The organism is Streptomyces sp. NPDC048171, assembly GCF_043202655.1.
Lineage (GTDB): Bacteria > Actinomycetota > Actinomycetes > Streptomycetales > Streptomycetaceae > Streptomyces.
The window spans coordinates 1-57,671 of the sequence record NZ_JBIDAU010000003.1 but is presented as its reverse complement, the minus strand read 5'-3'; the positions used below and the strand labels follow the sequence as shown (position 1 = coordinate 57,671).

Here is a 57,671-nt window from a genome sequence, read left to right as displayed (position 1 = left end):
CCGGCCGCGAAGGCCTCGTCGCCGATCTCCGCGCGGATGTTCGCCAGTTCCTCGGCGGCGACCTTGCGGGCCAGCTCGGCGGTGACCTGCTCGCCGTTGTCGAGGACGACCTCCGCGTTGATCCACTGCCAGATCTGCGAGCGGGAGATCTCGGCGGTGGCCGCGTCCTCCATCAGGTTGAAGATGGCGACCGCGCCGAGACCGCGCAGCCAGGCCTCGATGTAGCGGATGCCGACCTGCACCGCGTTGACCAGGCCCGCGTACGTCGGCTTGGCGTCGAGGGAGTCGATCGCGATCAGGTCGGCCGCCTTGACGTCGACGTCCTCGCGCAGCCGGTCCTTCTGGTTGGGCCGGTCGCCGAGGACCTTGTCGAAGGACTCCATGGCGATCGGGACCAGGTCGGGGTGGGCGACCCAGGAGCCGTCGAAGCCGTCGCCGGCCTCGCGGTCCTTGTCGGCGCGGACCTTCTCGAAGGCCACCTTGTTGACCTCGGCGTCCCGGCGGGACGGGATGAACGCCGCCATGCCGCCGATCGCGTGCGCGCCGCGCTTGTGGCAGGTGCGCACGAGGAGTTCGGTGTACGCGCGCATGAACGGGGCGGTCATCGTGACCGCGTTGCGGTCCGGGAGGACGAACTTGGCGCCGCCGTCACGGAAGTTCTTCACGATGGAGAACAGGTAGTCCCAGCGGCCCGCGTTCAGCCCCGAGGCGTGGTCGCGCAGTTCGTAGAGGATCTCCTCCATCTCGTACGCGGCCGTGATCGTCTCGATCAGGACGGTGGCGCGGACGGTGCCCTGCGGGATGCCGACGTAGTCCTGCGCGAAGACGAACACCTCGTTCCAGAGGCGGGCCTCCAGGTGCGACTCCGTCTTGGGCAGGTAGAAGTACGGGCCCTTGCCGAGGTCCAGCAGGCGCTGCGCGTTGTGGAAGAAGTACAGGCCGAAGTCGACCAGCGCGCCCGGCACCGGACGGCCGTCGACCTGGAGGTGGCGCTCGTCGAGGTGCCAGCCGCGCGGGCGCATGACGACCGTCGCCAGCTCCGCGTCCGGGCGCAGGGCGTACGACTTGCCGGTGCGCTCGTCGGTGAAGTCGATGGCGCGGTGGTAGGCGGCCTTGAGGTTGAGCTGGCCGCCGACGACGTTCTCCCAGGTCGGCGCGGAGGCGTCCTCGAAGTCCGCGAGCCAGACCTTCGCGCCCGAGTTGAGCGCGTTGATGGTCATCTTGCGGTCGGTCGGGCCGGTGATCTCGACCCGGCGGTCCTGCAGCGCGGCGGGGGCCGGGGCCACCTTCCAGGAGTCGTCCGCGCGAACGGCGGCGGTCTCCGGGAGGAAGTCGAGCGTGGAGGTGCGGGCGATCCCGGCGCGGCGCTCCGCACGGCGGGCGAGGAGCTCGTCACGCCGGGGCGTGAACCGCCGGTGCAGCTCGGCCACGAAGGCGAGCGCCGCATCGGTGAGGACCTCTTCCTGCCGGGGCAGGGGCTCGGCGTCGACGATGGCCAGCGAGGACGGCGCTGGTGCGGACATGAGCTGTCACTTCCTTCAGCGGTGGCACCGGGTGCCAGAGGGCGCGTATGGGGCATTACGCACTCGCTGTGCGGTCGAGTGCTTCTGGGCAGTGGATACTAGTTTCCTCATCGTGGAACTTCAAGGTTTGTTGACGTCGAGATTCTCCGGTTCGAGGGAAGGTGGCGCTCGGTGCCACGCCCTTCACTCAAGGTGGACCAGGTCGTCCTCGGTGTCGATGTCGTACGGCCGCGCCACGTCCGCACACTCCACGAGCGCGATCTCGGTCTCGTGTTCCCTCAGGTAGGCGCGTGCCCCCCGGTCCCCGGTGGCAGTCGCCGCGACCCCCGGCCAGTGCGCGGCGCCGAGCAGGACGGGGTGTCCGCGCACCCCCGCGTACGCCGCCGACACGAGCGACGTCTCGTCCCGGTATCCGGCGCGGACCCGGGCCATCGCCTCCGCGCCGATGCCGGGCTGGTCCACCAGGGAGACCAGAGCCGCCCGCGCCCCCGTCCCGGTGAGCGAGTCCAGCCCGGTCCGCAGCGAGGACCCCATGCCCTGCTCCCAGTCGGGGTTGTCCACGATGGCGCACCCCTCGAGCGCCGCCCGGTCGCGTACGTCCGCCGCGCGCGCCCCGAGGACGACGTGCACGCGGGTGCAGCCGGCCGCGCGCAGTACGGCGACCGCGTGTTCGACGAGTGGGTGTCCGCGGTGCTCGAGCAGTGCCTTGGGGCGCCCGCCGAGCCGCCGGCCGCCCCCGGCGGCCAGCAGCAGCCCCGCTACCTGGTCTTCGTCATCCGTCATGGCTCCTGCTTACCCGACGGCCCGCCAAACGTCCGGGCGTGTGCGGGGTTGACGAAGACTGAAATTCGGTCCGCGTGGTGGCGTGTGCCGTGCGGCGTGGCGTTTACTGGCCCGCGCACCACGGGGTTCGAGGGGGAGGGCTGTGTTGCGGAGCTTGGGGCAGAGGCGAGTGACCGTCGGCGACGAGGATGTGAGGGTGGCGGAGCTGAGGGCGGCGGTGTCCCGGTTGCGTCGCCGACTCGCTCTGCTGCCCGCCGACTTCCCCGACCGGGTGATCGCCGAGGACGAGCTGGCCGACCTCGCGGCGATGGCGGGGCACGGGGTTCCCGAGGCGCCGCGGCTGCGCCGCTCCCTGCTGCTGATAGCGGCCGCGATCGGCTCCGTCAGCGCCCTGTCGCCGGGGCTGACGGAGCTCCGGCACGCCGTGGAACTCTTCGGGGATCCACCGCCGCGCGGCTAGGCCGCGCAGCCAGGGGGGCCGTGGGCGGGGCTTCGCGGACACGGCCCGGGGCCGGTCGGGCCCGGCTCAGGCCGCCGGGTTGCCGTTCGACGTCAGCAGTGCCTCCGACAGTTCCGCCGCCACCTGCTGGAGCAGGGGCACGATCCGGTCGGTCGCGGCCTCGGTGACGCGGCCCGCCGGGCCGGAGATCGAGATGGCGGCGGCGGTGGGGGAGTCCGGCACGGAGACGGCCAGGCAGCGCACGCCGATCTCCTGCTCGTTGTCGTCGATCGCGTAGCCCTGGCGGCGCACGTCCGCCAGCGCCGCGATGAACCCGTCCGGCGTGGTGATCGTCTTGTCGGTCGCGGCCGGCATCCCGGTGCGGCCCAGCAGGGCGCGCACCTCCTCCGCCGGGAAGTCCGCGAGCAGCGCCTTGCCGACGCCGGTGGAGTGCGGCAGGACGCGCCGGCCGACCTCGGTGAACATGCGCATCGAGTGCTTGGACGGCACCTGGGCGACGTACACGATCTCGTCGCCGTCGAGCAGGGCCATGTTGGCCGTCTCGCCGGTCTCCTCGACCAGGCGGGCCAGGTGCGGGCGGGCCCAGGTGCCGAGCAGCCGGGAGGCCGACTCGCCGAGGCGGATCAGGCGCGGGCCGAGCGCGTACCGGCGGTTGGGCTGCTGGCGGACGTATCCGCAGGCCACGAGGGTGCGCATCAGGCGGTGAATGGTCGGCAGCGGCAGGCCGCTGCTGGCCGAAAGCTCGCTCAGGCCGACCTCGCCGCCCGCGTCCGCCATCCGTTCGAGCAGGTCGAAGGCGCGCTCCAGGGACTGGACGCCGCCTGTGGCGGACCTGGCGGAGTCGGTGGTGCTGGCGTTGGACGTCGGCACGGCACGTTCCTTTCGGGGCTGGCGGGAGGAAAGAAGCGTACCCGGCGGCCGGTTGACTACCGGCTTGTACATAGCTACGTTCTGCTTGCTGGAATTCTAATTCCGCTTTGTGGAAACGTCCAGGGGTTGGGTACTGGGCATGCCTCCACAAAGGGTGCCTCTTGACGGGGTCCGGCGGGGAGTGAAGACTCCTTCAACAGAACGTTGAAACACCTGGCAGGGAAGAGAGGGGTTCGGGTGTCGCAGGCTGAACTCGTACTGCGCTCGACGCGCGTCGTCACTCCCGAGGGGACACGGGCGGCGTCGGTCGCGGTGGCCGGAGGGACGATCACGGCCGTCCTCCCGTACGACGCCCCCGTCCCGGAGGGCGCCCGGCTCGAGGACGTCGGCGACCACGTCGTCCTCCCCGGGCTGGTCGACACCCACGTGCACGTGAACGACCCGGGCCGCACCGAGTGGGAGGGCTTCTGGACCGCCACCCGCGCGGCCGCCGCCGGCGGCATCACCACCCTCGTGGACATGCCGCTGAACTCCATCCCGCCGACCACGACGGTCGACCACCTGCGCGTCAAGCGCGAGGTCGCCGCCGCCAAGGCGCACATCGACGTCGGCTTCTGGGGTGGCGCCCTGCCCGACAACGTCAAGGACCTGCGCCCGCTGCACGAGGCCGGCGTGTTCGGCTTCAAGGCGTTCCTGTCGCCGTCCGGGGTCGACGAGTTCCCGCACCTCGACCAGGAGCAGCTCGCCCGTTCGCTGGCGGAGATCGCCGCCTTCGACGGCCTGCTCATCGTGCACGCGGAGGACCCGCACCACCTTGCCGCGGCCCCGCAGCAGGGCGGTCCGAAGTACAGCCACTTCCTCGCCAGCCGCCCGCGCGACGCCGAGGACACCGCGATCGCGACCCTGCTCGCGCAGGCCAAGCGGTTCAACGCCCGCGTGCACATCCTCCACCTCTCCTCCAGTGACGCCCTGCCGCTGATCGCGCAGGCCCGCGCCGACGGCGTGCAGGTGACGGTCGAGACCTGCCCGCACTACCTCACGCTCACCGCCGAGGAAGTGCCGGACGGTGCCAGCGAGTTCAAGTGCTGCCCGCCGATCCGCGAGGCCGCCAACCAGGACCTGCTGTGGCAGGCCCTCGTGGACGGCACCATCGACTGCGTCGTCACCGACCACTCGCCGTCCACCGCCGACCTCAAGACCGACGACTTCGCCACCGCCTGGGGCGGCATCGCCGGTCTCCAGCTGAGCCTGCCGGCGATGTGGACCAAGGCCCGCGAGCGCGGTCTCGGCCTGGAGGACATCGTGCGCTGGATGTCGGCGCAGACGGCGCGCCAGGTGGGTCTCGACGGGCGCAAGGGCGCCGTCGCGGCCGGTCACGACGCCGACTTCGCCGTCCTCGCCCCCGACGAGACGTTCACCGTCGACCCGGCCGCCCTCCAGCACCGCAACCGCGTCACCGCGTACGCGGGCAAGACCCTGTACGGCGTCGTGAAGTCCACCTGGCTGCGCGGAGAGCGCGTCCTGGCGGACGGCGCGTTCACCGATCCGAAGGGACAGCTCCTCACCCGGACCTGAGACGTCCGGACCCCCTGAATCCAGACCACCCCGAACGACCCCGAGAGGAACACCTGATCACCGTGACGGCCCAGCAGAACTCCCAGTTGGCCAGCTTCACCGGCGACGCGAACCCCTACGGAGGCGGTGACCCGTACGCGGACTATCGCACGGCCGACCTCCCGTTCACCCATCTCGCGAACCTCGCCGACCGGCGACTGGGCGCCGGTGTCGTCGCCGCCAACGACGAGTTCTTCGCCCAGCGCGAGAACCTGCTGGTGCCGGAGCCCGCCGAGTTCGACCCCGAGCACTTCGGGCACAAGGGCAAGGTCATGGACGGCTGGGAGACCCGCCGGCGGCGCGGTGCCTCCGCCGAGCACCCCTGGCCCACCGAGGACGACCACGACTGGGCGCTGGTCCGGCTCGGCGCCCCCGGCGTGATCCGCGGCATCGTCGTCGACACCGCCCACTTCCGGGGCAACTACCCGCAGGCGGTCTCCGTCGAGGGCGCGACCGTCGAGGGCTCCCCGTCGGCGGAGGAACTGCTCGCGGGTGACGTCAAGTGGACGACCCTCGTCCCGCGCACCGCCGTCGGCGGCCACGCCGCCAACGGCTTCGCCGTCTCGGCCGAGCAGCGCTTCACCCACCTGCGCCTCAAGCAGCACCCCGACGGCGGCATCGCCCGTCTGCGGGTGTACGGCGAGGTGCTGCCCGACCCGGCCTGGCTCACCGCCCTCGGCACCTTCGACGTGGTCGCCCTGGAGAACGGCGGACAGGCCGAGGACGCCTCCAACCTCTTCTACTCGCCGGCCACCAACACCATCCAGCCGGGCCGCTCCCGCAAGATGGACGACGGCTGGGAGACCCGCCGCCGCCGCGACCAGGGCAACGACTGGATCCGCTACCGGCTGGTGGACCGTTCCCAGATCCGCGCGATCGAGATCGACACGGCCTACCTGAAGGGCAACTCGGCCGGCTGGGCCTCGGTGTCGGTGCGGGACGGCGAGAGCGGTCAGTGGCGCGAGATCCTGCCCCGCACCCGCCTCCAGCCCGACACCAACCACCGCTTCGTCCTGCCGGAGCCGGCCGTCGGCACGCACGCGCGCGTGGACATCTTCCCCGACGGCGGCATCTCCCGCCTGCGCCTGTTCGGCTCCCTCACCGAGGACGGCGCGGCCCACCTGGCCGCCCGCCACCAGGAACTGGGCGGCTGACCCCGCCTCCACACCCACGCGCGGGGCGCCCGGCCGGACAGCACCGGGCGCCCCGCGCGTGCGCATCCGCGACACCGTGCCCGGCGGACCCACGCATGACGCGACGTCAGATCGGACCCAGTACCTCCCCGGGCTCGGCTGCCAGCTCCAGGGTCTCGAGCACGGTGAGCAACTGCCGCTCCTCGTAGCGGAAGTGGCTCTCCGTGATCGCGGCGATGCCCTCGAGGTGCTGGTCGAGCTCTTCGGGCGGAGCGGCTCGGGCGACCGCGGTCTGGAGGCCGCCCAGCAGGTGGGCGATCATCGAGTGGTCCTGCTCCAACGCGCGCAGCACCGGCTGCAGTTCGGGGTGCGCGGCCGCGATGGCGGGGAAGAGCGTGCGGTCCTCGCCCCGGTGGTGGCCGTCGAGGGCCGTACAGAAGCCGTGGCAGTACAGCAGCAGTTCCCGGGTGGCCGCCTCACCGGGCGTGCCGTCGGCAAGAGCGGCGCGGGTCACGGCCAGCGCTTCCCGCAGCCGGTGGTGCACCTGACGGAGTTCTTGGCTCCAGGCAACCAGCCTGGTCGTCTCGCGCTCAGTCACGCGAGGACGAAGGGTACGACGAGCGCATCGTCGGCCTCCTTCGATACGGCGCCTCCATGCCTGACACGGTCTGCCACCGGCACGCGACGCTCGGCACACCGTAGCGCACGCCCGGTCCGTCCGGCACCGGATATCGATCTCCGGAAAAATATCGGGTCTTGGAAGTATCGGGGGCGGGTCGTGGGACGGTCGGTACGGGCCCGGTGGCGTCCGGCACGCATGCCGAACTTCTGCACGCGCGTACTGCGCGCTCTGGGGCAGGTGGTGTTCCAGGCGAACCCCTGGACGGGCGGCGTCGTCGTCGTGGCCCTCTGCGCGGTCGACTGGCGGTATGCCGCCTACGCGGTGGGTGGCGCCGCCCTGGGCGCCGTCGTCGCCCGCGGTCTCGGCGTACCGCGCGACCGGCGGGAGGCCGGTACCGAGAGCTTCAACTCCGCCCTGCTCGCCCTCTGTCTGTCCGTCTTCCTCGACCCGGGCCGGCCGGCGACGGCACTGCTCGCCGCCGCGGGCTGCGTCGTGGTCACCGTCGGCACGGCGGCGGTGGAGCGTGTGCTGAGTGTCTGGAACCTGCCGCCGCTGACCCTGCCGTACTGCCTCGTGGCGGGATTCCTGACCGTCGCCGCCCCTGCGTTCCGGCGGGTGTGGCCGCACGAGACGAGCCTCGCCGCGCTGCCCGGCGCGGCCTCGGGGTGCGGCGCCCCGGACGTGGGCGACGTGCTGCGGGCGTTCCTCCACAACGTCTCCCAGATCTTCTTCCTGGAGCTGTGGCACGTGGGGGCGTTGCTGCTCGCGGGCGTCTTCCTGGCGAGCAGGGCGGCCGGACTGGTCGCCTGCGCGGGCAGCCTGACGGGCATCGGGACGGCGTGGGCGCTCGGGGTGCCGGCCGAGCGGATCGCGGACGGCACCATGGGGTACAACGCGGTGCTGGTCGCGCTCGCGCTGTGCGGGGTGTTCCTGCCGGCAGCGCCGGCGACACTGCTGTACGCCCTCTTCGGCGCCGCCACCACGACGGCGCTGACCCCGGCCGTCGCCGCGCTGCTCGCACCTTCCGGCGGGCACGTCTTCACGTGGCCGTTCGTCCTGACGACGCTCGGGTTCCTGGCCGCCGCCCACTCCTTCCCGCGGCTGACCGGCAGGGAGCCGGGCGCGCTCGCGGTGCGGCCGAGTCGTCCCTCGGCAGCCGGAGGGCCGAGGTGATCCCTAGGGCCCCGCGGCCCGGCCGTTCCTTCGGGGCACCGCCACCGCGGGCGTGAAGACCTCCGTGCGGTGCGTTCCCGCACGGCTCGACCACACCGGAGGTCTTCGTCACGAGCGGGTCCCGACGGCTCGGACGCCGCTCGTCGGCGACCGGTCCTACGCCGCGTGGCCGCCGTCCACGGCGAACTCCGCGCCCGTGACGTAGGTGGCCTGCGCAAGATGCGCGACCGTCGACGCCACCTCGTCGGCCGTGCCGAAGCGGCCCAGAGCCGTGAGTGCCGCCTGCCCCTCGGCGAAGGGACCGCCGGCCGGGTTCATGTCGGTGTCGACCGGCCCCGGGTGGACGATGTTCGCCGTGATCCCGCGCGGTCCCAACTCCCGGGCCAGCGCCTTGGTCAGGCCGATCAGCGCCGACTTGCTCATCGCGTACAGGGTGCCGCCGGGGCCGGGCACGCGCTGGGTCATGCAGCTGCCGACCGTGATGATCCGTCCCCCTTCGGTCATGCGGGCGGCGGCCGCCCGGGAGGTCAGGAAGACGCCCCGGACGTTGACCGCGAGCAGCCGGTCCACGTCGGCGGGCGTGATGGTCTCCACCGGGCCCAGCAGTCCCAGACCCGCGTTGTTGACCAGCACGTCGGGGGCGCCCCCGAGCGCGAGCGCCGCCCGCTCCACCGCCCCCGCCGCCTCGTCCGGGTCGGCGGAGTCCGCCCGCAGGGCCACCGCCCGGCGTCCCAGGGCCTCCACGGCGCGTACGACGTCCGCCGCCGCGTCCTTGCCGTTCACATAGGTCAGCGCCACATCGGCGCCCTCCCGGGCCAGCCGCAGGGCGACGGCCGCACCGATGCCGCGGCTGCCTCCGGTGACGAGGGCGGTCCGGCCGAGCAGGGGAGCGGCGGGGTGGGTGAGCGTGTTCGGGTTCGTGTTCATGGGTCCATCCCAGCGGGCGGCACGCTCCCGTGCTGGCGGAGAACGGACGTCGAATCCCGGCGGCCGGAGCACCGCTCGCGCGGTTTGTGAACTCGCCGAAAACACATATGACGTCCAGGGAAACTCCACGGTCTTGTCATTGACATGCCACTGTCTACGCGCGTCATCATGAATCCATGCGATTCCCCCCACACGTCGCCCGGCTCGGCGCGGCAACCGCAGTCCTGTCCGCCCTCCTCGTGGGCGGCACCGTCTCCGCGACCACCGCCGGCGCCGCCCCGGCGGCGGTCGGCGACATCTGCTACAGCGCCCTGCCCGCCCAGGCGCACGACACCCTGGACCTGATCGAGCAGGGCGGCCCCTACCCGTTCGAGCAGGACGGGACCGTCTTCCAGAACCGGGAGGGCATCCTGCCCGGACAGTCCACCGGCTACTACCACGAGTACACGGTGATCACCCCGGGCTCCGACACGCGAGGCGCCCGGCGCATCGTCACCGGTGAGTCGAACCAGGAGGACTACTACACCGCCGACCACTACGCGTCGTTCGACCTCGTCGACCACGGCTGCTGAACCGCCGGTCCCGGGCGGGTCGAGTGCTCAGCCGGGCTTCCGGCTCTCGGCGGCCGCGAACAGCGCGCCGCCGAGCACGAGCAGTGCCACGCTCACGTAGAGCTCGGCGCCGTCGAGGAAGCCGATCCGCTGCACCAGGCCCCAATGCCAGTCGGTGAACTCGTGCACCAGTCCCAACACGCCCTGGACAACGGCGAGCAGTCCCAGGAACTCCAGCAACTCCTTCATGTCACCGACTCTCGCCCCGCGGACCCCCCACCCACATCGGCCGCGGGGCGAGATCTCCCCGACCGAAGGCCCCCTTCTCCGTCGTCCCGCGCGTCGAAAGTCTGAGGTCCCGCGACTTCGGTCGGTGATCCCGCGCGAGGGATCGTGGTCGTGGCGAGCCCTGCGTAGATTTGTCGACTGTGAGCAAAGACAGGCCCGATCGGATCACCCCGGCGTTCCCAGGACGCCGCTGGCTGCTGCCGTCGGCGCTGATCGAACAACTCGACCCCAGCCCGGATCCCGAGTCCCTGGGGCGGTGGTCCCGGCGGCCCCGGCGCACCGCCCGTGACTGGATGGTCGACTTCACCTGCTTCCTGATCGCCGTCGTGGTCGGTCTCCTCGCCGCGGACGGGCTGAAGAACGAGCCGAACCTCTCGCACGGCATGGAGATCGCCGACCAGCTGATCGGCGCCCTCGCCTGCGCGGCCGTCTGGCTCCGACGCCGGTGGCCGGTCGGGCTGGCCGTCGCCATGCTGCCCCTCGGCTTCGTCTCGGTCACGTCGGGTGGGGCCACCATGGTCGCCCTGTTCACCGTGGCCGTGCACCGGCCCTTCCGGTACGTGGCCTGGGTGGCGGGCGCCCAGATCGCGCTCCAGCCCCTCTACTACTGGCTGCGCCCCGACCCCGATCTGCCCTACCTCGTCGTCCTCGTCCTCGGCACCCTGCTCACCGCCGCGGTGGTCGGCTGGGGGCTGCTCGCCCGCTCCAAGCGGCAGCTCATGCTCAGCCTCCGCGACCGCGCCCAGCGCGCCGAGACCGAGGCGCGGCTGCGGGCGGAGCAGGCCCAGCGGCTCGCGCGGGAGGCCATCGCCCGCGAGATGCACGACGTCCTCGCGCACCGGCTGACGCTGCTCAGCGTGCACGCGGGCGCCCTGGAGTTCCGCCCCGACGCGCCCCGGGAGGAGGTGGTGCGCGCGGCCGGCGTCATCCGGGAGAGCGCGCACGAGGCGCTCCAGGACCTGCGGGAGATCATCGGCGTGCTCCGCTCGGCGGAGTCCGACGACGCCGGGGGCCGCCCCCAGCCGACGCTCGCGGCACTCGACGCACTGGTCACCGAGTCCCGGGAGGCCGGCATGAAGGTCACTCTCGCGGGTCGCGTCGCCGACCCCGCCGAGGTTCCCGCCTCCGTCGGCCGCACCGCATACCGCATCGCCCAGGAGGCATTGACCAACGCCCGCAAGCACGCCCCCGGCACCGAGGTCACGGTCTCGGTCGGCGGAGCCCCGGGCGACGGACTCGCGATGTCGGTGCGCAACGCCCCGACCGACGGCGAGGTGCCCCATGTGCCCGGATCCGGACAGGGGCTGATCGGACTGACCGAGCGGGCCGCGCTCGCGGGCGGCACCCTGGTGCACGGCGCCACGCCCGACGGGGGTTTCGAGGTGCGGGCGTGGCTGCCATGGGGATGAGCCCGGGACCGGCGGCCGGACGGGCTCTGTCCACAGGGCGAACTCGGCTGTCGGCAACCGTGATTACGTATGGCCCATGACTGCGATCAGACTGCTCATCGTCGATGACGACCCGCTGGTGCGGGCGGGGCTGTCCTTGATGCTGGGCGGCGCCGACGACGTCGAGATCGTCGGTGAGGCCGCCGACGGCGACGAGGTCGAGGCGCTCGTCGACCGCACCCGTCCGGACGTCGTCCTCATGGACATCCGGATGCCGGTGGTCGACGGCCTGGCGGCGACGGAGCGGCTGCGCGGCCGCGCGGAGGCCCCGCAGATCATCGTGCTCACCACCTTCCACGCCGACGAGCAGGTGCTGCGGGCGCTGCGCGCGGGCGCCGCCGGGTTCGTCCTCAAGGACACCCCGCCCGCGGAGATCCTGGACGCCGTGCGCAGGGTCGCGGCCGGTGATCCCGTCCTGTCGCCCGCCGTGACCCGCCGGCTGATGGACCAGGTGGCCGCGGGCGCCGCCGACACGCGCCGCACCCGCGCGCGTGCCCGCCTCGACACCCTCAACGACCGCGAACGCGAGGTCGCCGTCGCGGTCGGCCGGGGGCTCGCCAACGCCGCCATCGCGACGGAGCTGTTCATGAGCGTCGCCACCGTCAAGACCCACGTCTCCCGCATCCTGGCCAAGCTGGACCTCGGCAACCGGGTCCAGATCGCACTCCTGGCCCACGACGCGGGCCTGCTGGAGGGTTACCAGGAGGACGGCGGGTAGGGGACCGGGGGAGCGGGGGCCGGGACGTGTCCGCTCAACCCGCCGCGGCCGCCGCGCCCCCGGGGACCTCGCCCAGCCGCACGGGCCTGCGCTCGCGGCGGGAGACGTCGCAGGCCTCGGCGATCCGCAGCGCCTGCAGCGCCTCGCGGCCGTCGCACGGGTTGGCCCGCTCGCCCCGCACGACTTCCACGAAGGTGGCCAGCTCGGCCTCGTAGGCGGGCCCGAACCGTTCCACGAAGCCCGTCCACGGCTTGTCCGCGGCCGGGGGACCGGTCGGCTCGGTGGACGCGATCGGCGTACGGTCGTCCAGACCGACGACGATCTGGTCCAGCTCCCCGGCCAGCTCCATGCGGACGTCGTACCCCGCCCCGTTCAGCCGCGTCGCCGTCAGCGTGGCCAGCGTCCCGTCGTCCAGCGTGAGCAGCGCGGCGCCGGTGTCCACGTCGTCCGCCGCGCGGAACATCGGCGGCCCGGCGTCCGACCCGGCGGCGTAGACGTCGGTGACCTCCCGCCCGGTCACCCAGCGAAGCACGTCGAAGTCGTGGATGAGCGTGTCCCGGTAGAGCCCGCCGGACTGCGGCAGGTACTCGGCCGGCGGCGGGGCCTGGTCGCTCGTCACCGCCCGCACGGTGTGCAGCCGTCCCAGCCGCCCGGCCCGTACCGCCTCCCGGGCCCCCTTGTACCCGGCGTCGAAGCGGCGCTGGAACCCCATCTGGAGCACCGTCCCGGCCGCCTCCACCTCGGCGATCGCCTGTAACGTGCCGGTCAGATCCAGCGCGATCGGCTTCTCGCAGAACACCGGCAGCCCCGAGCGTGCTGCCCGACCGATCAGTTCGGCGTGGGCCGGTGTCGCCGTGGTGATCACCACGGCGTCCACGCCCCACCGGAAGATCTCGTCCACTCCGGGTGCCGCCGTCTCCCCCAGCCGGTGAGCCAGATCCTGGGCCCGTGCGAGGTCGGCGTCCGTGAGGATCAGGGATCCCACGTCGCGGTGGCGGCTGAGCGTGTTGGCGTGAACGGTGCCGATACGGCCCGTTCCGATGACCCCGATGCGCATGGAATCAAAGTGGGCTCACAGCCCGCACCCTGTCAATGCGTATGTCCGGACAATCGAACTACACAACTTCCCGTCATCTGCGCACGGAGCTACGCTCGGGCCGTGCCGAAACCAGAAGTGGACCCCACCGTGTCCCTGGACCTCAGCGTGGATCGCAGCAGCCCCGTGCCGCTGTACTTCCAGCTGTCGCAGCAGCTGGAGGCGGCGATCGAGCACGGCGCGCTGACCCCGGGCAGTCTGCTGGGCAACGAGATCGAGCTGGCCGCGCGGCTCGGTCTGTCCCGGCCCACCGTCCGCCAGGCCATCCAGTCGCTCGTCGACAAGGGCCTGCTGGTGCGCCGCCGGGGCGTCGGCACCCAGGTCGTGCACAGCAAGGTCAGGCGCCCGCTGGAACTCAGCAGCCTCTACGACGACCTGGAGGCGGCGGGCCAGCGCCCCGCCACGAAAGTCCTGGTCAACACGGTCGTCCCGGCGACCGCGGAGACCGCCGCCGTACTCGGCGTGACCGAGGGAACCGACGTGCACCGCATCGAGCGGCTGCGGCTGACCCACGGGGAGCCGATGGCGTACCTGTGCAACTACCTGCCCTCCGGTCTCCTCGACCTCGACACCGGCCGGCTGGAGGCCACCGGCCTGTACCGGCTGATGCGCACCGCCGGGATCACCCTGCACAGCGCCCGCCAGTCCATCGGCGCCCGCGCCGCCACCGCCGACGAGGCCGAACGGCTCGGCGAGGACGAGGGAGCCCCCCTGCTCACGATGGAACGCACCACGTTCGACGACACGGGACGCGCGGTCGAGTTCGGCACGCACACCTACCGCCCCTCCCGGTACTCCTTCGAGTTCCAGCTCCTGGTACGGCCCTGAGCCCTTCCGTACGGCCCTGAGCCGCTCCCTCCGGCCGCCGCTCGCCGCGCGGGTTCGTCGCAATGTCCGGACAATGTGACCGTTGCCCGATCCCCGGAGGCAAACGCTCCGCTTGTGTGTCGGACAATGGGGCGTTTGGGGCTTCCCGCCCCGGCCGGAGCCTCGGGCGCCCCGGTACGCACAGCACGGCACAGCAAGAAGGGCACGGCCTCGTGGCACGGTTTCGGACCTGGGTAGGCATCGCGCTGGCAGGAGCACTGTCGGTGTCCCTGGCCGGGTGCAGCAGCACTGGCGGCAAGCGGGCCGAGGACGCCCGCAAGGCGGCGTCGGCCCAGGGGCAGGCGGCGGTGAACACGCCCCGCTGGACCTTCGCGATGATCACCCACTCGGGCGACGGCGACACCTTCTGGGACATCGTCCAGAGCGGCGCCGAGCAGGCCGCGGTGAAGGACAACATCAACTTCCTCTACTCCCACGACGACGAGGCCCAGCAGCAGGCGCAGCTGGTGGACGCCGCCATCGACAAGAAGGTCGACGGGATCATCGTCACGCTGGCCAAGCCCGACGCCATGAAGTCCGCGCTCGACCGCGCCCGCAAGGCGGGCATCCCGGTGATCACCGTGAACTCCGGGTCCGAGGAGTCGAAGGCGTTCGGCGCCCTCACCCACGTCGGCCAGGACGAGACGATCGCCGGCGAGGCGGTCGGCGAGGAACTGAACGAGCGGGGCCGGGAGCAGGCCCTCTGCGTGCTCCACGAGCAGGGCAACGTCGGCCACGAGCAGCGCTGCGACGGCGTCGAGAAGACCTTCGACGGCAAGGTCCAGCGGCTCTACGTCAACGGCACCAGCATGCCGGACGTGCAGTCCGCCATCGAGGCCAAGCTCCAGACCGACAAGGCCGTCGACGCGGTGGTCACCCTCGGCGCCCCCTACGCCGACACCGCGGTGAAGGCCAAGCAGGGCGCGGGCAGCGAGGCCGAGATCGACACCTTCGACCTCAACGCCAAGGTGGCGGCCGGCCTCGCCGACGGCACCCTCGGCTTCGCGGTCGACCAGCAGCCCTACCTCCAGGGCTACGAGGCCGTCGACCTGCTGTGGCTGTACAAGTACAACGCCGACGTCCTGGGCGGCGGCCGGCCGGTGCTCACGGGACCGCAGATCATCACCAAGGACGACGCCGACGCGCTCTCCGAGTACACGAAGCGGGGCACCCGATGAGCGCGGGCACGGACGCGGCCACCGCTGACGAAAGGATTCTGCAGACCTCTCCGCTGCGGAAACTCCTGGGCCGCCCCGAACTGGGCTCCGTCGTCGGCGCCATCGCCGTCTTCGTGTTCTTCGCGTTCTTCGCCGACAGCTTCCTGCAGGCCGCCAGCCTCAGCACGGTGCTCTACGCCGCCTCCACGATCGGCATCATGGCCGTCCCGGTGGCGCTGCTGATGATCGGCGGCGAGTTCGACCTGTCGGCCGGCGTCATGGTCACCTCGTCGGCGCTGGTCTCGTCGATGTTCAGCTACCAGATGACCGCAAACGTCTGGGTCGGCGTCGGCGTGTCCCTGCTGGTCACGCTGGCGATCGGCGCGTTCAACGGCTTCATGCTGACCCGCACGAAACTGCCCAGCTTCATCATCACGCTGGGCACCTTCCTCATGCTGACCGGCCTGAACCTGGGCTTCACCAAGCTGATCGACGGCACGGTCTCCACCAAGTCGATCGCCGACATGGAGGGCTTCCCCTCCGCCCGCGACGTCTTCGCGTCCACGATCACCATCGGCGGCGTCGGCTTCAAGGTGACCATCCTGTGGTGGCTCGCCCTGGTCGCCGTCGCCAGCTGGATCCTGCTGCGCACCCGCGCCGGCAACTGGATCTTCGCGGTCGGCGGCAACAAGGACGCCGCCCGCGCGGTGGGCGTCCCGGTCACCAGGACCAAGATCGGCCTCTACATGGGCGTCGGCTTCGGCGCCTGGATCTCGGGCCAGCACCTGCTCTTCTCCTACGACGTCGTCCAGTCCGGCGAGGGCGTCGGCAACGAGCTGATCTACATCATCGCGGCCGTCATCGGCGGCTGTCTGATCACCGGCGGCTACGGCAGCGCCGTCGGCTCGGCGGTCGGCGCGTTCATCTTCGGCATGACCAGCAAGGGCATCGTCTTCGCCGAGTGGAACCCCGACTGGTTCAAGTTCTTCCTCGGAGCGATGCTGCTCCTCGCGACCCTGCTCAACGCCTGGGTCCGCAAGCGCGCGGAGGCCACCAAATGACGCAGACCCCGGTACCCCAGGCGCTCGTCGAGCTGTCCGGCGTCAGCAAGAACTACGGCAACGTACGCGCCCTCGAGGGCGTCTCCTTCCAGGTGCACGCGGGTGAGATCACCTGCGTCCTGGGCGACAACGGCGCGGGCAAGTCGACCCTCATCAAGATCATCTCCGGGCTGCACCAGCACGACGGCGGCACCCTCGCCCTCGACGGCGAGGAGACCCGCCTCGCCTCCCCGCGCGAGGCCCTGGACCGCGGCATCGCCACCGTGTACCAGGACCTCGCCGTCGTCCCGCTGATGCCGGTCTGGCGCAACTTCTTCCTCGGCTCCGAGCCGCGCAAGGGCGTCGCCCCGTTCAAGCGCATGGACGTCGACCACATGCGCCGCACCACCCACGCGGAGCTCCTGCGCATGGGCATCGACCTGCGCGACGTCGACCAGCCCATCGGCACCCTCTCCGGCGGCGAACGCCAGTGCGTGGCGATCGCACGCGCGGTGTACTTCGGCGCGAAGGTGCTCGTCCTGGACGAGCCGACCGCCGCCCTCGGCGTCAAGCAGTCCGGCGTCGTCCTGAAGTACGTGGCGGCCGCCCGCGACCAGGGCCTGGGTGTCGTCCTCATCACCCACAACCCGCACCACGCGTACCTGGTGGGGGACCGCTTCGTCCTCCTGAAGCGCGGCACGATGGTCGGCAACCACGAGCGCGAGGACATCACCCTGGACGAGCTGACGCGCCAGATGGCGGGCGGCAACGAGTTGGACGATCTACGCCACGAACTGCAACGCCCCTCTTAGGGGCGCGGGGAACTGCGCGACCAGCCACAACGCACCCGCGGACGGCAACGAACCGGCGACCCCACCCCCTGTCCCATTCGGCACCCAGCGTGAGCGTGCGGCACAATCGCACCCGATGAGCACCTACCGCGACTTCACCGCCCCCATCGGTTCCCGCCGCGCCCCGGTCCTGCGCACCGTGGGCACGAGGGAACGCCGCTCGCACCTGACGGCACCCCGCGTGCCCACGGTCGGCATCGACATCGGCGGCACGAAGGTCATGGCGGGCGTCGTCGACGCCGACGGCAACATCCTGGAGCGCCTGCGCACGGAGACCCCGGACAAGTCCAAGAGCCCGAAGGTGGTCGAGGACACCATCGTCGAGCTGGTCCTGGACCTCTCCGACCGGCACGACGTGCACGCCGTCGGCATCGGCGCGGCAGGCTGGGTCGACGCCGACCGCAACCGCGTGCTGTTCGCCCCCCACCTGTCCTGGCGCAACGAGCCGCTGCGCGACCGCATCGCCGGCCGCCTCGCGGTCCCCGTCCTCGTGGACAACGACGCCAACACCGCCGCCTGGGCCGAGTGGCGCTTCGGCGCCGGACGCGGCGAGGACCACCTCGTCATGATCACGCTCGGCACCGGCATCGGCGGCGCCATCCTGGAGGACGGCCAGGTCAAGCGGGGCAAGTACGGGGTCGCCGGTGAGTTCGGGCACATGCAGGTGGTGCCCGGCGGCCACCGCTGCCCGTGCGGCAACCGCGGCTGCTGGGAGCAGTACAGCTCCGGAAACGCCCTGGTCAGGGAGGCCCGCGAGCTGGCCGCGGCCGACTCGCCGGTGGCGTACGGGATCATCGAGCACGTCAAGGGCAGCATCGGCGACATCACCGGCCCGATGATCACTGAGCTGGCCCGCGACGGCGACGCCATGTGCGTCGAGCTGCTCCAGGACATCGGACAGTGGCTCGGCGTCGGCATCGCCAACCTCGCCGCCGCCCTCGACCCGTCCTGCTTCGTGATCGGCGGCGGGGTCAGCGCCGCGGACGACCTGCTCATCGGTCCCGCGCGCGACGCCTTCAAACGCCAGCTCACCGGCCGCGGCTACCGCCCCGAGGCCCGCATCGTCCGCGCCCAGCTGGGCCCCGAGGCCGGCATGGTGGGCGCCGCCGACCTGGCCCGGCTGGTGGCCCGCCGGTTCCGCCGCGCCAAACGGCGCCGCGTGGAGCGGTACGAGCGCTACGAGCGGTACGCCGAGGCCCGTCGCACCCCCGGGGAGTCGCCGTGACCGAGACCCTGCCCCACCAGGCCGGAACGCCCGAGGAACACGGGCCGCCGGCCGAGGACCGCCGGCACATGATCCGGCGCCGTGCGCTGACGCTGCTCACCATCGTGCTGCTCATCGGCGTCCCCGCCGGCTACCTCGTGATCTCCGCCAACCAGAGCCGCGACAGCGGCCGGCAGAAGGAGGCGAAGTACGCGGCGACCGGCATGACCCGGGGCTGGCCGTCCAAGCTCCAGCGCCGCATCTACGAGCTGCCGGTCCCGGTGCCCTCGGAGAAGATCGCGTACTACGAGACGAACAACTGGAAGACCAGCCGCCTCTACGTGCAGTTCCAGACCACCAACGCCGGCCTGGACGCCTTCCTGGCCGGACTGGGCGTCGACCGCGACGCGCTGGAGAAGGACAAGATCGCCATCAGCGACCGCGCCCAGCGGGTCACCGGCTGGAACTTCCGCGCCTCCAGCACCTGGTGGGGCGTGGTCAACGAGCAGCGGAACCCGGCACCGACCCAGGACGTCGTCGTCGACCTGGACGACCCGGACTATCCGATGGTGTACGTCGTCTCACGCACCGTTCCCTAGGGCCGCACGGGCCCGGCGACCGGCCGGGGCCGATTGTCAGACCCCGCCCGTAGAGTCGAAGACAGCTGATCGGGACCACGGGCGGGAGGTGACAGGACGTATGAGCGACATGGCCTTGGCGGACGCAACCGTCTCCGCGCCGGCGGGGGAGTGGCGGGAGACGAGCGGGCCGCAGGGCCCCGCGCCGTCCGTCCCGCTCCGGCTGGCCGCCGTCTTCCTGCCCGCACCCCTTCCGCGCGACGCCCGGATCGCCTTCTGGGACCCGGAGGCGGGCGGGGACGACACCCTCTCCGGGTACGCCTCGACACCGGACGGCGACCCGGCCGGACCCACGGAGCGCACGGAACTGACGGTCGTACGCCGGCACGGCACCGGCGTACGGCGCGGGACGACGCCCGCGCTGTGCCTGCCGCTCGGCGAGGCCCTGCCGCTCCTGGTCCGGGCCCGGCACGACCCGGCCGCCCACCCGGCGACCGCCTGCTGGGGAGCGGCGGCCCTGCACGCCCTGCGGCTCACCGCTCGCGGCAGGCTGCTGCCCGGCCTCACCGCGACCGGGCACGACGCCTGGCGCGCCGGACCGCTGGACCCCGACGACATCGCGCACCTGCGAGCCGTGGCCGCCGCCCTGCCCCCGGAGGGCCACGCGGTGCCCCTGGAGGGGCCCGGCCCGATCCGGCTGCCGGATCCGGAGGCACTGGTCCGCGCCTTCCTGGACGCCGTCGCGGACACCCTGCCCCGCACCCCGGCCGCACCCCACGCCTCGGGCCGCCCCTTCGCCGCACGCGCGGCCCAGCGCCTGCCCGGCGCCCACGACTGGGCCGCCGAGGTCGCCGCCGGAATGGACGCGGGCGTGCGGATCTCGCTCCGCCTGGACCTGTCGGCGTACGACCTCTTCGACGGGGACGTCGCCTCCGGCGAGGGGGGCGGCAGCGGCGGGGTGCGCAGCGCGGGGGCCGCGATCGTCCAGGTGCACAGCCTCGCCGACCCCACCCTGGTCGCCGACGCCGCGGATCTGTGGTCGGGGGAGGCCGACGCCGCGTTCGGCCCCCGCGCGCGTGTCGACGCCGCCCTCGGAGTGCGCCGTGCGGCGCGCGTCTGGCCGCCTCTCGACCGCCTCACCGAGCAGGACGTGCCCGACGTCCTCGGGCTGTCCGAGGAGGAGGTCACCGACCTGCTGGGCGTGGCGGCGGGCCGGCTCGCCGCCGCCGGGGTGGCCGTGCACTGGCCCCGCGACCTCGCCCAGGACCTCACCGCGACCGCGGTCGTCAGGACCGCTCCGGGCTCGGCGACGGACGGCACGGGATTCTTCGAGAGCGAGGACCTCCTCCAGTTCCGCTGGCAGCTGGCCATCGGAGGCGATCCGCTCACCGAGGCCGAGATGGACACCCTCGCGGAGGCCCACCGCCCGGTCGTACGGCTCCGTGACCGGTGGGTCCTGGTCGACCCGGCGCTCGTCCGCCGGGCCCGCAAGCGCGACCTGGGCCTGCTCGACCCGGTCGACGCCCTGTCCGTCGCCCTCACCGGCAGCGCGGAGGCCGACGGCGAGACCGTCGACGTGGTGCCGGTCGGCGCGCTGGCCGCCCTGCGCGACCGGCTCACCGCGGGCGTGCACCCCGCCGAACCGCCGCCCGGCCTGCACGCCACCCTCCGCGACTACCAGCTGCGCGGACTCGCCTGGCTCGACCTCATGACCTCGCTCGGCCTCGGCGGCTGCCTCGCCGACGACATGGGCCTCGGCAAGACGGTCACCGTCATCGCCCTGCACCTCAAGCGGGCCCGGACCGAGCCCACCCTCGTGGTCTGCCCGGCCTCACTCCTGGGCAACTGGCAGCGGGAGATCACCCGCTTCGCGCCCGGCGTCCCCGTCCGCCGCTTCCACGGCGCCGACCGGACCCTGGACGACCTGGCAGGCGGCTTCGTACTCACCACGTACGGCACGATGCGGTCCGCCGCCCCGGCCCTCGCCGAGCGGCCCTGGGGCATGGTCGTCGCGGACGAGGCACAGCACGTCAAGAACCCGTACTCGGCGACGGCGAAGGCCCTGCGCACCATCCCGTCCCCCGCGCGGGTGGCGCTGACCGGCACACCGGTGGAGAACAACCTCTCCGAGCTGTGGGCCCTGCTCGACTGGACCACCCCCGGACTCCTCGGCCCCCTGAAGTCCTTCCGCGCGCGCCACGCCCGCGCGGTGGAGAACGGCGAGGACGACGAGGCGGTGGCCCGCCTCGCCCGGCTGATCCGCCCCTTCCTGCTCCGCCGCAAGAAGTCCGACCCCGGCATCGTCCCCGAGCTGCCGCCGAAGACCGAGACCGACCACCCCGTCCCCCTCACCCGCGAACAGGCCGCGCTGTACGAGGCGGTGGTGCGCGAGTCGATGCTCGCCATCGAGGAGGCCGAGGGCATCGGCCGCCGCGGTCTCGTCCTCAAGCTCCTGACCTCCCTCAAGCAGATCTGCGACCACCCCGCGCTCTTCCTCAAGGAAGAGCACCCGCCGGGCGCCGCGGGTGTGGGCGGCGCCGCCCGCATGGCCGCCCGCTCGGGGAAACTCGCCCTGCTGGACGAGCTGTTGGACACGCTGCTCGCGGAGGACGGATCGGCGCTCGTCTTCACGCAGTACGTCGGCATGGCCCGCCTCATCACCTCACACCTGGCCGCTCGCGCGGTCCCCGTCGACCTCCTCCACGGCGGCACGCCGGTGCCGGAGCGCGAACGCATGGTGGACCGCTTCCAGAGCGGCGGTACGCCGGTCCTCGTCCTGTCCCTCAAGGCCGCGGGCACCGGCCTGAACCTCACCCGCGCGGGCCACGTCGTGCACTTCGACCGGTGGTGGAATCCCGCCGTCGAGGAGCAGGCCACCGACCGCGCCTACCGCATCGGCCAGACCCAGCCGGTCCAGGTGCACCGCCTCATCACCGAGGGCACGGTCGAGGACCGCATCGCCGAGATGCTCCAGTCCAAGCGCGCCCTGGCCGACGCGATCCTCGGCTCCGGCGAGTCGGCCCTCACCGAGCTGACGGCGCGTGAACTGTCCGACCTGGTGTCCCTGCGGAGGCCGTCATGACCGCCCGTCCCGCCGACGAGGCCCGCCGCGCCCTGCGCGAGGCCCGACTGCGCGGCGAGACGACACCGGACACCCGCACGGACACCCCCACGGACACCGCGTCGGAGACCGGCGCCCACCCGGAGCCCGGCACCTCGTCCCGCGAGCCCGCGCGGCGGCCCGACGGGGACCAGGCCCGCGACCCGGCCGGGAACCAGGACCGCGACCCGGACGGGGACCGTCCTCGGCGCCCCGGTGACATCGCGCGCGCGGCGCTGCGCGGCACCCGGACGGCACGGCACACGGTGGAGCACAGCGCCGACGCCGAGGAGCCCGAGGAGACGGCTCCCCAAGCCCCGTCCGACCGCACGGACGACCCCGACTCAGGTCCGGACTCGGGCCCGGACTCAGGTCCGGCCTCAGGCCACGCTTCCGACCCCGGTGCAGCGCTCAGCCCCGCCGCACCGAACCGTCCTGACGTCTCGTCACCCCCCGCTCCCACCACCCCGGACGCGGGCGACACCCGCCCGGCCGACGTGGCACGGGAGGCCCTGCGTGCGGCGCGGCGACAGGCGCGCGCGGACGCCGCGAGCGACGAGGCGTCGAGCATCCGGCGACGCCCGGCCCCGCCCCGGCACCCCCGGCCCACCGCGGGCGACCCGCGCGCCGCCGACGCCCGGGCCCGCGCCCGTGCCGTACGGGACTTCGCCGCGGACGCCTTCCGACTGCCGCCACAGACGGACCGGGAGGACGACGACACCCCGCCCCCGGCAGCACCCGAAGGGCCGCGCACGCCGGGCGGCCCGGCTGGCGAACCGCCCCGGACGTCCGCCGTCGCGGCACGGACACCGGACCCGGCCCAGGAGTCCCCGCCCCACCGGCAGCCCCGCCCGGCGACCACCGCCTCGCCCCCGCAGAGCGACGCCACCCCCCGCCAGGCCCGCTCCGCCCCGCCCGCCCCCTCCGCGAAGCCCCGCGGCGCCCCCCGCTCGATGGCCGCCCCGGACCGCGACGGCGACCTCCGCCGCACCTTCCCCGCCCTCCTGCCCCGCGCGCCGGACGAGGGCCTCGCCGCGACCTGGTGGGGGAACGCGTGGGTGAGCGCGCTGGAAGAAGGCGCCCTGGACGCGGCCCGCCTGGCCCGCGGGCGCGGCTATGCCGAGCGGGGGCACGTCGACGCCGTCACCGTGACGCCCGGCCTGGTCCTCGCCTACGTACAGGGCAGCCGGCCGCGGCCGTACCGGGTGCAGGTGCGGTTGCGGACGCTGGACGACGACGACTGGCAGCGGTTCCTGGACGCCGCCGTCGAGCACCCCGGACACATCGCCGCGCTCCTCGACGGGGAGCTGCCCCAGTCCCTGGCGGACTGCGGGGTGCCGCTGCTTCCCGGCCCCGGCGACCTGGCGCCCCGGTGCAGTTGCCCAGACTCGGGGCACCCCTGCAAACACGCCGCCGCGCTCTGCTACCAGACGGCGCGGCTGCTCGACGCCGACCCCTTCGTCCTGCTCCTGCTCCGCGGCCGGGGCGAACGCGCGCTGCTCGACGCCCTGTCCCGGCTGAACGCGGCCCGTGCCGCGCGTGCCGCCCAGGACCGCGGACCGGCGCCACTGCCCGGCGTACGGGCCAGTGCGGCACTGGACACGCGGCCTCTCCCGCCCCTGCCCGCCCCGCTCCCCGCACCCCCGCATCCCGAGCAGCCCCCGGCCTACCCCGCGGCACCCGGCGGACCCGACCCCTTCGCGCTGGACCAGCTGGCCACCGACGCCGCCGCTCGCGCCCACGCCCTGCTCAGTACGGGCCGTGACCCGGTGGGCGGACTGACGCTGTGGCAGGACGCCGCCCGCCTCGCCGCGGCCCGCCCCGGCTCCGGTCTCACCGCCGGCACCCGGGCGCTCTACGCCTCCCTGGCCGCCGCGGCCGGCCGGGACCAGGCCGACCTGGCGCGCGCCGTGGCGGCCTGGCGACAGGGCGGCGCCGACGGCCTGGACGTACTGGAGGAGGCCTGGGATCCGCCGGCCGGCCGCTTCGACCGCGCCCGTCCCCTGCTGCTCGCCGCCGACCTGCCCGCGTTCCGGCCCTGGCGCAACCGCCTCACCCACCCCGGGGGCCATGTCCAGCTCCGGCTCGGCCGGTCAGGACTCTGGTACGCCTACGAGTCTGAGCCCGGCCGGGAGGACTGGTGGCCACGCGGCACCCCCGACCTCGACCCGGTGGGAGCCCTCACCGGTCTGGGCGCGTCCGACGAGCTCTGACCGGCCGTCAGGGGCCGTCCGTCCCGGGCGTCACCCCTCGGCGTCACGCACCAGGAGGGCGATCTGCACCCGGTTCTCGGCCGCCAGCTTGGCGAACAGGCTGCCCGTGTGCGCCTTGACCGTCGCCACGCTGATGTGCAGCCGCCGGGCGATCTCCGGGTTGCCCAGTCCGTCGGCGATGGCCCGGGCGGTGTCGAGTTCCCGTTCGGTCAGCGCGGCCAGTTGCTTGCGCGCGGCGTCGCGCGAGGAGTCGCGGGCGTGCGAGGACTGCGGACCGGTGGCCGCGGCGATCACCCGGGCCGTGGCCGCCGGAGACAGCACGGGATTGCCGTCCGCGACCGCCCGCACCGCGTCGAGGAGCTGCGGCGGCTGGGTGTCCTTGAGGACGAATCCGAGCGCTCCGGTGCGCAGGGCGCCGAGCACCAGATCGTCGGAGTCGAAGGTGGTCAGGATCAGCACCCGCGGCGGCGCCGGACGGGTGAGCAGCTCCCGGGTCGCGCTGAGGCCGTCACGGCCGGGCATCCGCACGTCCATCAGCACGACGTCCGGCCGGTGTTCGTCCACCACGGCGATCGCCGCGTCGCCGTCGGCCGCCTCCGCGACGACCGTCAGGTCAGGTTCGCCGTCGATGACGAGCCGCAGCGCCATGCGCACCAGCTGTTCGTCGTCGACGATGACGACACGCACCGGCCCCCGCCGGCTGTCGCTGTCGCTGTCGCTGTCCACTCAAGCTCTCTTTTCGCGCGTGGGGTTCGGCCAGGGCAGTTGTGCGGTGAGGAGGTATCCGTCGTCCCCCGTGGGGTGGTGGCGCAGCTGTCCGCCGGCGAGGTCGACACGCTCGCCGAGGCCGAGCAGGCCGAATCCCGACGCCGGCGGCTTCGCGGCCGGCGTGGTCGACGGGGAATTGCGGACGCTCACCCGGAGGCTGTCGCCGGCCGCTCCTTCCAGGGTGATGCGGATGCGGGAGTCCGGGGCGTGCTTGGCGGCGTTGGTCAGCCCCTCCTGGACGACCCGGTAGCCGGTGCGGCCGACGACGTCGGGCGGCGTCCCCGTCACGGTGCCGGCGAGGGTGACGTCCAGTCCGGACGCGCGGGCGTCGGCCACCAGGTCGGGGACGCCGTCCAGCGAGGGCTGCGGCGGTTCCGGGAGACCGGGGTCGGCCCGGAGCACGCCGAGGACGTCCCGTAGCTCCTCCAGGGCGAGGTGGGATCCCTCGGCGATGCCGCGGACCAGTACGCGGTTCTCCTCGGCCTTGAGATCCCGGCGGTGGTCCAGCACACCAGCCTGCATGGCGACCAGGGAGATCCGGTGCGCGAGGACGTCGTGCATCTCGCGGGCGATCCGGTTGCGTTCCAGGGCCCGCGCCTGCGCCGCCAGCGCGGACTGCTCCCGCTCCGCGCTCTCCGCCCGCTCCCGCAGCGACCGCACCTCGACGCGCCGGGCCCCGACGGCCATGCCCATCGCCACCGCGATGCCCGCGGTCAGGAACGGCGTGGCGACCTGGTACCAGAAGGCTCCGGGAGGGCTTTCGATCGGGTAGAGCTCGGCGCCGAACTGCGACGCGGTCACATGGACCGCCACGACGACCGCGATCTCCACCGGACGACGGCGGGTGGAGACCGACGCCAGTGCCAACAGCGTGGCCCCGGTGGACATGACCGACACCGTCGAGGCGGCCGTGACACCCAGGGCGACGGCAACCGGGAACCGCCGTCGCCACACGAGCGCTGTCAGGCACCCGAGAGCCACCAGTGGATCACCGACGAAGTACCAGGTACCCGGTTCGCCCGCCGGCCCGTTCGACACCGCCACGCCGGTGGTGATCCAAAGCACCAGGCCGAGGGCCGCGGCCGCCGTCAGCCGCCAGGTCTGCTGCCACCACCCGAGCCGTGGTGCGACGTCCATGTTCACCGGGCCATTATCGCGAAACGGTCGCGCCGGTGACTCGGCCCGAGGACCGAGGCGCCCTAGACCAAAGTCGAATCTCCGCCTCGCCCGTGGTCCAAGACGTTGCGGTCCGCCGGGCCGATGTGCGAGGCCGCGCCGCACGAACAGACTCTTCCAGCGCCGGGACACAACCGAAGGCGAAGCGAGCAGAGGGAGTGGGAGGCATGTTCGACGACGTGCGCCGAAGGCGGGCCATGGGTCGGGTCAAGCCGGGGGACGGGCGGGCACTGAAGCGCTTCCGTTGGTGGCAGTTGCCGTTCCGTGCCCTGTTCTACCTCCGGCTGCCGGACGACGACGGCGGCCGGAGCGTCTACGCCGTCGACGTCAGGCACTCGAAGAGCGACGACAACGGCAGGGTCAGTGCCCACCTGTACCTCGACGGCAGGCACCACGCCGAGTCGAAGCTCCCCGCCGCCTTCCCCGTTCCGGGCGGCGTCGTGGAGGTGAGGAGGAGCGAGTTCGGGCTCAAGCGCTGCCACTACGTCACCGATGAGGGGACCGAGTACCAGCTCGTCCCCGACCGTGACTCGGCCGAAGGGCGCCGCGCCCACTTCGACCGCAGGCACCCCGTGGCGAGCCGGGCCGTCGGCTTCCTCTCGGCGGTCGTGCTCCTCGTCGGCCTGTTCCTCGTCCTCACGCAGCTCGCCGAACAGCTCACCCGTCCTGAGGAGATCGCCCGGCACGTCGGCGGGGCCTTCACCGCGCCCGTCGACCTGCCGGCCTGGGGCAACACCGTCGTCGGCCTCATCACGGTGACGGCCAGCACGGAGCGGGCCCTGCGGCTCCGCTACAGCCGGCTCCTCGACGGCGCGGCGGGCTGACCCGCCCTCCGCCTCCCCACGCTCCACAGAGCAAAGAGCTCAGAGCACCGAGCAAGGAGTACTGCATGCGAAAACTTCTCGTCGGGGTCCTCGCCACCCTCATGGTGGCGCTGCTCACCTGGCAGGGCGCCTCCGCGCAGACGGCACCGGGCGCGGCGCCGCCTCCCGACCGGATCAGCTGGGGCGAGTGCCCCGGCACCCCACTGCCGAAACTGGAGTGCGGCACACTCGAGGTGCCGCTGGACTACCGGCACCCCGACGGCAGGAAGATCGACGTCGCGATCTCACGTCTGGCCGCCGCGAACCCCGAGAAGCGCCGCGGTGTGCTGTTCACGAACGCCGGCGGACCGGGTGCGCCCGGCCTGAGCTACCCGCTGGTTCTGAAGTACTACGGCGTGCCGCAGAGCGTGCTCGACACCTACGACGTGATCGGCTTCGACCCCCGCGGTGTCGGCTACAGCGCACCGGTGACCTGCGGACTGGAGGGGGAGGCGACGGCGACGGCGAACGTACCCGACTACGCGCTGAACCGGGCCGACGTCGCCCGGCAGGCCGAGCACGCCGCCGAGGTCGCCGAGAAGTGCGGTTCGGCGGCGACGGCGTCCTTGCTGCCCCACATCAGCACGGCGAACACCGCCCGTGACATGGACCGGATCCGCGCCGCCCTGGGCGAGTCGAAGATCTCCTACCTCGGCATCTCCTACGGCACCTACCTCGGTTCCGTCTACACCACGCTGTTCCCGCGCCGGAGCGCGCAGTTCGTGCTGGACAGCGCGATGAGTCCCGAAGGCAGCGGACCGTCGGCCACCCGCGGATTCGGGGAGGGCGTCGAGGACAGGTTCCCCGACTTCGCGACGTACCTGTCGGAACATCCGGAGTACGGCTTCGGCACCTCGGTGCGGCGGATCAGGGAGAAGTACTTCGAGCTCGCCGCCCGGCTGGACGCGAAGCCGAGGCCGGACGGATTCGACGGCAAGAAGTTCCGCAAGGTCACGTTCGAGAAGCTCTACCTGGACCAGTGGCTGCCCGAACTGGCCGAGATCTGGCAGGCCGTCGACACCGGACGGGCCCTCCCGCCCACACCGCCCGTCCAGGTGCCGCCCGGGCAGCCGGCCGACAACCCCGTCGCCGGTCAGCTCGCCGTGCTCTGCAACGACCGGAACTGGCCGGAGCCGGTCGACACGTACCAGCGCAACGTCAGGACCGACCGTGTCCGGCATCCCCTGTTCGGCGCGGCGGCGGCGAACATCTGGCCCTGCGCGTTCTGGCCCACGGAACCGTCCGAGCCACCCGTGCGGATCAGCGACCGGGGACCGTCGAACGTGCTGATCGTGCAGAACCTGCGCGACCCGTCCACGCCGCTGTCCGGTGCCCGCGCACTGCGCGCGGCCTTCGGCGAGCGGGCGCGGATGATCACCGCGGACCAGGGCGGGCACCTCGCCTACCTCTACCTCGGGAACCGCTGCCTCAACGACGCGACGACCACCTTCCTGGTCACCGGGGAGCGCCCGCGCACCGACCGGGCCTGCGCGGCCGAACCGGGCGCGAGCCGCGACGGCCGGCCCGGTGCCCCCTGAAGCGGGAACACCGGAGCCGGAATCCGCGCGGCCGAGCGGACCTCAGTCGTCGTACGACAAGCCGTGTCCCCTGCGGAAGAGGACCCTGGCCGGGTCGTCGGCCCGCTGGACGGGCACGGGCAGCTTGCCCCGCGGCTCGACCCGGCCGGCGATCACCCGGGCCGCGGCGCGCAGTTCGACCTCGGTCCAGCAGTAGGAGGCCAGTGAGGCCGGGACGTCGCCGAGGTGGGCGATGTCGTACGGGTTGCGCACCGCGAGGTGGACGACGGGGACGCCGGTCGCGAGCAGCCGGGACACCAGGGTGCGCTGGGCGCTGGTGGCACCGACGTTGTCCGTGGTGACCACCACCGCGTCCCGACCCCGCGCGGCGGCCACCGCCTCGTCGATCATCGCCGCGTCGGGCGTCCGGCCGGTGGCGAGGAGGGTGGTGCCGTAGCCCAGTTCGTCGAAGGCCTGGGCCAGCTCGGGCACCGCGGTGCGGTTGGCGTCGGTGGGGAAGGCCGGGCTGGCGCCGACCACGAGCAGCTTCCGCTGCCGGCGGCGCAGCGGGAGCGTGCCGTCCTCGTTGACCAGCAGGGTGGTGGTGCGCTCGGCGATACGGTCGGCGGCGCGCAGGTGAGCCCGGGCGCCGACGACCCGGTCGACCTCCCTCTGCGACACGTACGGGCTGCCGCCGAGCAGGCCGGCCTTGTCCTTGACCCGCAGGATGCGCAGGACCGATTCGTCGAGCCGCTCCTCGGTGATCTCCCCTTCCCGGAAGGCGGCCAGGACACCGTTGTAGGCGACGTCGATGTTCGGCGGGAAGAGCAGTTGGTCGACGCCGGCCTTGAGGGCGAGGACCGGCACGCGGTCGTCGCCGTACTTGGTGCGTACGCCCTGCATGTTGAGTGCGTCGGTGACGATCACACCGTCGAAGCCGAGCTCCTCGCGCAGCACGCCCTGGAGGATGGTGGGCGACAGGGTGGCGGGCTCGTTGCTGGGGTCGAGCGCGGGCACCTGGAGGTGCGCGGTCATGATCGAGTCGACGCCGGCGGCGATCGCGGCCCGGAAGGGCGGGGCGTCGACGCGCTCCCACTCCTCGCGGGTGTGGGTGATCACGGGCAGTCCGGTGTGGCTGTCCTCGCCGGTGTCGCCGTGGCCCGGGAAGTGCTTGGCGCAGGCCACGACGCCGGCCCGCTGATAACCCGTCACCTGGGCGCCCACCATGCGGCCGACCTCGCGGGCGTCGGCGCCGAAGGAGCGGACGTTGATGATGGGGTTGGCCGGATTGACGTTGACGTCGGCGACCGGCGCGAAGTTCTGGTGGATGCCGAGAGCGGCGAGTTCGGTGCCCGATATCCAGCCGGCGGCGCGCGCGTCGGAGAGCGAGCGGCCCGCGCCGAGCGCCATCGCCCCCGGCAGCTGGGTGGCGCCGCTGCCGATGCGGACGTTGACGCCGTGCTCCTGGTCGATGGAGATCAGGGAGGGGATGGGGGTGGGCAGTGCGAGCGAGGCCCGCTGCACACCGTTGCTGAGGTCCGCGACCTGGCGCGGGTCCTGGATGTTGTTCGCCCAGCCGGAGAAGTAGATGACCCCGCCGACGTGGTACTTGGCGATGAGCTCGGCCACGGTGCGGACGCCGAGTTCCTTGAGGTTGCGGTCCTGGTCGAGGCGGCTGGGGGAAGTCGCCGACGTACCGTAGAAGTACGGCACGAACAGCTGGCCGATCTTCGCCTCGACGCTCATCCTGGAGATGATCTTCTTGAGGCGCCGGTCGCGCGAGTGGGCGGCCGCCGGGGTGGCCGCCACACCCGAGACGGCCGTCGCGCCCGCGGCGACCACGGTCGCGGAGGCGAGCACGGTTCGTCGGGAAAGACTCCGGTCCTGCATGCGGACTTGCTCCTTCCACCCTTGCCCATCAAGGGACTTGACGGATTCTTGAAGGACTCCGAGCAGCGGGAAACGTAGCCCGCGGATTACGGGCGGGGCAATAGGTCTAGACAAAATAGGTCCAGACGATCGAGGGCTACGCGCCCGGTCGGACACGCCTCGTGCAGAGGCCACGCCGACGCCTTGACCACCCACGACACATCGGACCCGGCCACCCTCGCGGCGCTCCGCCCGGCCGGGACGGAGATAATCACCGTATGAGGCTCACTCTGCTCGGCGGCGGCGGGTTCCGCGTACCGCTCGTCCACCGCGCCCTGGTCACGGACGACGGCGACGCGACCGGCCGGTGCACCGAACTGGTGCTGTACGACACCGATCGGGCGAGGCTCGACGCCATCTCCTCGGTCCTCGCCGAGCAGGCGGCCGCACTCGCCGGGGACGACCGGCCGGCTCCGCCCGCCGTCCGGGCCACCACCGATCTGGACGACGCGCTGCGCGGCGCGGACTTCGTCTTTTCCGCCATCCGCGTCGGTGGCCTGGAGGGCCGTGCCCGGGACGAGCGTGCGGTACTCGGCGAGGGGATCCTGGGGCAGGAGACGGTCGGCGCGGGCGGCGTCCTGTACGGGCTGCGCACGGTGCCGGAGGCGGTGCGGATCGCCGAGCGGGTCGCGGCCGTCGCGCCGGACGCCTGGGTCATCAACTTCACCAACCCGGCGGGCATGGTCACCGAGGCCATGCAGCGCGTTCTCGGGGACCGCGTCATCGGCATCTGCGACTCGCCGGTCGGACTGTGCCGGCGGGCCGCGCGAGCGCTGGGCGCGGATCCGGACCGCGTGGGCTACGACTACGTGGGGCTCAACCACCTCGGCTGGCTGCGGCGGGTCACCGTGGACGGCCGCGACCGGCTGCCGGAGCTGCTGGCGGACGCCACCGCGCTGGAGTCCTTCGAGGAGGGCAGGCTCTTCGGCGCCGACTGGCTGCGGACGCTCGGCGCGCTGCCCAACGAGTACCTCCACTACTACTACTTCAACCGGGAGGCGGTGGCGGCGCTGCGGCAGGCACCCGCGACCCGCGGGGAGTTCCTGCGCGAGCAGCAGGCCGCCTTCTACGAGGACGCGGCCGCCCGGCCCGAGCACGCCTTCGCCGCGTGGGAGCGCACGCGCCAGGAACGCGAGGCGACGTACATGGCCGAGAGCCGGGAGAGCACAGGCGGCTGGGAGCGCGCCGCGTCCGATCTCGAGGGCGGAGGCTACGACCGGGTCGCGCTGGCGCTGATGCGCGCGATCGCCCGCAACGAGCGGACGACGCTCATCCTCAACGTCCGCAACCGCACGGCCGTCCCGGGCCTGGACGCGGACGCGGTCGTCGAGGTGCCCTGCCTGGTCGACGCCACCGGCGCGACCCCCCTGGCCACGGGCCCGGTGGCACCGGACCAGCTCGGCCTGATGCTCAGCGTGAAGGCGGTGGAGCGCGCGGCGATCGAGGCGGCGACCAGCGGCTCGCGCTCCGCGGCACTGCGGGCCCTGGCGCTGCACCCGCTGGTGGACTCGGTGAACACGGCGGAGCGCGTCCTCGCGGACGGATTTCCCTCGTCCGGGACCGCCGGTTCCCGTGACCGTCACCACTGAACGCCCCCTGCCGAAGACAGTCACATCGGTAGAATGTGATGCAAACGCCGGCAGCAGTGCGTAAGGGAAACGGGACACGTGGACAGACTCACCTCCGTGGAGCGCGCGCTGCGCGCCGCGACGCCGAACGCACTGCTCGACGTCGTGACAGTGGCCCTCATGGAGCAGTACGGCGCCGCACGCGTCGAGCTGCGCATGGCCGACTACGGAATGCGCTCGCTCCAGGCGGTCGAGACCGTGCCGTTCACCACGGAGCCGGTCATGATCCACGACAGCCCGCAGGGCAGGGCGTTCGGATCGCAGGAACCATTCCTTCTCGCCGACCCCGACGCACACGCGGTGACCGTTCACCTCCCGGTCACGATCCGTGGCGACCGCCTGGGAGTCCTGTCCGTCACCGTGCCGGAGGATCGCCACTCGCAGGAACTGATTCCGGAGATGCAGCACCTCTGCGACGTCCTCGGCCACGAGATCCTCGTCGCGGAGCGTGACACCGACCTCTACCTGCTCGCTCGGCGTGCCGCGCGCCTGACCCTGGCGGCGGAGATGCAGTGGCAGTTGCTGCCGGGCCGTGCCTGCTCGCGCCCCGAGTTCTCCCTGGGCGGCCATCTGGAGCCCGCGTACGCGATCTTCGGGGACAACTTCGACTGGTCCGCGTCCGCCGACCATCTCACGCTCACCGTCACCAACGGCATGGGCGAGGGCATCGAGGCGGCCCTGCTCACCAACCTCGCCGTCAACGCCATGCGCAACGCCCGGCGTGCCGGACTGGGCCTGGCCGACCAGGCGGCACTCGCCGACCAGGCGGTGTACGCGCAGTACCGCGGTTCCGCCCATGTGTCGGTCGTTCTGCTGCGCTTCGACCTCGCGACCGGCGAGGTCGAGGCCGTGGACGCCGGGTCGCCCCGTATCTGGCGGATGCGGGACAAGGACGTCGACTCCCTGCCCCTGGAGGAGCAGTTGCCTCTCGGCATGTTCGAGGACACCCACTACACGTCCGAGTACTTCCAGGTGCTTCCCGGTGACCGTCTGCTGATCGGCAGCGACGGCGTCTACGACTCCGTCTCCCCCGCAGAGGAGAAGTACGGGGAACGAGCGCTCGCCCGGTCACTGACCGCCGCCCGGCTGCTGCCGCCGCAGCAGGTGCCTGGAGCCGTGCTGCGTGAGCTGGCCGCGTACCGTGGCAACACGCCCTTGGACGACGACGCTCTGGTCGTCTGCCTCGACTGGTACGGGCGGCGGAACTGACGGGGGCAGGACCACCGCGGACGCGCGTGCAACCCCGGCCCCGGTAGCTCCTCGTACCCCTCACTGCGCCTCCACTTCAGGGACCTGGGAGAATCCCCGTATGGGAGTCGAAGCTGCGGTGACCGTCACGACGGTCGACGAGGTGCGGATCGTGCAGGCCGTCGGGGAGTTCGACCCCGACAGCGACGAGGGTCTGGCCCAGGCCCTGGTCCCCACGGCGGACCGCCCGACGGGCACCGTCCTGGATCTGGCCAAGGTCACGTTCGCCGACTCCGCCTTCCTCCACACTCTGCTGGCCGCCAAGACCGAACACGACCGGGCGGGCGTCCCGTTCGTGCTCACCCAGTTGCCCCCGGTGGTGGAGCGACTTCTCACGCTGACCGACGTCGCCCGCGCCTTTGACCTCACCGGCGACATCCAGGCCGCCGTGGCCCTGATCAGGGCCCGCGGCGACGCCGCCGACCGGCAGTGAGCGCCAGGCACCGCAGGGGCTCAGGCGGCCGCCCGGGGGAGCGGCCGGGAAGAGAAAGGTGAAGGCACGTGACCACAGCCGAGACGAAGGCCGGCTGGCTGGAGCCGCCCCTCACCGCCGCCACCGCCCGTGACCGCGTCCGGGGACTGCTGCTTATGTGCGAGCCGGCGCCGCCTCCGCAGGTGGTCAACGACATCCTGCTCGTGGTCACGGAACTGGTCACCAACGCCGGCCGGCACGGCGGTGGCCTGATCGCCTTCGACGCGCGCCTCGCCGAGGACACGATCACCATCAGCGTGACCGACGCGTCACCCGTCGTCCCGCACACCCACGCCCGCGACCGGGCGAGTACTCCGGGCGGCTTCGGCTGGCCCTTGATCCAACTCCTCAGTCACGAGGTGCGGGTGCGTACCTCCGCCACCGGAAAGACGATCAGGGCTGTCCTGGGCACCACCGCCCACGGCTGACGCGTCGCCGCGGGCGAACGGTCCCTCGCCGGGGTCACGGCGCTCAGGCCGCGGAGTGTGCCGCGGGTGACGCGTCGACGTCGCCGTGAGCGGTGCTCAGCTCCGCCTGCAGCGCGGCGAGCCCCGTGGCGAGGGCACGCCGTTCGGTGGCGGGCATGTTGCCGATGGCCCGGTGGAGCACACCGTCGCGTCGTTCGCGGATGCGCAGCAGGTGCCGGCTGCCTGCGGGGGTCAGTTGCAGGATGACCTCGCGGCCGTTGCCGGGGCAGGGCAGGCGCTCGAGGAAGCCGATGGCTTGCAGGCGGTCGCACATGCGGGTCACGGTGGACGGCGCGGAGGCGAGCAGTTGGCAGACGGTGCGCATCCGGATCCCGTTCGCACGGTCGGCGAGGTACATCAGGCGCAGTTGGGATGTCGACGTGGGCGTGGTGCCACCGTCGGTGGCATTCCTGGCGTGCTCCCACAGCACGTCGAGGAGTTCGGTGATGCCGCCGGCGGACCGTACTGCCTCATGGCAGGTCCTGTCGGGGGCTGCGTCCGGTGCGGTCATGGTGGCCCTCAGTGGTGTGCTTCTGCCCGGCCGGCGGCCGGACACTGGCTCAGGTGGTGCCGTCCGGTCCGGTGGGGCGGGCCGCAAGGACGTCGTCTTCGCCCGCTGCGGATTGCGCGGCGCGGGCGGGGAACGATCTGGTGAGGTGGTCGAGGGTGCCGGTGACGTCCAGGAGACGGTCCAGTTGCGCGGGGCGGTCGTCCAGGTGCAGTCGCACTCCTGCCTGAGTGGTGCGGCGGCCGATCATCAGCAGGACGGACAGGCCCATGGAGTCGACCATGCCGAGTCCCGCGCAGTGCAGATGGAGGTCTTCGAGGCCGGGCCGGGCGGCGAGCCGGGCGGTTGCCTCGTCCAGGAGGAGGTCCGCGTTGTCGTAGTCGAGATCGCCGTGCACCTCGATACGGACCTCGTTCTGCGTGTCGACCGTGACGAGGCGCAGGTCGGGGGGTATTGAGGTCATGCGGTGGTCCCGGCGGAGTCGGAGTGGGCGGTCGTGAGCATGTGCGTGGCGGCCCGGAGCATGCGGCAGGCCCGGGGAAAGTCCTTGAGTTCATGGGCCAGCAGCCCCAGTGCCGGGGGCAGACTCATCGCGGGCACACCCCGCGCCTCCAGGATATGCGCGGTCCAGCCGATGAACCCGGTGAAGAGGGTTTCGTCGCCGAGGTAGAGGGCGGTGGAGAGGAACTCCACGATGTGCGCCAGGTCCTCGGCGGTCCGCTCACGTTGCAGATCGTCGTAGGACGCCATGGCCGGAAACTCCGTCTCCAGCCGGGTGAAGACGGCGCGTACCAGGGACCTGCCGTTCCGGCTGACCAGGGTGTACTCCTGGTCCGACAGGTGGGGCAGATCGTCGATCTGCTGGTGGTCGGGCTGTGGCCGGGGCAGCGGCCCCCGGGCAAGGCGATCGGCGGCCGTGCGGGCGTCGGGGGCCCACGCGTCGGCGCCCAGCAGTCGTGCGTACCGCCCGTCGGGTCCGAATGCGGCGCCTCCGACGAGGACGGGCACGCCGATGGCCTGGCACGCGGTGACCGCCGCGTGGGCCGTGGGCAGTCGCGTGGCGATCGAGCTGGACAGGGCGACCGCGTCGGCGCGGGTCTTGTGAAGGTGGTCGATGAGGTGCGGTGCCGGGACCTGCGCACCGAGGTAGTCGATCTGCCAGCCGCGCAGTTTCAGCACTTCGGCCAAGAGGCGGGCCGGCAGGGCGTGCCACTCGCCGTCCACGCAGGCGACGGTGATCCGGCCCCGGGAGCCCGCGGTGCGGGCGGAGGGGTGCACGCTCACCGCGGAGACCGCCCGCTCGTTGATGGCGGTCGCGGCGTGTTCCTGGGCGACGCTGATTCGGTTCGCCGCCCACTCCTCACCCACCTTGCCCTGCACGGCCGCGATGACGTCCAGCAGCACGCCCTCCGGTTCCGCCCCTTCGTCGAGGGCACGGAGCACCAGTTCGGTGGCCGCGTGCTCGTCGCCCGCCGACACGGCGTTCCACAGCAGGTCCGCCAGCTCCCGCAGGTCCGGGCCGACCGACAGACAGGGCGAGACAGTGGCGTTCATGCGGTGTACCTGCCCCGTGTGTGGCCGTTCACCGCACTCAGGTGGTGGGTGCGGGGAGCGGAGATCACGACGACGGCCATGTCGTCGTGACGGCCTTGACCGAGCCACTGGGCGGCCAGCATGTGCACGTGCTCCGCGATCCCCTCGGCGGGCATGCCCGCGCACTCGGACAGGGCGCGCTTGAGACGCTCGTCGCCGAAGAGAACGTCACCCATCGGCCCGCCCCTGGCTTCGGTGATGCCGTCGGTGTACAGGACACAGGACTCGCCGGGGGCCAGGGACACGGTCGCGGTCAGGGCGGAGATCGAGGGCACGGCGCCGACCAGGGTGCCCCGGGTCCCCGCTTCCTCGACCGTGCCGTCCGCGCGGATGATCAGAGGGGCGGGGTGGCCGCCGCTGGTCAGCCTGAGATCCACCTCGCTGCCCCGGCGCTTGGCGGAGGCCAGGACCAGGGTCGCGAACCGAGTGGTGTGCGAGTTGAGCAGTGTGGTGTTGAGCACGTCGAGCATGCGCTCGTGGTCGTCCGCCATCGGCAGCAGCGCATGCAGCGTGTTGCGGATCTTGCCCGTCAGTACGGCGGCCTCCAGGCCCTTCCCGCACACGTCCCCGAGCGTGACCAGGGAAGCATCACCGTCGACGGTGGCGGGGTGCACGTCGTAGAAGTCTCCGCCGATGCGTTCGTGGTCCCCCGCCGGCCGGTACCGGCCGGCGAAGTCGACCCCGGAGATGTGATGCAGCACAGGCGGCAGAAGGTCACGCATCAGGACCTCGGTGATCGCGCTCTGCTCCGCGTAGAGACGGGCGGCTGACATCGCCGCTCCGGAACGGGCCGCGAACAGCCGTGCGAAGACTTCCTCTTCCTCGCTGAACGCGACGCTCTCCGCCCTGCGCAGCAACACCAGCGCGCCGGCCGGGACACCGTGCCCGGGCAACGGGGTGATCACTATCGAGCCGACCGGACCGAAGCCCTCGGGCACCATCCACCCCGGCGCCGCCGCGGGGTCGATCCACCGCGAGGGCACCGGCGGAAAGCCCCGCAGCGCCTCCGCCAGACCCGGCACGCCCTCGGGGTCCACCTTCTCCTGCGCCAGACCGGGAACCCCGCCGCGCAGGCAGGTCACCACCGGGAGCCGACGCCCACGGGCGGGCGCGACGACCAGCGCCGCGTCCGCGAGGCTCTCGGCGGCCATCTGCGCGGTCACATCCATGCAGCGCCCCAGATTCAGCGAGGAGAGCAGGGCACTGGACGCCTCGGCGAGGAACGCGGTCCGCTCTCGCTCCGCCTGCAGGGCTTCCCGGGCCAACTGGTGATCGGTGTCGTCGACCAGCCACCACACCACTGAACCGTCGTCCCGCACACCGGGATGCGCCTCGTAACGGCGGCCCCCGATCGCACCGGACCACGGCACATCGGTCTCCGGGACGATCCGCGGGCCGGGGAAGCGCAGCGCTTGATGAGCGTCGGCGATCCAGGACGGAGCCGCATCCACCAGGGGCGTCCCGGGAACGGCGCGGGGCAGGAGCACACCGGCGGCGTCATTGCGGCGCACCAGTCTGCCCTCGGCGTCAGCGACGAGAACCGGGTACGGGGCGCCGCCCCAGGAGGGGTCCGAATCCGTGCTTACGCCGGTTTGTGCTTGGGTGGATACCAAAGACCGAGGACCCGCTGAGCGAATCCCTCACCTCATCACCTCGACGGAACAGTTGCCTCAAGGCAACCATCCCTCATGAGGTCGCCTTCTGACAACCAGCGTTCTCGGGCTCGGCGGCGGTGGGGGGCGTGGGTTCAGGCAGGGTGCGGAAGAGGAGCCAGCTCAGGGCCGGCATGGCGATCAGGGGAGTGAGGGCGGCCCGGAGGGTGGTGGTGTCCGCGAGGTGGCCCAGCAAGGGGCTGATGAGGCCGCCGACGCTGACGGTGAGACCGAGGGTGATGCCGCTGGCCGTGCCGATGCGGGAGGGCAGGTAGTCCTGGCCGAGGGTGACCTGAAGCGAGAAGGGGACGTACAGGCCGGCCGAGGTGAGAGCCACGAAGAGGAACATGGCCGGGCCGGGTGTGTGGATCACGCCGGTGACGGCGGCGATGCAGAGCAGGTAGGACCAGCGGCAGACACGGACGCGGTTGTAGCGGTCGGCCAGGAACCCGCCCAGGACCGAGCCGGCGGCGCCGCCCAGGAACAGCAGGAACAGGGCGGCGGTGCCCGCGGTGGTGCCGCCCGGTACGCGCTGCTGGGCGTAGAGGGAGATGAAGGTGCTCAGCCCGGTGAAGACGACGGAGCGGAAGACGACCGCCAGGGACAGTCGCACGAACGAGGCCACGTCGTCCGCGCCGGGGGGCACTTGTGTTCCGGTCGTGCCGGTTCGGGGCCGGGCGAGCATCCGCAGCACGGGCACGCACAGGGCGGCGCCGGCGAGCGCGGGCAGGACGAGGACGGGAGTCCAGTCCAGGGAGCCGTGTCCGATGGCGGCCGACACCATGAGCGGGGCGAGCGCGAAGCCGATGTTCCCGCCGAGGGAGAACCAGCTCATCGCACTGTGGCTGCCCCGGCCGGCCTTCCTGGCCACGCGGGCGGATTCCGGGTGGTAGGCGGCCACGCCGACGCCGGACACGGCGACGAAGAACAGGGTGAGTCCGTAGGAGCCGCTCAGGCCGCTCAGTGCGATGCCCACACCGCCCAGCAGGGTGCTGACCGGCAGCAGCCACGGCATCGCCCGTCGATCGGTGAGCACCCCGAACAACGGCTGGGCCACCGACGACAGCAGGGACGCGGCCAGCACGATCCCGGAGGCGGCCGCGTAGGTGTAGTCCCGTTCGGCCACGAAGAACGGGATCAGTGCCGCCACGGCGCCCTGGTAGATGTCGACGCAGGCGTGCCCGACGGCCAGCAGCAGGATCGATGTCTTCTTTCGCACCCCACTCATGCTGGGAGCGGCACCCCGTGTCGCGCTTCCGATAGATTGCCAGGTGATGCAGGAAATCCGCCACACGGCTGTCGCGCCGACCCGGACCCAGCACCTGGCCTCCGGCGGCGAGATCCACGCGCACCGCCACGACGACCACCAGATCGTCTACGCCAGCCGCGGCGTGATCGCGGTGACCACCGACGCCGGTTCCTGGATCGCTCCCGCCACCCGCGCGCTCTGGATCCCCGCCGGCACCGTCCACCGGCACCAGGCCCACGGCGGACTCGACCTCCACCTCGTCGGCCTGCCCACCTCGGACAACCCCCTCGGCCTGGACACACCCGCCGTCCTCGCCGTCAGCCCCCTCCTGCGCGAACTCATCGTCACCTACACCCGCGACCCCGACGACGACACCCCACCCCGCCACCGGATACGCGCCGTCATGCTCGACCAGCTCACCCTCTCCCGCGAACAGCCCCTTCACCTGCCGGCCCCCACCGACCCCCTGCTCCGCGCACTGCACGACATCCTGCGCACCGACCCGGCCGACAACCGCTCGCTCGAGGACCACGGACGCCGGATCGGCGCCGGCGCCCGCACCCTCTCCCGCCGCCTCCGCGACGACCTCGGCCTCACCTACCCGCAGTGGCGCACCCAGATCAGGCTCCACCACGCCCTGATCCTCCTGGCCGACGACACCCCCGTCACCACCGTCGCCCACCGCTGCGGCTGGTCGTCCGCCAGCACCTTCATCGACGTCTTCCGCCGCACCTTCGGCCACACCCCCGGCACCCGCCCCACCACCTGACCACGCGCCCGGTCTGCGCACGAACCGTCAGATCCGCTGTCGGACACGGCGCCTGGCGCCTCGCCCCCATGGACGAAAACGGCCTTCGCAGGGTCCGTCTGTACGATGCTCGGGCGTCCTGCCTCACGTACCTCGACGACAACGGTGTGCCGGATGACCTGCTCGCACGGTGGGCCGGGCACCCGAACGTGAAGACGGCGAAGAAGTGGTACGTGGAGCCGGACGTGGCGGACCTGCGTCCAGCGGCGGAGGCATGGGGAGGTCTCGCGGGGGGTGTGTGAAAGATCGTGACAGATGAAGGTGTGAACCCGTGACCGAAGACAAGACCGAGACGCTGCAGTACCGCTTTGACGGGCCAGAACACCTACCGGTCCTGATCCTGGGGCCGTCCCTCGGCACCACATGGCACAGGTTGTAGAGACCGTCCATCGGCGTCCAGCCCAGTCCAAGATGAGTGCATAATGCCAGGTCAGGGCATTCTGGTCCGGGGGAGTCGACGCAGTCGGTGATAGGCGTGTGCGAGCGGCGTGCGATGAGGAGTCCCGCAGGTGCGGCCCGGCGGGGCTTCTGAGTAGGTGGGCTGCAGCGTCCGGTGTGGGCACCGTCGCACTCGGGTCCTCCTCTCTCGAGTACCCGAAGCAAGGACACGGAGACGACGCGCGTCTTACGGCCGCTGCGCAGCATGTGGCCTGGGAACTCTTCTCGGCCAACCAGGACGTAGCCCTCCCCCCTGCAAATCGCAACGCCTTTGGAGGTGTCTGCAACATTGGAGCGACCGCCGCGGCATTGCCAGAGACGGCGGTCGCCAGCCTGACACACGTCACCGCCGAGGACTTTGCTGCGCCACGGCCTGCCGCCCGTTCCTTGCCATCGATGCTTTATGTCACCGCAATTCACCGCGCTGCTGCAGTCCGTTGGCCCTATCTGCCGGGCTTGCGAATCCCGATGCTGAAACTGACGGCCAGACCGAGTGGGATGACGAGTACCCCTGGCCGAATTCAGAGATCCTCATCATGGTCGCCGAGGCGTCCGTCCGTCACTGGAGCGTGGCCTTCAGGGCCGTCCAGGAAGGCCACCAGCTCCTGGCGCTGCGCAACGTCGACGCGGCCGTCTTCTGGGCGCCGGACGGCACCGCCACGTACCGGATCGGGACCGGCTTCGGCGAAGTCAAGGCCAAGTTCGTCCAGCCCGGCCAGATGATTCCCGAGGGTGACGACTGAGGGCCAGCCCCACAGGCCGCGGCGACTCCCTGGGCGCCGCCCTCAACGACCTCCTGCGCTCCCAGGTCACCCCCCGCCACCGGCTGTCGTCGTACAACGCCAAGCACCGGCACGCCCAGCTCAGCCAGCTAACCGCGACGCACCGCGGGCAGCAGGCCCTCGCGGACGCCGGCCTCCACGTCACGACCAAGACCCTCATCAACTGGTTGTCCGACTCCGAGTGCAACGTCCGCCGCAGCTACGTGGACATCATCCACACCGCCTACGAGAACGCCGCCACCGTCCCCGCTACCCGATCCCCGGCCACATCAAGCGGGGCCAGTACGAGATCAGCGGCGTCGTGAAAACAGGGGACGACGAGCGCACCCGCGGCACCGTGGACGCTGCGCCCTTGCGGCTCGATGGCAGCCAGGGCAACTGGGACGAGATCGAGGAGCTCTGGCTCGCCGGTGAACTCACCGACGAGGAGTTCGAAGATCACTTCATCGACGACGTCATCGTGGAGGACATCGGCGAAGGCACCGACGGATGGGAGTTCCCGGGAGACTGGTACACCGTCGAGCTCAGATGAGACCGCCAGTCCTCGCCGGCCCTCCCCGTCGCCTTCCGCCGGTAGCCCGCCGAATGCCGTGCACCAGCCCCTCGGCCTCGGGAAACCTCATGTCAAGACCGGACTCGACGGACCGCCGTGACCTCATCCATTGAAGATCCCTAACTGCCGGCCGACGCCCGCCCACCGCCCTTCCTCAGCCAGGAACTGACCTTGAGCGACTGCTGCAGATCCGCTTCATGGAGCTCGGGTCGCACCTCGGCCAAATGCCGCCGGATCTCCACAGCCTCGGCGACTGCGGCCAGGGCTTCTTCCCTCCGGCCCCTCTCACCCAGCCGGACAGCGAGGTTGTTCAGGCTAGAGGCGAGGCCGGGACGGCCGTCGGTGGGGTTTAGCGGGGCTGCTTCCCGGTACAGGTCGACCGCTTCGGTGATCGCGGCCAGAGCTTCCTCGCTCCGGCCGCTCTCACTGAGCCGGTTGGACAGGTTGTTCAAAGCTCTGGCGAGGCCGGGACGGCCGTCGGTGGGGTTTAGCGGGGCTGCTTCCCGGTACAGGTCGACCGCTTCGGTGATCGCGGCCAGAGCTTCCTCGCTCCGGCCGCTCTCACTGAGCCGGTTGGACATGTTGTTTAGTGTTGTGGCGAGGTCAGCGCGTGAGACGTCCAAGTTCTCACTCACCGAATCCCGGTAGAACGTCACGGCTTCGGTGATCGCGGCCAGAGCCTCCTCACTCCGGCCCACATCGCCCAAGCGGACAGAGAGGTTGCTCAGGTATCTGGCCAGGTCGGAGCGGACGCTGGTGGGGTTTAGCGGGGCTGCTTCCCGGTACAGGTCGACCGCTTCGGTGATCGCGGCCAGAGCTTCCTCGCTCCGGCCGCTCTCACTGAGCCGGTTGGACAGGTTGTTCAAAGCTCTGGCGAGGTCGAAACGGTAGGCATCGGGGTCCTGCCGCGCCAGCTCCCTGTACCTTCTTACGGTGATCGCGACGAGGCCGTCCTCATCTCGAGCGTCAGCCGGGTCGCCGAGAACCTCAGTGAAGACTTCGACCAACTCGTCGGCCGTCGGCCTGTCGGCGGGGCTGGGGTCGAGGCATCTCCACAACGCTTCGGCAATCGGGGCCTCAACCTCCAATTCCTCGAGGGCCTGGCGCAGTTCGGCGTCTGCTGCGAGGTCCGTCCATCGCCCCGTGGCGCATGCGAGGAGCAGAGCTCCCACGGAGTACATGTCGCTTTCCCTGGTTGGCCCGGCGATGTCGTCAGGCGCCTGGAAACAGGTCTCGCCCCGGGGGAACAAGCGCCGGTAGTCGCTGTGAACACCGTCCCGGGTCGCCGTGATCCAGCCGATCAGCTGTACGTCGTGGTCGGTGACCAGGACGGTCTTCGGTACGAGCGCCCCGTGCGCCAGGCCGAGGCTGTGCGCGCGGCTCACGGCGCGGGCCAGGTCACGTCCGACCCGCCAGAAGAGACCGTTGCCGACCGGCCTCTTTCGCTCCCTGATGGCGGCACGCAGATTCGGCGCGGGGCCGGAGCCTCTATCGTCGTCGCGACGGCGAACAAAGGTGGCGGCCAGCCAAGGGGGTTCCTCGGTGTCGTCGGTACGGGACCGCAGCAATCGTGGAGCGTGAACGCCGCTCATACGGGCCAGGCAGTCCGCCTCCGTAGTGATGAGTTCCCTGGCCTCGCCCGGGGCCAAAGAGTACAGGGGAGCGGGCGCTCGCACCGTCACGGTTTCGCCGGCTTCGTTCAGGGCCAGGTACATGACCATGTTGACCCAGCCCCGGTCGTTACGGGCGAAGAGCCGGTAGGGACCAAGGCGGTGAGGGTCTCGCGGCAGGAGCGGCGACCAGCCCGGCGGCACGTCGGCGGGCTGGGCCTCCGGCGCCCCGGCCGCGCCGCCGAGGTCGGCGGCTGCCAGTTCCGAGGGTCGTGTCGGCGAGGTGTCCGTCGGTACGGTGCTGGGTGGCGGTACTCCAAGTCGCCTCAGCAACCGTTCTTTGAGCCAGCCGAACGATCGCCCGGCCTCCCCGATCACGGCGGACCCGTCGGGGTGGCCGACCCAAGCCGGGAAGTGCGGGGCGCGGCCGGCAGCGGCCTCCATAAAGCCGGCGACGGCCTGGGTGGTGCGCAGCAACTCGGTGGGTGAGACCGCGCCAAGAAGGATCCGGCGGGCTACCTCGGTGAAGTCGAAGAGCTGGTGATGGGGAAGGCGGGGCAGACCGTCGGCCTTGACTTGACGCATCAGGCCGCCCAGGAAGACCTCGACGATGTGTCCGCTGTCCGTGGGCGCTCCGACTGCGTCCTGGATCAGGCGCATCACTGGTGGGGTGAGAGGCGCGACGGCTGCCAGGTGGCCCGCGAGGCGGTATGCCTCGGGGGATGCGGCGTCCCGGAAGCGCAGGACGGCCTGGGCTTCGTCGCCGTGGCGGGTGTCCGTGAAGTGGTGGTCTTCGAGGGGTTCAACGCTGTGCCACACAGGGAGCAGTGTGGTGGTGCCGGGTGAGGCGACCAGCCTGGCCCAGTCGGCGATGGCGGTGGGCGAGGGTTCGAGGACGGGCACCGGAACGGAGTCGAAGCTGACCAGGTCGGGGGGCAGCACCGGGTCGTTGAGGTGCCAGACGGTGGTCGGGCCGCCGCGGCGGTGGCTGGTGACCTGCCACCGTTGTGCCGTGATGCCGGAGCTTGCCCAGAGACGGGTGGGCAGCGCATGGACGATGGCGGTGGGACCGCGGCGCGCCCAGAACTCCATCGCCTGGCGCATCCGGCCGTCCCACCAGGCTTCGCCGACGCCGTCGCTGACGACGAGAATGAGTGTGTCTCCGGTGGGGTCGCTCACACTCGTGGGCGATTGATAGGGTCCCCTACCCTGGAAGGGGCGGGCGCTCAGGAGCGGGGCACGCGGGCTGCGGGTGTCGAGCCCGTGGATACGGACGTCACGAAACGCTCCCGCACGCTCCATGAGGGTGCGAACTTCAGCGGCGAGACGTTGCCAGAGAACCATGGAGACGCCGTCGTCGACCAGGAGGACGAGGGAGAGCCAGCGGGTTCTGGCCGGGCGGGTGACGGTTTCCGGTAGACCGGTCTCGGCCATGGCAGTCACCGTCTGCGCGATGTCGAGCTCTTGGCGGCGAGGGTCAGGGAAGCGCTGCCGCAGCGGGCGGAGGGACTTGCCGAGCCGGAGGCCCCGGGCACCGAGAACGCGGCTGTCCGGAGCCCGGACCGCGAACGCCCTGCGCGGCGTGAGGTACCGAACCCCGCTTTCGTTCGTCTCCGATGCGGCGTGGATCGGATGGTCGGGCTGAGGATCCTCTGGTGGCGCTAGGGCCGACGGGCCGGCCGCAGGGGCGGAGCCCTGAGGAATAGGCGAAGGGCTCCGGTGGCCGGGGTCGGGCTGCCCCGGGCGTGAAGCGGGCACACCGGCCCGGGCCAGCGGGGCGATGTCCCGGGGCAGGCTGCCGGCGAGCCATAGGACGTCGAGGAGTTCCTCATGTGAGAGGTCCACCCCGCTGCGAGCCATGACATCTCTCAGACGCCGGATCATGTCCTACACGGCTCCGCCGAGTTGGTGCAGAACGGCATCGAGCAAGGAGCCCGCGTCGAGGTCGACGCCCCCCTTGCGGAGGAATACCGCGTTGAGGAGCTGGTCGGTGGCGAGTTCGCCGGGGGCGCGGCGGCTCAGGAACTCTTCCAGCAGGTCGTCGACGTCGCCCAGGGCGTCCGGGCCGAGGTGTGCGCCGATGATGTCCCGCAGACGGTGCTCGTCGGGCTCGGGGAGGTCGAGACGCACGCAGCGCCTGAGGAAGGCGGGCGGGAAGTCGCGCTCGCCGTTGCTGGTGATGATCACGACGGGAAACTCTCTGCAGCGGAGTCGGCCCCGCGGGACGAGTGCGGGATCGTCCGGGTCGTCGGTCTGGACATGCACCGGAGTGTGGTCCTCGGGCAGGCGGGTGAGTTCTGGGATGTCGAACTCGCCTTCCTCAAAGACCGTGAGCAGGTCATTGGGCAGATCGACGTCGCCCTTGTCCAGCTCATCGATCAGCAGCACCCTGGGCCGTTCCCGGGGAACCAGGGCGTTGCCCAGAGGACCGAGGCGAACGTACTTGCCGATGCCCGGCTCCTCGTCGCCCGAGTCGCGACGTAGACCCGCCTCACGCAGCCGGCCGACGGCGTCGTACTGGTAGAGGGCGTCCTGCAGGGTGGAACGGCTGTTGATGGGCCAGCGCAGGACGCGGCCGAGAGCGAGCTCGTGCGCGATGGCGTGCGCGAGGGAGGACTTGCCGGTCCCGGGGTGGCCGGTCACCAGCAGGGGCCGGCGCAGATGGAGCGCCGCGTTGACGACGTCGGCCTCGTCGCCGCCGATGAGGTAGGGCCGGGGACGGGCGGCCTGACCACCCGGCGACGGCTCGTCAGGGTCGAATCGGCGCCACGGCGGCGGCGGAGGGAACGCGACCTCGCGAGAGTCCCCGTCGCCGCGGAACAGCCGCCAGGCGCTGTCGGGCGGCGCGGGACGCTGGCCGGGCCCTGGCTCTGTCGTCGTCATGAGGCGTGAGTTCCTTTCCTGGGGTCCCTCAGTTGCAGCGACCGAGGCTCAGGGTGATGGCCTTCCTCCCACACCAGAGCAGGGCGGGGGAGGGCCGCTTCCTCGGAGTCGAAGACCTCGCCCCGGACTCGGCGGACGCGCTCGGGGAGGTCGGCGAGCGGGCCGGTGGGGTCCAGCCGCTGCAGCCTTGTGGCGTCCTCGTAGCAGTTGGCCTCACGGTCCCAGAGGACCACCGGGACACCCAGCGCGAGACACGCCTGGAGCAGTTGGGTCCTTTGGTCACGAGGACCGTGGAGGATCACGCGGGCGGAGTCCCGGTGACTGTTCTGGAGCAGTCGGGTAAGCCGCCGCGGACTGTCGCAGTTCCGGTCGGCGACCAGCGGTACCTGGTCACCACTGGCCCAGCGGCGGCGCTGCTCTCGGTCGCGACCCCGCGCGAAGTAGCTCATCTCGGGGCAGCTCAGTGTCAGGCGGAACTCCACTCCGAGGGGCTGTTCGGGAACGAACTCGTTGGGCGCTCCCGGGTTCCACTCGTCCACGGCCAGGTGAAGTCCCTGCCGGTCGACCAGCACCGTCACCCAGGGGACATGATGTTCTTGGCCGGGTTCGTCGGCCGCGCATTCCACCGCCTCACGCAGATGACGAGCCGCTTCCTCCGGTGTCTTCGACACGGTCTCCGGCTCTCGCAGCACGGTGTGCGTGCCGTCCTGGCGGGCGAGGAGGACCCGGCAGACATACCGTTCGTCCGGGGCGTCGTGATCGGCGGCCAGGTCCAGCACCACGCGTGCTACCGGTGATGTCTGCCGGGCCACCCACTGGCGGGCGTCGGTGCGCCGCTCGTTGAGGGCCGTCGGATGGATGCCGATCCGGTCGGCCACCCTGGTGGACCAGTCACGCAGTACGGAGGAGCCCTCGCCCGCGACGGCCACCGCCACGTACTCGGTCAGCCGCAGTAGGGCCGGTACCGGCGAGGTCCCGTCCGGCACATGCTCGCTGTCGGCCATAGCCTCCAACTCGTCGACGACCTGTTCGAGGTCGTCGACCGGCAGATGGGTACGTGAGAGCGGCTCGGGCAGACAGGCGTACCGCAAGGCCTCGCGGGCGGCGCGCGGCAGCAACGTGGGGTGTTCCTTGCAGATGCCGCGCAGCAGGTCCACAAGGCACTCGTGCTCCTCCAGAGAAAGCAGGGAACCGAATCCGGAAGCCCGCGCGTGGGAGAGGAGAGAGGTCAGCCGGGTGCGGTCGCCTTCGTCGCTGATCGTCGCAGCCAGGGTGCCGCTGAGGGAGGCCAGGGCCCGAGGATGTGCCGTGACCAGGGCCACGAGGTCGGGCAGGGACGGCGCGTAGTCGGCGGGGACTCGCATACCCAACTGGTCCGCGAGGGCACGGGCGTGAGCCGAGCAGGCGCCCGGGGCGCCGAGGATTGGCCACAGCGACTGCTCGATATTTTTCTCGGTCTGAGTGCGTTCGGCTGCAGGTGGAGCCTTCGGCAGGGGAGCGCCGATCTCGGCGAGCCGTGGCGGGCCGTCGGTGTACTGCCGCAGGATGCTGTCGAAGCCGCTGTCCTGTGTGAAGGCCCCGGCCGGGCAGGCAAGCAGACGGCGGTTTCCGTACGACTGACAGTCCTGGACGACCACTGCGACGATGTGGTCCTCGCAGAAGACTGCCGCTCCGGAGGACCCTCCCCAGGGTTTGCGGCCGTCGTCACGAGGGTCGGGAGCCGGCTTCTGGTCGAGAACGTAGAGGCCTCGTGAGCCCGTGGACAGCGGGGCAAGCTCCCCTCGCAGGTGCTCTGCGCCGCGGTCCTCGCCCGCGCTGGCCAAGGGGAAGCCCAGCCCTTCGTACCGCAGCGGGGCCTTGCCGACGGGACGGCCCCATCGGACGGATCCCATCACGTCCACCTCGTCGTGAAGACGCAGGAGCGCAACGTCTAGGCCCTGCGGGTGTGTCCAGAGGACCTCAGCCCTGGTGCTCACGACGCCGCCCACGCGGGGATGCCCCACCCACACGTGGATCTCCGGCCAGTGAGAGCCGGTGTTTTTGTCCGCGAGCACATGGCAGGCGGTGAGTACGAGACGCGGGGCGATCAGATAGCCGGAGCCGGTGCTATGGCGCTGTCGCACCGTGCCGCTGCGAATCAGCGCCAGTCTGCGCTCATCCATCTCACTCCTCGGCCCAGGGCTCGGTCTCGTCATCACTGATGTCGGGACTGGTCCCACCGGCGGCACGGTCGCGGACCGACAGCCTCAGCGTCAGTTTGTGGGTCCGGAGCGTGGAGCGCTCCCCGCCCACGCCTACGGTCGCGACGCCGAAGGAGAGCTTGCCGTCGCCTTTGCCGCTGTCGCGCAGCTCCAACAGCAGTTCCAGCTGGGCCTCTTCGACGCCGAACGCGAACTGCTGGTCGGAGCCCTGGGCCTGCGCCTGGTACAACTCCTGCCGCAACTCCTCGATGGCCGCAGCCAGCCCCACACTCGACATCCCCATTCCCGGCGCCCCCGTTACTCTTCTGGCAACCAATGCCCTGATGCCTCGTCACGTTACCTCTTCCTCAAGGCGCCCAGGGCCGAAGGAGATGGTCCGCTCCCCATGCCACCGCGCCAGAGGAAGCCCGCCGACCAGCCAGGCGCCTCCTCCCCTCAGGAACTCCAAGACATCCTCTGGAAGTCCGCGGACAAGCTGCGCGGCCGCATCGACGCCGCGGAGTACAAGGAGATCTTCCTCGGTCTGTTCTTTCTGAAGTACGCCTCCGACCTGTTCGAGGAGCATCGTTCCGCGCTGGAGCAGCGGCTGCTCGCGGCCGGGGTCGACGCCGACCGCCTTGCCGAATTCGTCGAGGCCCCCGGCCAGTACACCCGTACCCAAACCGTCTGGGTGCCCGAGAGGGCTCGATGGTCGTCGATCGCCGCCAACGCGCGGACCCAGGGCCTCGGCGCGCGCCTCGACGACGCGATGGACGCGATCATGCGGGAGAATACCCCGCTGGCCGGTGCCCTGCCGAAGGTCTTCACCCGGGTCGGCGACGACGAGCAACTGGCCGATCTCATGAACCTCATCGGCGATGCCCGCTTCGGCGACGCCGGGACCGACCGGCCACAGGACGTACCGGCCGAGGCGTACGAGTACTTCCTCGACAACTTCGCGGGTCAGGAGGGTAAGAAAGGCGGCGACTTCTACACACCACACTCCGTCACCCGCCTGGTCGTGGAGCTCCTGGAGCCGTACGAGGGACGTGTGTACGACCCGGCGTGCGGTTCGGGCGGCATGCTGGTGGAGGCGAGCAGGTTTGTCGAGAGATACCGGGGCGGCGATCACCGAGCCACCACGTCGGTCCACGGTCAGGAGTGCAATGAACGGACCTGGCGCCTGGCCAAGATGAATCTCGCCGTCCACGGCATCGAGGGCGACCTCGGCGCGCGCTGGGACGACACTCTCGCACACGACAGACACCCTGGCCTCAAGGCCGAGTTCGTGCTGGCCCAGCCTCCGTTCAACATCAAGGACTGGGCGCGGGACGAGAACGATCCCCGATGGGTGTATGGCGTCCCCCCGAGGCACAATGCCGACTACGCGTGGCTCCAGCACGTGATCTTCAAACTGGGCGAGAGGGGCACCGCCTGCGTCGTCCTGGCGAACGGGTCCCTGTTCCGGGGGCGTGGCGAGGCGGAGATTAGGCGGGCGCTGATCGAAGACGACCTGGTCGCCTGCATCGTGGCGTTGCCCCCACAGCTGTTCCGTTCGACAGCGATCCCGGCCTGCCTCTGGGTGCTGGCCAGGAACCGGTCGTCACACAGCTCCCCATACCGCAAGGGCCAGATCCTCTTCATCGACGCCAGCGGACTCGGTGTGATGGTCGATCGCACCTGGCGGAACCTGGACGGCACGGACGTGGCCAGGATCGCCGGCACCTACCGCGCGTGGCGTGGTGCCTCCAGGGCCGGTCAGGCCAGCCTGGCCTACCGGGACGAGCTCGGCTTCTGTGTCTCGGCAGACCTCGCGAGGGTGCGCGAGCAGGGGTACGTGCTGACTCCCGGGCGATACGTGGGTACCGGGCACGGCGAGGACGCGGTCCTGGAGACTGGCCCTGGGAAGCACACGGCGTTGACGAAGGATCTGTACGGCCTGTTCGACTAGGGCGTTCCAATGCGACGTGCCGGTGGCCCTCCGGCCGCGCCGCCGGCACGCGTCATCCGGGACTTTGCGCTCCGAAGGGTGGCGGCCGCCCTGGCTCCCGCGAAGCGCCCAGAAACAGGGCAAGAACCTCGGTCAGCGTGAGTAGGTGGAGGGCGTGAGGCGGTTGCCGGTGACGACGCCAGCGAGGACGAGCCGGTCGGTGGTGGCGCCGCGGGGACGGTGGGTGGCCAGCCAGGTGACCTCGTCGACGCGCAGGGTGCCGCTGCTGTTCGTTTTGGGAGTCAGATCGAGGACGAGGAGTTGCCCGAAGGGGGCGTTGGTATTGCTGTACTCGGCTTCCTGAGTGAGGTACTTGCCCTCGATGTGCGCACGGCTGTTGTCGTCGGGGTCCTGTTTCATCTCCGTCAGGTAGCGCAGCGCTCCGAACTGGACCAGGACGTCGGCGCGGCCCATGCCGACGTTGTTCGTCTCGACCTGAACAATGCTGTGCAGGGGGCCGCTGAGCAGCCATTGGTGGAAGTCGCGCTGCAGGTCTTCCTCTTTGGCCTCACGCTGTCCTTTTTCCGGCTTGCGGCGGTAGTCGTAGGGCGGGTCGTCCTTCTTGCCGGTGCCGAAAATGTGGGTGCGTTCCAGGTCGGTGCGGCTTTTGAGGAAAAGCAGGGTCTGGGTGAGCAGGGCGGTGAAGGTCTGCCGGACATCCCCCGTGAAGGTCTCATGTTCAGACAACGTGGCCAGGAAGCTGTCGAGCAAGGGAACGATGACGGGGTCGGTGGCCTTCAGCCGGGCGACATCGCTGTCGTAGGCGATGCCTTCGACAGCGGCGAGAGCCGCATCGTCGAGGCCTTCTGCGAGGCGTAGGGCACGAGTGAGCGGAAGTTTACGAAGCACGGTCGGTGCGATGCGATGGAGCCGTTCTCTTCCCGCGTCTGCGTCCGGGTCTTCGCTGTCGGAGTCACCCTGGTCGCTACTGGACGTCTCATGAGATTCCCGAGCGTCGATCCGGGCGAGGATTGCCGACGCAGTGGCGCCGTCGAATACCGGGCCGGGATGGTCCTCGGGGTGCGTTGCGGCGTGCCGCAGCGCACTGAGGAAGGCCTCCTTGCGGAGGAAGCCGTCTTCTACGGCCGGCTCGACCAGCGCGGCCAGACCCCGGGTCCGTTGACTGGTGCCGAGTGGTTGGACAGTGCGGGCAGCTCGGTAGGCGGCGAGGACGGCATCGACAGCCCGCCAGGAGTCCATCCATACGTCGGCCGCAAACTGTTCCGTAGCGGCCCGCAGCTGTAGGAGGAGTTGGGACCAGGCGATCTCGGCGGCCTGGCGCGGCTGGAGCCATGCGGGCTGGTGAGTGCCGTGCAGCCAGGCCCGACGGCGCTCCAGGGCCCGTTCGATCCTGTCGGCAGCCGATGCCACTTGATCGGCGTTGTGAGCGGTGAAGCCGAGGATGGCGTCACACACGGCGAGGTACGCGGCGGCGTCATCGCGGGCTTCTTCTGCCGCTTCGGCCGCGGCGAAGAGGGAGCGCGCTTCGCTGATGAGGCGGCTCACATCGGCCAGGTCGGTTGAGGACAGGGCAGTCCGCAGGCGGTCACAGCCGAGCTCGAACAAGGCGTCGACGTCCGCGGCCTCGTCGATGGACAGATGCTGCAGCAGCTCCCGCACGGCCGTTGAGACGCGGGATTCCTGCTGCGCCCAGCAGTCCAGTGCGACGCCCAGGACGCGGGGGAGACGCTCGAGGAAGTCCTCCGGCCCGTCGGCCGGTAGTTCCTCGAGGATGTCCCAGACCTGGTAGGGGCGGACTGCGTCGGAGGCGGCGAGTCTGACGGCGCCCTCCAGGCGGGCGGCGGCAAGGAGGGGACCGCGCTCGACCTGTTCGGTCAGCCCGTCGAGGAGTGCACCGTTTAGGGGGTTGGCGAGTGCCTTGGCAGTGGCAGGGCTGCCCAGGAGGGTTTCCAGTGACGAGGTAAGGGCCAGGACGCTGCTCTGCTGGGCGAACCCTGAGGGAAAGGCGGCGCCTGCCTGCTTCCATGCGCCGTCCGCGGCGTCGTAGGCGTGAACGATCGCTTCGGCCAAGAGGGGGGCAAGTGGGCCGGCGGCGACTTCAGGCACTTGGTCGAGCACCGTGTCAGCGGGCAAGCCGATGTCCTCAAACGTGATCGTGCGGGTTCCCGTGGTGGCCAGGTCGCTGAGGCGCTCGGCGAGCCGTGTCATGTCCCCTCTCCCTGTACCTTCATATTCGTGTCACCACAGTGGCTGGCCTTCTGCCGCTTCGGTGATCCTGTGAGGAGGCAGAACGTCGTGGGCCAGGCCGAAGTCCGCGGTCGTGACCAGTACCTGCAACTGATTCGCCTCCGCCACGGCGTTCAGTTCCTGCAGCAAGAGGTGGATATCAACATCCTGGATCTCTTCGGCCTTGGGACTGTCGATCAGCAGGAGACCCGGGTGCGTGGACACCTGGTGCGCCGCGCCCACACGCAGGAGTGCCACGATCACGGCGATCCGCAGTCTCAGCCGTTCGCCGGGCACCTGGTCGGTGAAGCTGCGCACATGCCCGCCGTCCGAGGTCACATCGAGGTGCGCTGCGCGGTCAATACTCACCGACTCCAGGCCAGCGAAACCGAACTTGCGCCCCAGGTCGGAAATCTCTTCGTTGAGGTCCGCGAAGAGCTTGTCCGCTTCCTTCGCGTGATCGTCCTCCAGTGTCTTCGCCCCGGCACGCAGCACCTTGATCGCCAATTCCTCGGCCGGATCATTGGGAGAGTCAGGCAGCTCGGGGAGAACGCTCAACGCGCCCTCGAGGCGCAGCACTTCGTCTCGAGCCTTGGCGTATTCCGGCACCCGGGCTGCCGAATCCGCCCGCCGCAGCTTCTCCTGTGCCGCGTTCAGTCCGCCTGACAGCCGATTGAGCTCGGTCTCCGCCTGCTCCAATGCTTCCCTGGCCGCCTGTTCGGCCTGGGTGCTGGTTTGGACGCGTTCTTCGGCCTCGGCCAGGACGTCTTCGGAGTCCTCGTCATCACCCTCGACGGGGCGTGCGCACACGGCGCAGCTGTGTGCTTCGATCTCCAGCTGACGCCGTTCCGCAGCGATGTCCTGATCGCACCGCGGGCACGTTGTGGGGTCCAGACCGTGGAACAGCCGGCGGGCGATCGCACTTTCGCGGACATCGTTGAGCAACTTCTCGTCGTGCTGCCGCTGCCCCTTGGCCTGCCGGTGGACCCGCATCAGGTCGTCCCACGCCTGTTGGCTGTCCGCCCACGAGGTCGCCAGACGCATCGTGGTCGCGGCCAGATCAGCCAACGACTCTTGATCGGAACTAGCTGATCCTGCTGACAGCTGCTCCAGGCGGGCACGGGCGCCTGTCAAGTCCTCCTCGGTCTGCTGGCGCTGCGCCGTTCGCTCTTCCTGCGCCGTTTTCGCTGCGCTCTGCCGACGCTTACGAGCCGTGGCCATCAGTTCCGCCTGCGTTTTGACCTTGGTCAGCACACCGGCGGCCGGCAGGTCGAGGAACACCTGCAGAAGGCGTCCCGGTAAACCGCTCATGAGTAGATCGCCCAGCAACGCGGGGGAACGGGCCGCCGGCAGGTACAGGGCCCCGAAGTAGGCGGGCCACCCGTGCGCCACCGCGGACGTCCCCTGTTTGGCACTGACGAGAGGATGCAGGTCCATCCACTTCATCATCAGCGCCTGAACCTGTTCGGCATAGCTCTCCGAGCTCGCGGCGCGAAACAGCGGCAGCACTCCCTGCGCCGGGTCCGGGGCACGGAGAGTCTCCAGCACGGCCAGGTCCGGCCCGGTAAATGCGACCGCGGAAGTGATTTCCTCGTTGTCCAGGTCCAGCCGGAAGGCCATGGCCTGGCCGGCAACCGTGGCGTCGAGGTCCACCTCACGCAGCCAGTGGATGGCGCCGCTCTTCTCACGCGGAGTGCCCCGAAGACACCACGTCACCAGTTCCAGCACACTCGACTTTCCACGCAAGTTCGATGCCACCAGGGCGGTCAGCCCGTCGCCGAACCTGAACGTGGTGTTGAACGGGCCGGGTTCAAGGGCTCCGGTCCTCACCCCCGCCACACGCAGCCGGTGAATCCTCAACGGCCGCGGCCGCGCGGGAGGCGCACCCAGCGGAATGCCCTGGGACTCGAACACCGCCCGGACGTCATCGACCGTCACCTTCGCGCGTGCGGCGATCCGATTCTCCAGCGCAACTTCCTCAGCCATGGTCCCCCGCTTCCGCATCCCCGTCCTGTGCCTGCTTGCGCAGTACTTCCAGCCGCGCTCGCGCTCGCACGCGCACCGAACCGATCCGATCACCGCAGGCGGCCTCGGCGTACTCGCGCTGCAGGTACTGCTGTTTCTTCAGCTGGTTACCGCCACGTCCGTCGGCCAGATCCAGCACCAGCTGAACCCGGTCCACGTAGTACTGGAATGCGGGTGCTTCCTGAATCGCCTCGCGTGCGACCGTCCGCCCGGCTTCCAGCAGGAAGTAGTCGTGCTGCCGTACCCGGTTGACGGTTCCGCGGCGGCGACGAGCCACCAGACCAGCACTGCGCAGCACGGCGAGAGCGTCGTCCAACGGTTCGTACGCCCCGAAGTGGTGCCGCAGCATCGGATAGCACCGCACCTCCGGTTCCTCGGAATCCAGAATGCGGCCGGCCAACTCCAGCAGGCGGGCCTCGGTGGTCGCCTCGTACTTCGTCAGCAGCTCATCGGCGAGATAGTCAGGATTGCGGAGCCAGAAGTCCAGCTTCTGCAGGCGGACCTGAGTGCGAACAACTCCCACAGCTGATTCCAGTCCTGGGTCAGCTCGCTCGACGTTGGACACGGGCTCACACGCCCCGTCGATGAGCAGCAGGAGCCGCACGGCATCCTGCTCCCGGCTCGTCACCCGCTCAGCGGCCTCGGGATTGGGTAGTCCTTGATCCACCGCCCCAAGGTATCGCCTGGTAGCCGTACCTGTACCCTCCGCGTACGAAGTGGTTGTGCGTCGGTCGTAGGCCACGTTCGAGAGTGTTCAGCCTCGTCCGCGCGGTGTGAGGCCGGGTGGGGGAGCGGAGCTGTCGGGAGGCTCGAGCTGGGGAGCACGAGCCCAGCCGTGGGGGTGCATCGTCTCGGTCTCCCAGTCCTCGAACGCCTGGGGAAGTGCCTTTGGGTCGCGGTCGGCGTCGCGGTGCCAGCGGATGAAGGCGCGGGCGGCGGGAGGGTGCGCGTCGCACCTCCGTCAAGAGACGAGACGCCTGTGCACAAGAGATCAGCTCGGTCCGGTCCTGTTCCTGGAGGACGAGAAACCCCACGGGCTGGCCCTGTGCGGTGGTGGTGAAGTGAGGATTTGCCCTGCTGGCGCGCTGCCGTGTGCGAAGGGCAATACCAGAACGCAGCGTCACTCTCAACGAGAGTTGACAGGACGTAAACCTCTGCTGATGCTCTCCGCATGACAAACGTATTCACCTACCGTGTCGCCGAGTTGAACCGGCGCGGCAAGACGTACCAGCAGATGGCGGCCGACTGCGACTTCAAACGCTCTGTGACCTGGTGGAACAAGATGTACTGGACCGAGATCGACAATCCTCCTGAGCCAGCCCTGTTCCCGTACCTGGCCAAAGCTCTGGAGGTCACCGAACGCCGCGTCCGCGAACTGGTCGCCGAGCAGTGGTGTGACGTTCGGCCCGATGACACGGTGCCCGAGCACCTGCGGACCTTGCTCTCTGTGGCACGGGAGGTGGACGAGCGAGATGCGCTGAAGCTCGTCGAACTGGCCATGGTCATGTATCGAAAGCGTGTCATCACGATGGAGAGAGACCGATACTCCGCCATGCTCTTGGAGGCGTACACCGCAGGCAGCGGCGGGCCGCTCACCGCCGAGCAGTTGGAATCGCTCAGGCTGCCCGAGAAGCGCGCGGTCAAGAACAATCCGAGCCTGAAGGTCACACCAGAGGCGCAGGCGATGCTCGACGCTATCTCTGAGCCCAAGGAGGAGTGACAACGCATCGCCTCCCGTCGCTTCACGATCCGGCGCTCGTAGGTCGCTGCCGCACCGCCTGCTTGAGGCCAGCGGCCGACCTGTCCCCGCTGAGGGGCCATCGGCAGCGGGGCGTGCAGGATGGCGCCCTTGTTCGCCTCGGGGATCAGGCCGTAGACGAGGACGCACGAGGCGTCGATCCGGCCGGGCGAGTTCGGGTCGGTCGACATCCACGTCGCCCACTCGGTCTCCGGGTCGGTGAACATACCGCGTCGCACAAGGTCTTGCACCATCTGGTGGGCGATCGGCTCTGCCCCGACCAGTTTGCCTTGCTTCGCGAACACCATGTCGATGCCCGGCATCAACACGTCCTTCGGGATGACGCCCTCCCGCTGGAGGGTCTCCAGGACGTGCGGATGGCCAGCACGCACATGTCGCGGCCGTAGTTGCCCTTCGACGTAGATCACGGCTGTGTTCGACTCGTACGCGAGGAGGCGCGCCGCGGTGGACCACTCGGCCGACGACATGGCGGCCGAGCGGTCGTGCGTCACCCACACGCGGTTGTCGTCGCCGAGGAAGCCACCGATGACACCGACGGTGTCCCGGCCGCCGCCGGACGGATCGACCGATACGGTGATCTTCTGCGGCTCCACCGCGGTGACATCGTCCCGGATGCGACGCAGCAGGTCTTGGGAGACTAGGGCACCTTAGGTCGGCTGTGGGCGCCCTGGAACATGGAGTGCCAGTCGCGGACGCTGGACGGGCTTTTGACATCGGCCCACCAGGCGAGCAGCGCCCGCCGGTTCTTCGTGCGGATCTTCGGCTGCGGCAACGGGTCGCCGTTTTTCCGGCCGAGGAGGTCAGGACCGAACGTCGACGGGTTGGCGATCGTGGCGAAGCGGACGACCTTCCACCGGCCGCCGTCCCCCAGGCGGCACCCTCTTCCTCCAGCCGACGGCAGCAGAAGTCATCCGGATGTCATCTGATCTGGATGGCGATGACCGCGTTCCGGTCCGCTGGAGACGCTTCCGCGCAGCCGACGATCACCAGTCGTGCACGTGCTCGCGCGGCCGTGGCGACTCGGCGTCGGCGCGATACTTGTGAGGGTCGTTCATGACCAGCAGGTTCACGTCTAACTGGCTCTAACAAAAGCTGCTGATCATGAGGCTGTCGGCCTCTCTGCTCGTATGTATGGGCATGGGGAACCGTCAGTCGCGGCCGTGGATCGTG

Annotated in this window: 48 protein-coding genes (1 of these 48 running past the window's edge); 26 read left to right on the top strand and 22 right to left on the bottom strand. The window is 71.0% G+C overall.

Annotated features, from left to right (window positions below; all coding sequences use genetic code 11):
- Both aceB and ACGF3J_RS08985 read right to left on the bottom strand, forming a co-directional pair.
- A protein-coding gene (gene aceB / locus ACGF3J_RS08990) for a malate synthase A (RefSeq protein ID WP_161326376.1) crosses the window boundary here: on the bottom strand, positions 1-1,523 show its 5' portion. It extends 100 nt beyond the left edge of the window; 1,523 of the gene's 1,623 nt are visible here — the first part of the coding sequence; it begins with the start codon at positions 1,521-1,523; its stop codon lies beyond the left edge, outside the window.
- A 183-nt stretch (positions 1,524-1,706) separates the two neighbouring features.
- A complete protein-coding gene (locus ACGF3J_RS08985) occupies positions 1,707-2,306 on the bottom strand; it encodes an NTP transferase domain-containing protein (protein ID WP_393853734.1) in 600 nt (199 codons plus the stop codon).
- A gap of 142 nt (positions 2,307-2,448) precedes the next feature.
- On the opposite strand from ACGF3J_RS08985, the gene ACGF3J_RS08980 reads away from it, so the two are divergent.
- Positions 2,449-2,766, top strand: coding sequence for a DUF5955 family protein (locus ACGF3J_RS08980; protein ID WP_393853733.1), 318 nt, complete (start codon positions 2,449-2,451; stop codon positions 2,764-2,766).
- 66 nt (positions 2,767-2,832) lie between these two features.
- Here ACGF3J_RS08980 and allR read toward each other — a convergent pair whose 3' ends face one another.
- The gene (gene allR / locus ACGF3J_RS08975; protein WP_161326373.1) at positions 2,833-3,636 is read right to left on the bottom strand and encodes an allantoin degradation transcriptional regulator AllR; all 804 of its coding nucleotides are present in this window, start codon (positions 3,634-3,636) and stop codon (positions 2,833-2,835) included.
- Positions 3,637-3,873: 237 nt separating this feature from the next.
- Here allR and allB point away from each other — a divergent pair, with 237 nt between their 5' ends.
- Both allB and alc read left to right on the top strand, forming a co-directional pair.
- Entirely contained in the window at positions 3,874-5,211 is a 1,338-nt protein-coding gene (allB, locus tag ACGF3J_RS08970) for an allantoinase AllB (protein WP_161326372.1), read from the top strand.
- A 62-nt stretch (positions 5,212-5,273) separates the two neighbouring features.
- Complete coding sequence (gene alc / locus ACGF3J_RS08965; protein ID WP_386930348.1) at positions 5,274-6,404, top strand: allantoicase; 1,131 nt, start codon at positions 5,274-5,276, stop codon at positions 6,402-6,404.
- Between the two features lie 106 nt (positions 6,405-6,510).
- On the opposite strand, the gene ACGF3J_RS08960 is transcribed toward alc, so the two are convergent.
- Positions 6,511-6,981: a hemerythrin domain-containing protein gene (locus ACGF3J_RS08960; RefSeq protein WP_393853732.1), complete on the bottom strand. Its 471-nt coding sequence runs from the start codon at positions 6,979-6,981 to the stop codon at positions 6,511-6,513.
- 219 nt (positions 6,982-7,200) lie between these two features.
- On the opposite strand from ACGF3J_RS08960, the gene ACGF3J_RS08955 reads away from it, so the two are divergent.
- Positions 7,201-8,178, top strand: a complete 978-nt coding sequence (locus tag ACGF3J_RS08955) for an urea transporter (protein ID WP_161326369.1) — start codon at positions 7,201-7,203, stop codon at positions 8,176-8,178.
- Between the two features lie 156 nt (positions 8,179-8,334).
- Here the strand turns inward: ACGF3J_RS08955 and ACGF3J_RS08950 are convergent, their stop codons facing one another.
- Positions 8,335-9,105: an SDR family oxidoreductase gene (locus ACGF3J_RS08950; protein WP_161326368.1), complete on the bottom strand. Its 771-nt coding sequence runs from the start codon at positions 9,103-9,105 to the stop codon at positions 8,335-8,337.
- A gap of 176 nt (positions 9,106-9,281) precedes the next feature.
- Here ACGF3J_RS08950 and ACGF3J_RS08945 point away from each other — a divergent pair, with 176 nt between their 5' ends.
- Entirely contained in the window at positions 9,282-9,677 is a 396-nt protein-coding gene (locus ACGF3J_RS08945; RefSeq protein ID WP_161326367.1) for a ribonuclease domain-containing protein, read from the top strand.
- A gap of 27 nt (positions 9,678-9,704) precedes the next feature.
- Here the strand turns inward: ACGF3J_RS08945 and ACGF3J_RS08940 are convergent, their stop codons facing one another.
- Positions 9,705-9,905 carry a hypothetical protein gene (locus tag ACGF3J_RS08940; protein ID WP_393853731.1) on the bottom strand — a complete coding sequence of 67 codons (201 nt, stop codon included), beginning with the start codon at positions 9,903-9,905 and terminating at the stop codon, positions 9,705-9,707.
- A gap of 170 nt (positions 9,906-10,075) precedes the next feature.
- Here ACGF3J_RS08940 and ACGF3J_RS08935 point away from each other — a divergent pair, with 170 nt between their 5' ends.
- Both ACGF3J_RS08935 and ACGF3J_RS08930 read left to right on the top strand, forming a co-directional pair.
- The gene (locus ACGF3J_RS08935; RefSeq protein ID WP_393853730.1) at positions 10,076-11,353 is read left to right on the top strand and encodes a sensor histidine kinase; all 1,278 of its coding nucleotides are present in this window, start codon (positions 10,076-10,078) and stop codon (positions 11,351-11,353) included.
- Between the two features lie 76 nt (positions 11,354-11,429).
- A complete protein-coding gene (locus ACGF3J_RS08930; protein ID WP_393853729.1) occupies positions 11,430-12,110 on the top strand; it encodes a response regulator in 681 nt (226 codons plus the stop codon).
- 34 nt (positions 12,111-12,144) lie between these two features.
- Here ACGF3J_RS08930 and ACGF3J_RS08925 read toward each other — a convergent pair whose 3' ends face one another.
- Positions 12,145-13,167, bottom strand: coding sequence for a Gfo/Idh/MocA family oxidoreductase (locus tag ACGF3J_RS08925; protein WP_393853728.1), 1,023 nt, complete (start codon positions 13,165-13,167; stop codon positions 12,145-12,147).
- Between the two features lie 129 nt (positions 13,168-13,296).
- Between ACGF3J_RS08925 and ACGF3J_RS08920 the strand changes: the two genes are divergently transcribed.
- The 8 genes from ACGF3J_RS08920 (at position 13,297) to ACGF3J_RS08885 (ending at position 24,216) form a co-directional block, all read left to right on the top strand.
- Positions 13,297-14,034 (top strand): myo-inositol degradation transcriptional regulator, encoded by a 738-nt coding sequence (locus tag ACGF3J_RS08920; RefSeq protein WP_346346028.1) that lies wholly within the window; start codon positions 13,297-13,299, stop codon positions 14,032-14,034.
- Between the two features lie 212 nt (positions 14,035-14,246).
- Positions 14,247-15,251, top strand: coding sequence for a sugar ABC transporter substrate-binding protein (locus ACGF3J_RS08915; protein WP_161327765.1), 1,005 nt, complete (start codon positions 14,247-14,249; stop codon positions 15,249-15,251).
- Positions 15,248-16,291, top strand: coding sequence for an ABC transporter permease (locus ACGF3J_RS08910; RefSeq protein ID WP_393853727.1), 1,044 nt, complete (start codon positions 15,248-15,250; stop codon positions 16,289-16,291). The genes ACGF3J_RS08915 and ACGF3J_RS08910 overlap by 4 nt, the downstream gene beginning before the upstream one ends.
- Complete coding sequence (locus ACGF3J_RS08905; protein ID WP_393853726.1) at positions 16,288-17,082, top strand: ATP-binding cassette domain-containing protein; 795 nt, start codon at positions 16,288-16,290, stop codon at positions 17,080-17,082. Before ACGF3J_RS08910 ends, ACGF3J_RS08905 begins: the two co-directional genes overlap by 4 nt.
- Before the next feature lie 115 nt (positions 17,083-17,197).
- Entirely contained in the window at positions 17,198-18,346 is a 1,149-nt protein-coding gene (locus ACGF3J_RS08900) for an ROK family glucokinase (protein ID WP_161327768.1), read from the top strand.
- Positions 18,343-18,924: a sugar kinase gene (locus ACGF3J_RS08895; protein ID WP_161327769.1), complete on the top strand. Its 582-nt coding sequence runs from the start codon at positions 18,343-18,345 to the stop codon at positions 18,922-18,924. The genes ACGF3J_RS08900 and ACGF3J_RS08895 overlap by 4 nt, the downstream gene beginning before the upstream one ends.
- A 100-nt stretch (positions 18,925-19,024) precedes the next feature.
- Entirely contained in the window at positions 19,025-21,985 is a 2,961-nt protein-coding gene (locus ACGF3J_RS08890) for a DEAD/DEAH box helicase (protein ID WP_393853725.1), read from the top strand.
- Entirely contained in the window at positions 21,982-24,216 is a 2,235-nt protein-coding gene (locus ACGF3J_RS08885) for an SWIM zinc finger family protein (RefSeq protein WP_393853724.1), read from the top strand. Before ACGF3J_RS08890 ends, ACGF3J_RS08885 begins: the two co-directional genes overlap by 4 nt.
- A gap of 30 nt (positions 24,217-24,246) precedes the next feature.
- On the opposite strand, the gene ACGF3J_RS08880 is transcribed toward ACGF3J_RS08885, so the two are convergent.
- Positions 24,247-24,942: a response regulator gene (locus tag ACGF3J_RS08880; protein WP_393853723.1), complete on the bottom strand. Its 696-nt coding sequence runs from the start codon at positions 24,940-24,942 to the stop codon at positions 24,247-24,249.
- Complete coding sequence (locus tag ACGF3J_RS08875) at positions 24,943-26,127, bottom strand: histidine kinase (protein ID WP_161331834.1); 1,185 nt, start codon at positions 26,125-26,127, stop codon at positions 24,943-24,945.
- A 200-nt stretch (positions 26,128-26,327) separates the two neighbouring features.
- Between ACGF3J_RS08875 and ACGF3J_RS08870 the strand changes: the two genes are divergently transcribed.
- Complete coding sequence (locus ACGF3J_RS08870; RefSeq protein WP_393853722.1) at positions 26,328-26,984, top strand: hypothetical protein; 657 nt, start codon at positions 26,328-26,330, stop codon at positions 26,982-26,984.
- 65 nt (positions 26,985-27,049) lie between these two features.
- Entirely contained in the window at positions 27,050-28,561 is a 1,512-nt protein-coding gene (locus ACGF3J_RS08865; RefSeq protein ID WP_393853721.1) for an alpha/beta hydrolase, read from the top strand.
- Between the two features lie 42 nt (positions 28,562-28,603).
- On the opposite strand, the gene ACGF3J_RS08860 is transcribed toward ACGF3J_RS08865, so the two are convergent.
- Positions 28,604-30,430 carry a glycoside hydrolase family 3 protein gene (locus ACGF3J_RS08860; protein WP_393853720.1) on the bottom strand — a complete coding sequence of 609 codons (1,827 nt, stop codon included), beginning with the start codon at positions 30,428-30,430 and terminating at the stop codon, positions 28,604-28,606.
- Between the two features lie 257 nt (positions 30,431-30,687).
- Between ACGF3J_RS08860 and ACGF3J_RS08855 the strand changes: the two genes are divergently transcribed.
- From ACGF3J_RS08855 to ACGF3J_RS08840, 4 genes are all read left to right on the top strand, one after another.
- On the top strand, positions 30,688-32,058 hold the full coding sequence (locus ACGF3J_RS08855; protein ID WP_393853719.1) for a 6-phospho-beta-glucosidase: 1,371 nt from the start codon (positions 30,688-30,690) through the stop codon (positions 32,056-32,058).
- A 78-nt stretch (positions 32,059-32,136) separates the two neighbouring features.
- Positions 32,137-33,306, top strand: coding sequence for a PP2C family protein-serine/threonine phosphatase (locus ACGF3J_RS08850; RefSeq protein WP_161325975.1), 1,170 nt, complete (start codon positions 32,137-32,139; stop codon positions 33,304-33,306).
- 100 nt (positions 33,307-33,406) lie between these two features.
- Complete coding sequence (locus ACGF3J_RS08845) at positions 33,407-33,778, top strand: STAS domain-containing protein (RefSeq protein ID WP_161325974.1); 372 nt, start codon at positions 33,407-33,409, stop codon at positions 33,776-33,778.
- Positions 33,779-33,846: 68 nt separating this feature from the next.
- The gene (locus ACGF3J_RS08840) at positions 33,847-34,245 is read left to right on the top strand and encodes an ATP-binding protein (RefSeq protein ID WP_393853718.1); all 399 of its coding nucleotides are present in this window, start codon (positions 33,847-33,849) and stop codon (positions 34,243-34,245) included.
- A gap of 43 nt (positions 34,246-34,288) precedes the next feature.
- Here ACGF3J_RS08840 and ACGF3J_RS08835 read toward each other — a convergent pair whose 3' ends face one another.
- The 5 genes from ACGF3J_RS08835 to ACGF3J_RS08815 all read right to left on the bottom strand — a co-directional run bounded on the left by ACGF3J_RS08835 (position 34,289) and on the right by ACGF3J_RS08815 (position 39,265).
- Positions 34,289-34,795 carry a MarR family winged helix-turn-helix transcriptional regulator gene (locus ACGF3J_RS08835; protein WP_393853717.1) on the bottom strand — a complete coding sequence of 169 codons (507 nt, stop codon included), beginning with the start codon at positions 34,793-34,795 and terminating at the stop codon, positions 34,289-34,291.
- A gap of 49 nt (positions 34,796-34,844) precedes the next feature.
- The gene (locus ACGF3J_RS08830) at positions 34,845-35,255 is read right to left on the bottom strand and encodes an STAS domain-containing protein (protein ID WP_161325971.1); all 411 of its coding nucleotides are present in this window, start codon (positions 35,253-35,255) and stop codon (positions 34,845-34,847) included.
- Positions 35,252-36,346: a B12-binding domain-containing protein gene (locus tag ACGF3J_RS08825; RefSeq protein WP_161325970.1), complete on the bottom strand. Its 1,095-nt coding sequence runs from the start codon at positions 36,344-36,346 to the stop codon at positions 35,252-35,254. The genes ACGF3J_RS08830 and ACGF3J_RS08825 overlap by 4 nt, the downstream gene beginning before the upstream one ends.
- Positions 36,343-37,896, bottom strand: a complete 1,554-nt coding sequence (locus ACGF3J_RS08820) for a GAF domain-containing SpoIIE family protein phosphatase (protein WP_161325969.1) — start codon at positions 37,894-37,896, stop codon at positions 36,343-36,345. The genes ACGF3J_RS08825 and ACGF3J_RS08820 overlap by 4 nt, the downstream gene beginning before the upstream one ends.
- 175 nt (positions 37,897-38,071) lie before the next feature.
- Positions 38,072-39,265, bottom strand: coding sequence for an MFS transporter (locus tag ACGF3J_RS08815; protein WP_393853716.1), 1,194 nt, complete (start codon positions 39,263-39,265; stop codon positions 38,072-38,074).
- 46 nt (positions 39,266-39,311) lie between these two features.
- Between ACGF3J_RS08815 and ACGF3J_RS08810 the strand changes: the two genes are divergently transcribed.
- From ACGF3J_RS08810 to ACGF3J_RS08800, 3 genes are all read left to right on the top strand, one after another.
- Positions 39,312-40,055, top strand: a complete 744-nt coding sequence (locus tag ACGF3J_RS08810) for an AraC family transcriptional regulator (RefSeq protein ID WP_393853715.1) — start codon at positions 39,312-39,314, stop codon at positions 40,053-40,055.
- A 1,013-nt stretch (positions 40,056-41,068) separates the two neighbouring features.
- On the top strand, positions 41,069-41,275 hold the full coding sequence (locus ACGF3J_RS08805) for a hypothetical protein (protein ID WP_393853714.1): 207 nt from the start codon (positions 41,069-41,071) through the stop codon (positions 41,273-41,275).
- 340 nt (positions 41,276-41,615) lie between these two features.
- Complete coding sequence (locus ACGF3J_RS08800; protein ID WP_393853713.1) at positions 41,616-41,846, top strand: hypothetical protein; 231 nt, start codon at positions 41,616-41,618, stop codon at positions 41,844-41,846.
- A 140-nt stretch (positions 41,847-41,986) separates the two neighbouring features.
- Here the strand turns inward: ACGF3J_RS08800 and ACGF3J_RS08795 are convergent, their stop codons facing one another.
- Genes ACGF3J_RS08795 through ACGF3J_RS08780 form a run of 4 tightly spaced genes read right to left on the bottom strand, consistent with a single transcriptional unit; the run spans position 41,987 to position 48,838 of the window.
- A complete protein-coding gene (locus ACGF3J_RS08795; RefSeq protein WP_393854031.1) occupies positions 41,987-45,337 on the bottom strand; it encodes an SAV_2336 N-terminal domain-related protein in 3,351 nt (1,116 codons plus the stop codon).
- Positions 45,338-45,364: 27 nt separating this feature from the next.
- A complete protein-coding gene (locus ACGF3J_RS08790) occupies positions 45,365-46,360 on the bottom strand; it encodes an AAA family ATPase (RefSeq protein ID WP_393853712.1) in 996 nt (331 codons plus the stop codon).
- Positions 46,357-48,522 carry a trypsin-like peptidase domain-containing protein gene (locus ACGF3J_RS08785; RefSeq protein WP_393853711.1) on the bottom strand — a complete coding sequence of 722 codons (2,166 nt, stop codon included), beginning with the start codon at positions 48,520-48,522 and terminating at the stop codon, positions 46,357-46,359. Before ACGF3J_RS08785 ends, ACGF3J_RS08790 begins: the two co-directional genes overlap by 4 nt.
- 1 nt (position 48,523) lies before the next feature.
- Positions 48,524-48,838 carry a trypco2 family protein gene (locus ACGF3J_RS08780; RefSeq protein WP_393853710.1) on the bottom strand — a complete coding sequence of 105 codons (315 nt, stop codon included), beginning with the start codon at positions 48,836-48,838 and terminating at the stop codon, positions 48,524-48,526.
- Between the two features lie 108 nt (positions 48,839-48,946).
- On the opposite strand from ACGF3J_RS08780, the gene ACGF3J_RS08775 reads away from it, so the two are divergent.
- Positions 48,947-50,491 carry an N-6 DNA methylase gene (locus tag ACGF3J_RS08775; protein WP_393853709.1) on the top strand — a complete coding sequence of 515 codons (1,545 nt, stop codon included), beginning with the start codon at positions 48,947-48,949 and terminating at the stop codon, positions 50,489-50,491.
- A gap of 132 nt (positions 50,492-50,623) precedes the next feature.
- On the opposite strand, the gene ACGF3J_RS08770 is transcribed toward ACGF3J_RS08775, so the two are convergent.
- From ACGF3J_RS08770 to ACGF3J_RS08760, 3 genes are read right to left on the bottom strand one after another with little or no spacing between them, the layout of a single operon-like run.
- The gene (locus ACGF3J_RS08770; protein ID WP_393853708.1) at positions 50,624-52,699 is read right to left on the bottom strand and encodes a hypothetical protein; all 2,076 of its coding nucleotides are present in this window, start codon (positions 52,697-52,699) and stop codon (positions 50,624-50,626) included.
- Between the two features lie 30 nt (positions 52,700-52,729).
- The gene (locus ACGF3J_RS08765) at positions 52,730-54,703 is read right to left on the bottom strand and encodes a hypothetical protein (protein WP_393853707.1); all 1,974 of its coding nucleotides are present in this window, start codon (positions 54,701-54,703) and stop codon (positions 52,730-52,732) included.
- Entirely contained in the window at positions 54,696-55,409 is a 714-nt protein-coding gene (locus ACGF3J_RS08760) for a hypothetical protein (protein WP_393853706.1), read from the bottom strand. The genes ACGF3J_RS08765 and ACGF3J_RS08760 overlap by 8 nt, the downstream gene beginning before the upstream one ends.
- 504 nt (positions 55,410-55,913) lie before the next feature.
- Between ACGF3J_RS08760 and ACGF3J_RS08755 the strand changes: the two genes are divergently transcribed.
- The gene (locus ACGF3J_RS08755) at positions 55,914-56,462 is read left to right on the top strand and encodes a hypothetical protein (protein ID WP_393853705.1); all 549 of its coding nucleotides are present in this window, start codon (positions 55,914-55,916) and stop codon (positions 56,460-56,462) included.
- Positions 56,463-57,671: the final 1,209 nt, after the last annotated feature.

Bases quoted from the DNA above. Each gene is read 5' to 3' on its own strand.
- ACGF3J_RS08810 (WP_393853715.1), top strand. From the start codon at position 39,312: ATGCAGGAAATCCGCCACACGGCTGTCGCGCCGACCCGGACCCAGCAC.
- ACGF3J_RS08945 (WP_161326367.1), top strand. From the start codon at position 9,282: ATGCGATTCCCCCCACACGTCGCCCGGCTCGGCGCGGCAACCGCAGTC.
- ACGF3J_RS08950 (WP_161326368.1), bottom strand. From the start codon at position 9,105: ATGAACACGAACCCGAACACGCTCACCCACCCCGCCGCTCCCCTGCTC.
- ACGF3J_RS08900 (WP_161327768.1), top strand. From the start codon at position 17,198: ATGAGCACCTACCGCGACTTCACCGCCCCCATCGGTTCCCGCCGCGCC.
- ACGF3J_RS08985 (WP_393853734.1), bottom strand. From the start codon at position 2,306: ATGACGGATGACGAAGACCAGGTAGCGGGGCTGCTGCTGGCCGCCGGG.
- ACGF3J_RS08940 (WP_393853731.1), bottom strand. From the start codon at position 9,905: ATGAAGGAGTTGCTGGAGTTCCTGGGACTGCTCGCCGTTGTCCAGGGC.
- ACGF3J_RS08930 (WP_393853729.1), top strand. From the start codon at position 11,430: ATGACTGCGATCAGACTGCTCATCGTCGATGACGACCCGCTGGTGCGG.
- ACGF3J_RS08780 (WP_393853710.1), bottom strand. From the start codon at position 48,838: ATGTCGAGTGTGGGGCTGGCTGCGGCCATCGAGGAGTTGCGGCAGGAG.
- ACGF3J_RS08925 (WP_393853728.1), bottom strand. From the start codon at position 13,167: ATGCGCATCGGGGTCATCGGAACGGGCCGTATCGGCACCGTTCACGCC.
- ACGF3J_RS08815 (WP_393853716.1), bottom strand. From the start codon at position 39,265: ATGAGTGGGGTGCGAAAGAAGACATCGATCCTGCTGCTGGCCGTCGGG.
- ACGF3J_RS08885 (WP_393853724.1), top strand. From the start codon at position 21,982: ATGACCGCCCGTCCCGCCGACGAGGCCCGCCGCGCCCTGCGCGAGGCC.
- ACGF3J_RS08905 (WP_393853726.1), top strand. From the start codon at position 16,288: ATGACGCAGACCCCGGTACCCCAGGCGCTCGTCGAGCTGTCCGGCGTC.
- ACGF3J_RS08845 (WP_161325974.1), top strand. From the start codon at position 33,407: ATGGGAGTCGAAGCTGCGGTGACCGTCACGACGGTCGACGAGGTGCGG.
- ACGF3J_RS08790 (WP_393853712.1), bottom strand. From the start codon at position 46,360: ATGACGACGACAGAGCCAGGGCCCGGCCAGCGTCCCGCGCCGCCCGAC.
- ACGF3J_RS08755 (WP_393853705.1), top strand. From the start codon at position 55,914: ATGACAAACGTATTCACCTACCGTGTCGCCGAGTTGAACCGGCGCGGC.
- ACGF3J_RS08825 (WP_161325970.1), bottom strand. From the start codon at position 36,346: ATGAACGCCACTGTCTCGCCCTGTCTGTCGGTCGGCCCGGACCTGCGG.
- ACGF3J_RS08890 (WP_393853725.1), top strand. From the start codon at position 19,025: ATGAGCGACATGGCCTTGGCGGACGCAACCGTCTCCGCGCCGGCGGGG.
- ACGF3J_RS08765 (WP_393853707.1), bottom strand. From the start codon at position 54,703: ATGGCTGAGGAAGTTGCGCTGGAGAATCGGATCGCCGCACGCGCGAAG.
- ACGF3J_RS08910 (WP_393853727.1), top strand. From the start codon at position 15,248: ATGAGCGCGGGCACGGACGCGGCCACCGCTGACGAAAGGATTCTGCAG.
- ACGF3J_RS08835 (WP_393853717.1), bottom strand. From the start codon at position 34,795: ATGACCGCACCGGACGCAGCCCCCGACAGGACCTGCCATGAGGCAGTA.
- ACGF3J_RS08870 (WP_393853722.1), top strand. From the start codon at position 26,328: ATGTTCGACGACGTGCGCCGAAGGCGGGCCATGGGTCGGGTCAAGCCG.
- ACGF3J_RS08785 (WP_393853711.1), bottom strand. From the start codon at position 48,522: ATGGATGAGCGCAGACTGGCGCTGATTCGCAGCGGCACGGTGCGACAG.
- ACGF3J_RS08830 (WP_161325971.1), bottom strand. From the start codon at position 35,255: ATGACCTCAATACCCCCCGACCTGCGCCTCGTCACGGTCGACACGCAG.
- ACGF3J_RS08795 (WP_393854031.1), bottom strand. From the start codon at position 45,337: ATGGCTCGCAGCGGGGTGGACCTCTCACATGAGGAACTCCTCGACGTC.
- ACGF3J_RS08805 (WP_393853714.1), top strand. From the start codon at position 41,069: ATGGTCGCCGAGGCGTCCGTCCGTCACTGGAGCGTGGCCTTCAGGGCC.
- ACGF3J_RS08955 (WP_161326369.1), top strand. From the start codon at position 7,201: ATGCCGAACTTCTGCACGCGCGTACTGCGCGCTCTGGGGCAGGTGGTG.
- ACGF3J_RS08860 (WP_393853720.1), bottom strand. From the start codon at position 30,430: ATGCAGGACCGGAGTCTTTCCCGACGAACCGTGCTCGCCTCCGCGACC.
- ACGF3J_RS08865 (WP_393853721.1), top strand. From the start codon at position 27,050: ATGCGAAAACTTCTCGTCGGGGTCCTCGCCACCCTCATGGTGGCGCTG.
- ACGF3J_RS08775 (WP_393853709.1), top strand. From the start codon at position 48,947: ATGCCACCGCGCCAGAGGAAGCCCGCCGACCAGCCAGGCGCCTCCTCC.
- ACGF3J_RS08855 (WP_393853719.1), top strand. From the start codon at position 30,688: ATGAGGCTCACTCTGCTCGGCGGCGGCGGGTTCCGCGTACCGCTCGTC.
- ACGF3J_RS08770 (WP_393853708.1), bottom strand. From the start codon at position 52,699: ATGACACGGCTCGCCGAGCGCCTCAGCGACCTGGCCACCACGGGAACC.